At 43.1% G+C, this 57,671-nt stretch carries 55 protein-coding genes (2 of these 55 cut by a window edge); 23 read left to right on the forward strand and 32 right to left on the reverse strand.

The window, feature by feature from the left end; all coding sequences use genetic code 11:
* Together ACFWMP_RS09235 and ACFWMP_RS09240 are read left to right on the forward strand one after the other, a co-directional pair.
* A protein-coding gene (locus ACFWMP_RS09235) for a glycerophosphodiester phosphodiesterase (RefSeq protein ID WP_379423196.1) crosses the window boundary here: on the forward strand, nucleotides 1–517 show its 3' portion. The gene continues 212 nt to the left of window position 1, outside the view; 517 of the gene's 729 nt are visible here — the last part of the coding sequence; its start codon lies beyond the left edge, outside the window; the stop codon is at nucleotides 515–517.
* Nucleotides 518–534: 17 nt separating this feature from the next.
* On the forward strand, nucleotides 535–1,752 hold the full coding sequence (locus ACFWMP_RS09240) for an SLC45 family MFS transporter (RefSeq protein ID WP_379423198.1): 1,218 nt from the start codon (nucleotides 535–537) through the stop codon (nucleotides 1,750–1,752).
* A gap of 100 nt (nucleotides 1,753–1,852) precedes the next feature.
* On the opposite strand, the gene ACFWMP_RS09245 is transcribed toward ACFWMP_RS09240, so the two are convergent.
* Complete coding sequence (locus ACFWMP_RS09245; protein WP_379423200.1) at nucleotides 1,853–2,671, reverse strand: diguanylate cyclase domain-containing protein; 819 nt, start codon at nucleotides 2,669–2,671, stop codon at nucleotides 1,853–1,855.
* 76 nt (nucleotides 2,672–2,747) lie between these two features.
* A complete protein-coding gene (locus ACFWMP_RS09250; protein ID WP_042185403.1) occupies nucleotides 2,748–3,326 on the reverse strand; it encodes a histidine phosphatase family protein in 579 nt (192 codons plus the stop codon).
* A gap of 175 nt (nucleotides 3,327–3,501) precedes the next feature.
* Between ACFWMP_RS09250 and ACFWMP_RS09255 the strand changes: the two genes are divergently transcribed.
* From ACFWMP_RS09255 to ACFWMP_RS09300, 10 genes are all read left to right on the forward strand, one after another.
* Complete coding sequence (locus ACFWMP_RS09255; RefSeq protein WP_149646563.1) at nucleotides 3,502–4,659, forward strand: phosphodiester glycosidase family protein; 1,158 nt, start codon at nucleotides 3,502–3,504, stop codon at nucleotides 4,657–4,659.
* A 380-nt stretch (nucleotides 4,660–5,039) separates the two neighbouring features.
* Nucleotides 5,040–5,738, forward strand: coding sequence for a response regulator transcription factor (locus tag ACFWMP_RS09260; RefSeq protein WP_379423204.1), 699 nt, complete (start codon nucleotides 5,040–5,042; stop codon nucleotides 5,736–5,738).
* Nucleotides 5,739–5,788: 50 nt separating this feature from the next.
* A complete protein-coding gene (locus tag ACFWMP_RS09265) occupies nucleotides 5,789–6,739 on the forward strand; it encodes a sensor histidine kinase (protein ID WP_379423206.1) in 951 nt (316 codons plus the stop codon).
* Between the two features lie 219 nt (nucleotides 6,740–6,958).
* On the forward strand, nucleotides 6,959–7,729 hold the full coding sequence (locus tag ACFWMP_RS09270; RefSeq protein ID WP_042185395.1) for an ABC transporter ATP-binding protein: 771 nt from the start codon (nucleotides 6,959–6,961) through the stop codon (nucleotides 7,727–7,729).
* Nucleotides 7,704–9,647: an FtsX-like permease family protein gene (locus ACFWMP_RS09275; RefSeq protein ID WP_042185393.1), complete on the forward strand. Its 1,944-nt coding sequence runs from the start codon at nucleotides 7,704–7,706 to the stop codon at nucleotides 9,645–9,647. Before ACFWMP_RS09270 ends, ACFWMP_RS09275 begins: the two co-directional genes overlap by 26 nt.
* A gap of 87 nt (nucleotides 9,648–9,734) precedes the next feature.
* On the forward strand, nucleotides 9,735–10,691 hold the full coding sequence (locus tag ACFWMP_RS09280) for a helix-turn-helix transcriptional regulator (protein ID WP_379423209.1): 957 nt from the start codon (nucleotides 9,735–9,737) through the stop codon (nucleotides 10,689–10,691).
* A 101-nt stretch (nucleotides 10,692–10,792) separates the two neighbouring features.
* A complete protein-coding gene (locus ACFWMP_RS09285) occupies nucleotides 10,793–11,251 on the forward strand; it encodes an SRPBCC domain-containing protein (protein WP_042185389.1) in 459 nt (152 codons plus the stop codon).
* A 274-nt stretch (nucleotides 11,252–11,525) separates the two neighbouring features.
* Entirely contained in the window at nucleotides 11,526–11,780 is a 255-nt protein-coding gene (locus ACFWMP_RS09290) for a FeoA family protein (RefSeq protein WP_042185387.1), read from the forward strand.
* Nucleotides 11,777–12,508, forward strand: a complete 732-nt coding sequence (locus tag ACFWMP_RS09295; RefSeq protein WP_042185385.1) for a FeoB small GTPase domain-containing protein — start codon at nucleotides 11,777–11,779, stop codon at nucleotides 12,506–12,508. Before ACFWMP_RS09290 ends, ACFWMP_RS09295 begins: the two co-directional genes overlap by 4 nt.
* Complete coding sequence (locus tag ACFWMP_RS09300; RefSeq protein ID WP_042185383.1) at nucleotides 12,486–13,895, forward strand: nucleoside recognition domain-containing protein; 1,410 nt, start codon at nucleotides 12,486–12,488, stop codon at nucleotides 13,893–13,895. Before ACFWMP_RS09295 ends, ACFWMP_RS09300 begins: the two co-directional genes overlap by 23 nt.
* A gap of 530 nt (nucleotides 13,896–14,425) precedes the next feature.
* Here the strand turns inward: ACFWMP_RS09300 and ACFWMP_RS09305 are convergent.
* Both ACFWMP_RS09305 and ACFWMP_RS09310 read right to left on the reverse strand, forming a co-directional pair.
* Nucleotides 14,426–15,109, reverse strand: a complete 684-nt coding sequence (locus tag ACFWMP_RS09305; RefSeq protein ID WP_379423213.1) for a hypothetical protein — start codon at nucleotides 15,107–15,109, stop codon at nucleotides 14,426–14,428.
* 133 nt (nucleotides 15,110–15,242) lie between these two features.
* Nucleotides 15,243–16,652 (reverse strand): aminotransferase-like domain-containing protein, encoded by a 1,410-nt coding sequence (locus ACFWMP_RS09310; protein ID WP_042185381.1) that lies wholly within the window; start codon nucleotides 16,650–16,652, stop codon nucleotides 15,243–15,245.
* Nucleotides 16,653–16,813: 161 nt separating this feature from the next.
* Here ACFWMP_RS09310 and ACFWMP_RS09315 point away from each other — a divergent pair, with 161 nt between their 5' ends.
* The 4 genes from ACFWMP_RS09315 to glpX all read left to right on the forward strand — a co-directional run bounded on the left by ACFWMP_RS09315 (nucleotide 16,814) and on the right by glpX (nucleotide 20,401).
* The gene (locus ACFWMP_RS09315; RefSeq protein ID WP_042185373.1) at nucleotides 16,814–17,746 is read left to right on the forward strand and encodes a DMT family transporter; all 933 of its coding nucleotides are present in this window, start codon (nucleotides 16,814–16,816) and stop codon (nucleotides 17,744–17,746) included.
* Nucleotides 17,747–17,888: 142 nt separating this feature from the next.
* Nucleotides 17,889–18,545 carry a helix-turn-helix transcriptional regulator gene (locus tag ACFWMP_RS09320; protein WP_042185371.1) on the forward strand — a complete coding sequence of 219 codons (657 nt, stop codon included), beginning with the start codon at nucleotides 17,889–17,891 and terminating at the stop codon, nucleotides 18,543–18,545.
* 12 nt (nucleotides 18,546–18,557) lie between these two features.
* Nucleotides 18,558–19,364, forward strand: a complete 807-nt coding sequence (locus tag ACFWMP_RS09325) for a pyruvate, water dikinase regulatory protein (protein ID WP_042185370.1) — start codon at nucleotides 18,558–18,560, stop codon at nucleotides 19,362–19,364.
* A gap of 41 nt (nucleotides 19,365–19,405) precedes the next feature.
* Complete coding sequence (gene glpX / locus ACFWMP_RS09330) at nucleotides 19,406–20,401, forward strand: class II fructose-bisphosphatase (protein WP_042185368.1); 996 nt, start codon at nucleotides 19,406–19,408, stop codon at nucleotides 20,399–20,401.
* Between the two features lie 86 nt (nucleotides 20,402–20,487).
* Here glpX and ACFWMP_RS09335 read toward each other — a convergent pair whose 3' ends face one another.
* Complete coding sequence (locus ACFWMP_RS09335) at nucleotides 20,488–21,156, reverse strand: general stress protein (RefSeq protein WP_076283978.1); 669 nt, start codon at nucleotides 21,154–21,156, stop codon at nucleotides 20,488–20,490.
* Nucleotides 21,157–21,358: 202 nt separating this feature from the next.
* On the opposite strand from ACFWMP_RS09335, the gene ACFWMP_RS09340 reads away from it, so the two are divergent.
* The gene (locus tag ACFWMP_RS09340) at nucleotides 21,359–22,207 is read left to right on the forward strand and encodes an AraC family transcriptional regulator (RefSeq protein ID WP_339269148.1); all 849 of its coding nucleotides are present in this window, start codon (nucleotides 21,359–21,361) and stop codon (nucleotides 22,205–22,207) included.
* A gap of 94 nt (nucleotides 22,208–22,301) precedes the next feature.
* Nucleotides 22,302–23,291, forward strand: coding sequence for an aldo/keto reductase (locus tag ACFWMP_RS09345; protein WP_371915722.1), 990 nt, complete (start codon nucleotides 22,302–22,304; stop codon nucleotides 23,289–23,291).
* Between the two features lie 82 nt (nucleotides 23,292–23,373).
* Here the strand turns inward: ACFWMP_RS09345 and ACFWMP_RS09350 are convergent, their stop codons facing one another.
* From ACFWMP_RS09350 to ACFWMP_RS09370, 5 genes are all read right to left on the reverse strand, one after another.
* Nucleotides 23,374–24,105 (reverse strand): ZIP family metal transporter, encoded by a 732-nt coding sequence (locus ACFWMP_RS09350; protein WP_042185362.1) that lies wholly within the window; start codon nucleotides 24,103–24,105, stop codon nucleotides 23,374–23,376.
* Between the two features lie 169 nt (nucleotides 24,106–24,274).
* A complete protein-coding gene (gene phnE / locus ACFWMP_RS09355; protein WP_379423218.1) occupies nucleotides 24,275–25,078 on the reverse strand; it encodes a phosphonate ABC transporter, permease protein PhnE in 804 nt (267 codons plus the stop codon).
* Nucleotides 25,075–25,866 carry a phosphonate ABC transporter, permease protein PhnE gene (gene phnE / locus ACFWMP_RS09360; protein WP_042185358.1) on the reverse strand — a complete coding sequence of 264 codons (792 nt, stop codon included), beginning with the start codon at nucleotides 25,864–25,866 and terminating at the stop codon, nucleotides 25,075–25,077. The genes phnE (ACFWMP_RS09355) and phnE (ACFWMP_RS09360) overlap by 4 nt, the downstream gene beginning before the upstream one ends.
* Before the next feature lies 1 nt (nucleotide 25,867).
* On the reverse strand, nucleotides 25,868–26,650 hold the full coding sequence (phnC, locus tag ACFWMP_RS09365) for a phosphonate ABC transporter ATP-binding protein (protein ID WP_042185356.1): 783 nt from the start codon (nucleotides 26,648–26,650) through the stop codon (nucleotides 25,868–25,870).
* A gap of 130 nt (nucleotides 26,651–26,780) precedes the next feature.
* A complete protein-coding gene (locus ACFWMP_RS09370) occupies nucleotides 26,781–27,758 on the reverse strand; it encodes a phosphate/phosphite/phosphonate ABC transporter substrate-binding protein (protein ID WP_042185354.1) in 978 nt (325 codons plus the stop codon).
* Between the two features lie 174 nt (nucleotides 27,759–27,932).
* Here ACFWMP_RS09370 and ACFWMP_RS09375 point away from each other — a divergent pair, with 174 nt between their 5' ends.
* Entirely contained in the window at nucleotides 27,933–29,513 is a 1,581-nt protein-coding gene (locus ACFWMP_RS09375; RefSeq protein ID WP_042185352.1) for a bifunctional metallophosphatase/5'-nucleotidase, read from the forward strand.
* On the opposite strand, the gene ACFWMP_RS09380 is transcribed toward ACFWMP_RS09375, so the two are convergent.
* The 3 genes from ACFWMP_RS09380 to ACFWMP_RS09390 form a co-directional block, all read right to left on the reverse strand.
* The gene (locus ACFWMP_RS09380; protein ID WP_379423221.1) at nucleotides 29,510–31,279 is read right to left on the reverse strand and encodes a M3 family oligoendopeptidase; all 1,770 of its coding nucleotides are present in this window, start codon (nucleotides 31,277–31,279) and stop codon (nucleotides 29,510–29,512) included. The two genes, ACFWMP_RS09375 and ACFWMP_RS09380, sit on opposite strands and share 4 nt — an antisense overlap.
* Before the next feature lie 385 nt (nucleotides 31,280–31,664).
* Nucleotides 31,665–32,876 (reverse strand): MFS transporter, encoded by a 1,212-nt coding sequence (locus ACFWMP_RS09385; protein ID WP_042185348.1) that lies wholly within the window; start codon nucleotides 32,874–32,876, stop codon nucleotides 31,665–31,667.
* 11 nt (nucleotides 32,877–32,887) lie between these two features.
* Nucleotides 32,888–33,340 carry a MarR family winged helix-turn-helix transcriptional regulator gene (locus ACFWMP_RS09390; protein WP_379423224.1) on the reverse strand — a complete coding sequence of 151 codons (453 nt, stop codon included), beginning with the start codon at nucleotides 33,338–33,340 and terminating at the stop codon, nucleotides 32,888–32,890.
* Between the two features lie 280 nt (nucleotides 33,341–33,620).
* Between ACFWMP_RS09390 and ACFWMP_RS09395 the strand changes: the two genes are divergently transcribed.
* Nucleotides 33,621–34,160 carry an NADPH-dependent FMN reductase gene (locus ACFWMP_RS09395; RefSeq protein WP_042124617.1) on the forward strand — a complete coding sequence of 180 codons (540 nt, stop codon included), beginning with the start codon at nucleotides 33,621–33,623 and terminating at the stop codon, nucleotides 34,158–34,160.
* Nucleotides 34,161–34,315: 155 nt separating this feature from the next.
* Here ACFWMP_RS09395 and ACFWMP_RS09400 read toward each other — a convergent pair whose 3' ends face one another.
* From ACFWMP_RS09400 to ACFWMP_RS09430, 7 genes are all read right to left on the reverse strand, one after another.
* Complete coding sequence (locus tag ACFWMP_RS09400; protein WP_379423226.1) at nucleotides 34,316–35,284, reverse strand: alpha/beta hydrolase; 969 nt, start codon at nucleotides 35,282–35,284, stop codon at nucleotides 34,316–34,318.
* Nucleotides 35,285–35,323: 39 nt separating this feature from the next.
* Nucleotides 35,324–36,376, reverse strand: coding sequence for an LLM class flavin-dependent oxidoreductase (locus tag ACFWMP_RS09405; RefSeq protein WP_076283968.1), 1,053 nt, complete (start codon nucleotides 36,374–36,376; stop codon nucleotides 35,324–35,326).
* Nucleotides 36,377–36,445: 69 nt separating this feature from the next.
* Complete coding sequence (locus tag ACFWMP_RS09410) at nucleotides 36,446–37,315, reverse strand: NAD(P)-dependent oxidoreductase (RefSeq protein WP_379423229.1); 870 nt, start codon at nucleotides 37,313–37,315, stop codon at nucleotides 36,446–36,448.
* A 69-nt stretch (nucleotides 37,316–37,384) separates the two neighbouring features.
* Nucleotides 37,385–37,960, reverse strand: coding sequence for a TetR/AcrR family transcriptional regulator (locus ACFWMP_RS09415; RefSeq protein ID WP_339245446.1), 576 nt, complete (start codon nucleotides 37,958–37,960; stop codon nucleotides 37,385–37,387).
* A 165-nt stretch (nucleotides 37,961–38,125) separates the two neighbouring features.
* Complete coding sequence (locus ACFWMP_RS09420; protein ID WP_379423231.1) at nucleotides 38,126–38,731, reverse strand: flavin reductase family protein; 606 nt, start codon at nucleotides 38,729–38,731, stop codon at nucleotides 38,126–38,128.
* Nucleotides 38,732–38,748: 17 nt separating this feature from the next.
* Nucleotides 38,749–39,726, reverse strand: a complete 978-nt coding sequence (locus ACFWMP_RS09425) for a ring-cleaving dioxygenase (protein WP_042185334.1) — start codon at nucleotides 39,724–39,726, stop codon at nucleotides 38,749–38,751.
* Nucleotides 39,727–39,995: 269 nt separating this feature from the next.
* Entirely contained in the window at nucleotides 39,996–41,237 is a 1,242-nt protein-coding gene (locus ACFWMP_RS09430; protein ID WP_379423234.1) for a Zn-dependent hydrolase, read from the reverse strand.
* A gap of 121 nt (nucleotides 41,238–41,358) precedes the next feature.
* Here ACFWMP_RS09430 and ACFWMP_RS09435 point away from each other — a divergent pair, with 121 nt between their 5' ends.
* Nucleotides 41,359–42,231: an alpha/beta hydrolase gene (locus ACFWMP_RS09435; RefSeq protein ID WP_379423236.1), complete on the forward strand. Its 873-nt coding sequence runs from the start codon at nucleotides 41,359–41,361 to the stop codon at nucleotides 42,229–42,231.
* 65 nt (nucleotides 42,232–42,296) lie between these two features.
* Here the strand turns inward: ACFWMP_RS09435 and ACFWMP_RS09440 are convergent, their stop codons facing one another.
* The 7 genes from ACFWMP_RS09440 to ACFWMP_RS09470 form a co-directional block, all read right to left on the reverse strand.
* Nucleotides 42,297–42,749, reverse strand: coding sequence for a nucleoside deaminase (locus tag ACFWMP_RS09440; RefSeq protein WP_042124600.1), 453 nt, complete (start codon nucleotides 42,747–42,749; stop codon nucleotides 42,297–42,299).
* A 15-nt stretch (nucleotides 42,750–42,764) separates the two neighbouring features.
* A complete protein-coding gene (locus ACFWMP_RS09445) occupies nucleotides 42,765–44,219 on the reverse strand; it encodes a cytosine permease (protein ID WP_379423238.1) in 1,455 nt (484 codons plus the stop codon).
* Nucleotides 44,220–44,242: 23 nt separating this feature from the next.
* Complete coding sequence (arcC, locus tag ACFWMP_RS09450) at nucleotides 44,243–45,193, reverse strand: carbamate kinase (RefSeq protein ID WP_339269123.1); 951 nt, start codon at nucleotides 45,191–45,193, stop codon at nucleotides 44,243–44,245.
* A gap of 31 nt (nucleotides 45,194–45,224) precedes the next feature.
* Nucleotides 45,225–46,385: an ankyrin repeat domain-containing protein gene (locus tag ACFWMP_RS09455; RefSeq protein WP_379423241.1), complete on the reverse strand. Its 1,161-nt coding sequence runs from the start codon at nucleotides 46,383–46,385 to the stop codon at nucleotides 45,225–45,227.
* 84 nt (nucleotides 46,386–46,469) lie between these two features.
* Nucleotides 46,470–47,897, reverse strand: coding sequence for a YlbE family protein (locus ACFWMP_RS09460; RefSeq protein WP_379423243.1), 1,428 nt, complete (start codon nucleotides 47,895–47,897; stop codon nucleotides 46,470–46,472).
* Nucleotides 47,898–47,899: 2 nt separating this feature from the next.
* Nucleotides 47,900–49,447: an acyl-CoA synthetase FdrA gene (gene fdrA, locus ACFWMP_RS09465; RefSeq protein WP_379423245.1), complete on the reverse strand. Its 1,548-nt coding sequence runs from the start codon at nucleotides 49,445–49,447 to the stop codon at nucleotides 47,900–47,902.
* A gap of 15 nt (nucleotides 49,448–49,462) precedes the next feature.
* The gene (locus ACFWMP_RS09470) at nucleotides 49,463–50,329 is read right to left on the reverse strand and encodes an oxamate carbamoyltransferase subunit AllH family protein (RefSeq protein WP_339269115.1); all 867 of its coding nucleotides are present in this window, start codon (nucleotides 50,327–50,329) and stop codon (nucleotides 49,463–49,465) included.
* Nucleotides 50,330–50,593: 264 nt separating this feature from the next.
* On the opposite strand from ACFWMP_RS09470, the gene ACFWMP_RS09475 reads away from it, so the two are divergent.
* On the forward strand, nucleotides 50,594–52,288 hold the full coding sequence (locus tag ACFWMP_RS09475) for a PucR family transcriptional regulator (RefSeq protein WP_339269113.1): 1,695 nt from the start codon (nucleotides 50,594–50,596) through the stop codon (nucleotides 52,286–52,288).
* A 62-nt stretch (nucleotides 52,289–52,350) separates the two neighbouring features.
* On the opposite strand, the gene ACFWMP_RS09480 is transcribed toward ACFWMP_RS09475, so the two are convergent.
* The 3 genes from ACFWMP_RS09480 to deoC form a co-directional block, all read right to left on the reverse strand.
* Nucleotides 52,351–53,550 carry a CynX/NimT family MFS transporter gene (locus ACFWMP_RS09480; protein WP_379423248.1) on the reverse strand — a complete coding sequence of 400 codons (1,200 nt, stop codon included), beginning with the start codon at nucleotides 53,548–53,550 and terminating at the stop codon, nucleotides 52,351–52,353.
* 137 nt (nucleotides 53,551–53,687) lie between these two features.
* Nucleotides 53,688–54,464: a DeoR/GlpR family DNA-binding transcription regulator gene (locus ACFWMP_RS09485; RefSeq protein ID WP_042185310.1), complete on the reverse strand. Its 777-nt coding sequence runs from the start codon at nucleotides 54,462–54,464 to the stop codon at nucleotides 53,688–53,690.
* A 55-nt stretch (nucleotides 54,465–54,519) separates the two neighbouring features.
* A complete protein-coding gene (deoC, locus tag ACFWMP_RS09490; protein ID WP_076283948.1) occupies nucleotides 54,520–55,185 on the reverse strand; it encodes a deoxyribose-phosphate aldolase in 666 nt (221 codons plus the stop codon).
* Between the two features lie 545 nt (nucleotides 55,186–55,730).
* On the opposite strand from deoC, the gene ACFWMP_RS09495 reads away from it, so the two are divergent.
* Nucleotides 55,731–56,138 carry a hypothetical protein gene (locus ACFWMP_RS09495; RefSeq protein WP_379423251.1) on the forward strand — a complete coding sequence of 136 codons (408 nt, stop codon included), beginning with the start codon at nucleotides 55,731–55,733 and terminating at the stop codon, nucleotides 56,136–56,138.
* 122 nt (nucleotides 56,139–56,260) lie between these two features.
* Here the strand turns inward: ACFWMP_RS09495 and ACFWMP_RS09500 are convergent, their stop codons facing one another.
* The gene (locus tag ACFWMP_RS09500) at nucleotides 56,261–57,469 is read right to left on the reverse strand and encodes an MFS transporter (RefSeq protein WP_379423253.1); all 1,209 of its coding nucleotides are present in this window, start codon (nucleotides 57,467–57,469) and stop codon (nucleotides 56,261–56,263) included.
* 141 nt (nucleotides 57,470–57,610) lie between these two features.
* On the reverse strand, nucleotides 57,611–57,671 hold the end of the coding sequence (locus ACFWMP_RS09505; protein ID WP_339245408.1) for an S-layer homology domain-containing protein. Its footprint extends 2,165 nt past the window's final position; 61 of the gene's 2,226 nt are visible here — the last part of the coding sequence; its start codon lies off the right edge, out of view; the stop codon is at nucleotides 57,611–57,613.

Below are 57,671 nucleotides of genomic sequence, written 5' to 3' on the forward strand. Positions count from 1 at the left end.
AGAAATTCTGGAAGTGGACGCGGGCTCTTGGTTCAGTCCCGAGTTCAAAGGCGAGAAACTCCCCTTGCTAGAAGATTTGTTAGATCTGCTGCAAGGTCGAGATACAGTACTGAACATCGAGTTTAAAAATGGTACTTTCTTTTACCCGGGTATGGAGGAAAAGGTTATCGCGGCTGTACGGGAGTTCAAGATGAGCGATCGCGTGATTTTTTCGAGCTTCAACCATTATTCACTAGCTCACAGTAAAACGATCGCACCTGAGATCAAGACAGGAATTCTATACGGGGAAGGTCTGTATCGTCCTTGGGATTATGCAGCTACGCTTGGCGCAAACGCACTACATGCTTATCATCAAGCAGTGCTTCCTGAATTCGTCGAAGAAGCCGCTAAGCATGGCATCGCTTATCATCCTTGGACTGTTAATGATCCAGAGCGGATGAAGGCTTTAATCGAAGCTGGAGTGTCAGGTATTATTACAGATCATCCAGATGTGCTAGCTGGGCTTCTAGCTAAATAATAAGGGAGTGTGACTGTGTGAAAAAAGTCTGGTTGCTCGGATTCGGCTTTTTCAGCATCAGCATTACGTGGAGTCTGTATAACGCATTTGTACCCTTTTTTCTAGAAAAATACGTACATAGTGTGGCACTTATCAGCTTCTTGATGACGATTGATAATTACTTTGCCTTATTCCTGCAGCCTTGGATTGGCAACCGTAGTGACCGCACTACCTCGCGTTTTGGACGCAGAATGCCTTATCTTATGATCGGTATGCCTTTCGCTGCCGTGCTAACCATGCTGATTCCGTTTCATACCGGACTATTTACACTTCTGTTGTTTATGATGCTAATGAATCTGGCCATGAGCTTATACCGTTCACCAACCGTCGCCCTTATGCCGGACATTACGCCAGAAGAGCAGCGTACGAAGGCCAACGGGCTGATTAATTTCATGGGTGGGTTCGGTTCTATTCTCGCTTTTGGCGTAGGTTCGATCCTGTATAAATCAAACCCAGCGCTACCGTTTATCGTTGCTGGACTGATTACCTTATTATGTCTGTTTATCGTATCACGCTTTATTAAAGAAAATCGGGATGTCGTAAACGTACAAATGAAGCTTCCTTCAGAAGCAGGGACTGCCACCAAGCCCTCTCGTATTTCCTTTCGAAGTCAGCTTGACCGTACCACAATATTTTTGCTAGCGGCGATTTTCTTCTGGTTCGTAGCATATCAAGGCGTTGAGACACTGTTTACCTTATATGGCAAACATCATCTCGGCCTAAGCGAACAGGCGGCCTCCTTCTCGCTCACTTTCTTCTCTTTGGCCTTTGTGCTGTTCGCCATTCCGAGCGGTTGGCTGGGCGGAAGATTCGGGAAGAAAAAAATGATCATCATCGGCGTATGCGGACTAATGACCATTTTTGCTCTCGTCGGTTTTGCAAAGGACTTATTGCTCCTTCGAGGGTTACTGTTGCTAGGTGGAGTCTTCTGGGCTTGTATTAATATCAATTCCTATCCTTATGTTGTGGCAACAGGGACAGAAGAGAGCATTGGTACACGAACAGGGATGTATTATCTCGTCTCTTCCCTTGCGGCCATCAGTTCGCCTCCACTATTGGGACTTATGATTGATATCTTTGATTACTCGATCCTGTTCTACGTGGCGGCGATTAGTATGGCAGTTGCTCTTGTCTGCTTGTTCCTCATGAAAGGCCGCAAGGATGTGACTAACAGCATTCATTCGCCTGGCGCATAATTTCATTTCAAAGGGAATAGTTAGTCCAATAAAAATAGCGGCAGTCTAGGACCTATTGTAGAGGTCCATGGCTGCCGCTTGTATTTTATACCAACTCAATCTAATTCTTATAAACGGAGTAACGCCCCGTACCAAGCTGTTTGGCAGCGTACATCGCTGTATCTGCTTCATTTAGCAGCCTAAAATGATCCACCTTACCATGACTTATGCTGATCCCTATACTCATGGATACGAACAAGTTATGTTCGCCAAGCTGGTAACTCTTAGTCGTCTTCTCCAGAATCCGCACAGCAAGCTGCTCCGCTTCCTTCTGAGTGCTACCTTTGGCGACAATCACAAATTCATCCCCGCCGACGCGGAAAATATGACGTTTTCTTTTGCTGGAGAATTGAATTAGATTTTTACCCACTTCTTGCAGCAATAAGTCCCCCACATGATGCCCCAAGCTGTCATTGATCGATTTGAAACGATTCAGATCCAGAAACAAAACAGCAAGCTGTTCATTTACTTTGCATCGATCCCAAAAATGATCCATTCCATTCTTATTCAATAACCCCGTTAAAGCATCCTTATACGCCAGTTCTTTCAATTGCTCTCTTTCAGCCAATACTAGATTCATGCGTGTAAGTAAAAACATGCATAGGGCTATCGTAAGACTATAGACCACCAGCGGTATAATAACCCCATCATCGTCCACTTCATTTCCCAGTAAGGTTTCTACACCTAGCTGGTGCATGATCCATAGGGAGGCGATGATAATGATCACGGAAAGACCGGTATGAATCGCTCTTTTTTGAGGCGTTTTAGATGAAATATCCCGGTAAAGTCTTAGCACTAAATAACCGGCCGCTGCTGCGATGAGAATGGAGAATAACGTTTGTAAGTAAATCTGGACCTCTGCCACCTTAAATTCGCACATCCTTCTGACTACAAAAATGAATAACTATCTGAGCAATTACTATATTAAAATGCTCTGAACATTATCTGAACACTAATTATATCTTCAAATGCCGTGCACAATTGTATAGTTCGCAATTCCATGTCGAATCGGATTTAATAATCCGGGTGATAGATGTATTACTCAGCAAAACAGTTACATTCAGTTCTGGAAAAAGTCTTCTAAGGCTACTCCGTAAAATCGCACCATGGCTAACGACCAATATACGACTGCCCGGATGTTTCTCCGCGATATCTTCAATGGCCTGACTGCCTCTGATCTCACTGGCCTCCGGACTTTCCAGTCCCAAATCTAGCTTCTTCCACTCACTTCCCCATCGTTCAACGCGATCTTGTTCCGTAGTACCTTCAATCTGCCCTGCGTTCATCTCACGGATCCCTGGTACTAAACCGGCGATCTCCATGCCAAGCCTTGTTGCAATTACCTCTGCTGTTTGTCTCGCTCTAAGCAGATCACTCGAATATAAATAGTCCCATTGTTCAGTGCTGAGCCGTTCAGCAAGAAGAACCGCCTGCTGCACACCCTCAGCATCCAATGGATTATCCGTATGCCCTTGCGCTCTGCCTTCTTTATTCCACGCGGTACTTCCATGGCGAATTAAACCTATTGTAGTCATAAAGATCTCCCTTTAGTTGTTGAGTTCTAGTACTATTCTTGTAATGGTATCTACATTCTATCAGAATCTTTCCATGGATATTTGAAAAATGAGGTTATCCATGTTTTAGAACTTGAGGTATAATAAACCTTACCGCTTTTTACATCAGCTACAGGATAAGGAGATTTTGGTTAATATGAAAAAGTTATTGTTTCCGTTCTTTCTCGCATTTCTACTATGTTTGGTTCCGGTTTATACAGTTTGTTCCTCCACTGCTGGTGCTGCTCCGGTTCCGAAAAACACCGTGTATGTGACCAAGAATAATCACTCGTACATCCCGCTGCGTCTCTTAAATAATTTCACTGGTATACATGCTGAAATGAATGCTAGTGACAAACGTATAACCATTACGAACGCAGACACTAAGATTACACTTACTGTAGGACAAGCAGCTGCGCTAGTCAACGACAAGCCAGTCACACTAACCGATTCCGCTTTTAGTGATAACGGTACGGTATATATCCCTTTGTCCTTTGTCAGCAAAACGCTGGGCTTTCAATTAGAGTGGAATCAGGAAGCCTCTTCTGTAACCCTTACTAATAACGGGGTTTCATCAACGGTACCTGTACTGACTGGCGCACTTATCAAAGCAGATTCTTCCCCCGTTGTCAGTGCTAGCAAAACTTTCAAGGTGGGCGGAAGATCCTTCAAAGCCCAAACGGTTACGGTATCCCTACTGCATCCTAAAGTGAAGCTCGACGTTGTACTAGCAGGAAATACGGTAGGAAAAGTGGAGGACCTGAGCAGTCTAGCCAAGCGCAATAATGCCGTAGTGGCTATTAATGGTACGTTCTTTGATGCCTACACTAAAGGGGCCTACAAAGCTCCTTACGGTTACATGGTCAGTGGTGGAAAAATGCTCAAAAACAGCTCTGGAGATCGCCGCACGATTTTCACCTATGATAGCAATCACCTGGCCTCGCTTATTCCCGGACTAGAGTTTACGAACCATTTCGCTTCCGGATCTATGGAAGGGGCGCTTCAAGCCGGACCACGTCTGCTTGTGAATGGTAAGGTATCTCTTAATGTTGCGGCAGAAGGCTTCAAAGATGCCAAAATCTTAACAGGCGGCGGAGCCCGCAGCGCACTCGGCCTCACTCGCGACCACAAGCTAATTCTGCTAACTACTGGTGGAGCTACTATCCCACAGCTGGCAGAAATGATGAAGCAGGCTGGAGCGTATCAAGCCATGAATCTGGATGGCGGCGCATCAAGCGGATTATACTACAATGGCAAATATCTCACGACCCCTGGGCGCCAGATTAGCAACGCAATTGTGGTTAAATATCAATAGAATGATCTAGCCAGCGGCACGAACGAGCGTTGTGCTAGGTTTCGGCTTCTACTTCTAAGAATACTTTATTTGATGCATCTATTGCAGTTTGTGCAATAGATGCATTCTTTTTTATAGGAAAATAGGATTCTGTTGTACTTTGTACATTAGAATTCGACCCATTTGAAATAATAAGACGTTTTGGTAACCAATTGGTTGCAGAATGTGCAATAGAATCAAATTCCAATGTCTTTTTGATAGAATCTATTGTACAAAGTGCAACTATTCCTCATATTATTTTTCGGCAGCTAGACGTCCTTTTTGCATAATTTTCCTAGTCCGTGTTACTGTATAACCGTGTGAACCATTGCATTCTTATATTTGATCAAAGGAGCACAACTATGGAGACTATTCTAATCATAGAGGACGATGCTAAGCTCGCAAGCCTTCTAAGCACGTATCTATCTAAATATGAATTTCGTACGGTGATAGTAGAGGATTTCAACAGAGTACTGGAGATTTTTAATGACACCCATCCTGATCTTGTTCTGCTGGACGTCAACCTGCCTAAATACGACGGGTTTTATTGGTGTCGCCAGATTCGCACTACCTCACTCTGCCCTATTCTTTTCATATCCGCTCGGGATAGTGGAATGGATCAGGTGATGGCGCTAGAAAATGGCGGGGATGATTATATCACCAAGCCTTTTCATTATGAAGTCGTACTTGCCAAAATCCGCAGCCATTTACGCAGAGCTTACGGCTCTTACTCACAAATTCAAGAGGAACGGACGCTCCAAGCCGGAGAACTAATTCTTTATCCTGAGCGGTATGTGATTCAATATGGCGTACATACTAGCGAGCTGACACAGAAAGAAGCGGTTCTACTGGAAGCCTTATTGCTAAAAGAAGGACGAGTTGTTAACCGGGAGCGTCTGCTAGATCTCATGTGGAAGGATCAGCATTTCATTGATGACAATACATTAAATGTCTATATTACCCGTGTCCGCAAAAAGCTCAAGGATCTCGGTCTTGGCGATATTGTGGAAACCGTAAGAGGCGCTGGCTATCGGCTTAATGTCATTAAGGATATCCCATGAAGCTATTTTGGAGGGACCAGATTTCGCTAATCCTTTTCTATCTGTTTCAAATGCTACTTATTCCTTTGCTATATTGGCTGTCTGGTGAGAACAGACCGATCTCTATCATGCTCTATGGAATCGCTCTGAGCACCGTAGTTCTTTTACTATTTTTAGGCTACCGATATGTTCAGCACCGGAGATTGTATGCAGCATTAAGTGATCCTATGGACATGCTCCAAAAGCATCTCGTATCCTTAGGGGACACTCCACTTGCCGAAGCGATCCATGAGTTATTACAGCTTATTGACCGCCAGTATCAGGAGCAGGTAAATGGGCATGTCCGCCAAATGGATCAGCATATCGTATTCATGAACCGCTGGGTTCATCAGATGAAAACTCCACTCTCTGTAATTCAGCTCACGCTAAAGGATCTTGAAGAGGAAGCCGCTACAAGTATTCAGGAGGAATTAGAACGTCTACGCGGTGGGCTGGAGATGGTTATTTATACGGCAAGGCTTGACCGATTTGAAGATGATTTTCAAGTTGAACCGTTACTTCTACGCAAAACAGTTAGTGAAGCGGTAGCCGAGAATCGCAGACTCTTCATACGCCGAGGCATAAAAGTAGATGTACAGGTGGATGCCAATCTCGCTGTATATAGTGATGCCAAATGGTTGATGTTTATGCTGACCCAAATCTTGACCAATGCCGTGAATTATACCTCCACCTCCGGCACCGCTAAAACCGTTACCCTCTCAGCTCAGCGTGCAGGCACCGACACGATTCTGGATATTACCGACCAAGGCATCGGTATTTCTCCTGAGGATTTGAAGCGGGTTTTTAATCCCTACTTTACGGGTGATCGTGGACGACATTATCATGAATCGACAGGTATGGGACTGTACCTCGTTCGGGAGATTTGCAGCAGGCTCGAACATAAAGTGGTTATTCAGTCCCGGCTCGGAGAAGGAACCCGCGTGCGACTTATATTCAGCAACAGTGATCATCTACAGAAATAAGCCCAGAGGGTACTTCTAGTCATACTTATGGCTATGTAGTCCCTTTTTTTTGCAAATACCCCACTCTTGTTAGGATACGAACATAACCTTAACCACGTTGTAAGATAACGTTAAGGTAAATCCATAGCAGCTTATCACTCGATCTTATAAATTATATACATAAACCGTCCCCGCTTCGTGAGGGATGAAATCACTTTTGTAACGGAAGGAATGTATGATATGAATGTATTAGAGGTCAAAGGACTTCATAAGGTATACCCCGGCAAAATAGCGACCCAAGCCCTCACCGATATCCATCTTAATATTGAAAAAGGTGAATTTGTAGGCATCATGGGCCCCTCCGGTAGCGGCAAGACAACACTGCTTAACATGGTTTCCACGATCGACAAGCCCTCCTCTGGCGAGGTGAATATCAATGGCAGCAACCCATATCTTTTGAATAAAAAAGAGCTCGCCCATTTTCGCCGCAAACAACTAGGCTTTGTGTTTCAGGACTTTAACCTGCTTGAGACATTAACCGTTGCTGAGAATATTGTGCTGCCCCTAACTCTGGATAACCGTAGACTCTCGCAGATGGAGATCTTGCTTCAAAGCGTCGCAGAACGCTTAAACATTACCGATATTCTTAGTAAACGCACCTATGAAATTTCAGGGGGACAACGTCAACGGACCGCAATTGCCCGGGCAATCATCACCTCCCCTTCGATTATATTGGCCGATGAGCCTACAGGTGCGCTTGACTCCAACTCTTCACGGACGGTAATGGAATCGCTGGAGAATATTAACCACATAGAGGGCACGACGCTAATGCTTGTAACGCATGATCCACTGGCAGCGAGCTACTGTAATCGAATCGTCTTTATAAAAGATGGCAAACTGGCGGCAGAAATTCACCGGGGAGATAACCGTCAGGCCTTCTTCCAAAAGATTATCGATACACTTTCATTCTGGGGAGGGAATAGTCATGAACTTTCCTCAATTCGCGTTTAACAATGTGCGGCGCAATTCACGGGCTTATTTTGCCTTTTTCTTAAGCAGTGCTTTTATGGTCATGATCTTTTTCTCTTATTCAGTCTTTATTTACCACCCTAGTATTACGAACATCGCGCTGGGTGCCAATTCAGCCTCCGGCATGCAAATTGCTTCTTATATCGTGTTTATCTTTGCGTTCTTTTTCGTTCTATACTCGATTAGTGCGTTTCTGAAAATGCGAAATCTGGAGTTCGGCATACTGATGATTTTAGGCGCACGCCCCGGCCAGATCAACAAGCTGATTCTTATAGAAAATATGCTGATCGGGATGCTCTCTATAGTAACAGGTACGTCTTTTGGCATGCTTTTATCCAAGCTGTTCTTGCTGCTAAGCACGACAATTATGGGCATGGAGCCACTACCATTTTATTGGCCAATGAAGGCGTTAATAATTACTTCTATCTCTTTCATTTCATTATTTCTGGTCATTTCGATCTTCACATTATTGTTCATTCGCAGGCATCAAGTCCTTGAACTGCTTAAGGGAAATGTTAAGCCTAAAAAAGAGCCTCGTGTCTCCTTCTTGTTCTCGCTTTTCGGATTTCTACTGTTGACCATCGGCGCTCTCGCTATACGGAAGCAATTGTCTCCCAGTTCACTCCTAGTCGCTGCTGTTACAGGTATTGCGGGAACCTATTTTTTCTACTCTCAGCTGTCCGTACTAGGAATACGATTGCTTAAGCTAAGCAGAAAACGGCTTTGGCGTGGAACCAATCTGCTGTGGATTTCCGAGATGAGCTACAAGATCAAAGACAATGCAAGAATGTTATTTCTTGTTACGGTAGTTACCTCGATTGCTTGTATGGCTTCAGGATTTCTTTTGTCCATCAATCAAGCGAACACGGAGCACTATAAAAAAACCTCCTTCGCAATGAATTATTCAAATTATAATCCAAAGGGAGAGATGCCTGATTTAGGACACATCCATAATAAATTACAGAATGCCAAAGTCGAGTATACAGAGAATAAAGTTGATCTAATTTCCGCTTCCATTCAAGGAATCGATAAAAAAACCATACTTAACATTGATATCATTTCACGGTCAGAGTTCAATCAATTGGCTCCTCAAATGAATGTGCCCGAAGTGGGACCCTTATCTGAGAAAGAAGCTGTATTACTGCTGAGCCCTCATATCCAGACACAGAATTATGCTGCTAATCAAACGGTTCTTTTGAAAAATCAGAAAGATGAAGAGCTGCTGCTAAAAGAACTGCGAACTCCCAAGATACATCCAATGGACCCCATGGCAAGCTCACTCTTAATCGTAGATGACGGCTTCTATGAGAAGTTTTCTTCAGCAGGGAAATACACCAGGCCATATGTGAGATACCTATATAAAATCCCAGCATGGGACGGCCCTACTCCTGAGGATAACTCCCCTGAAGCTGTGATCACCAGAGAACTTATCCAGTGGAGTAAAGCATCCAACAGTGCTAACCATCAATACAACGCCTTACTTACAGCACGAGCAGACAGCTATTTATCAACCAAACAGGGAACAGCCATATTTAGTTTTATTGGCATTTTTATCGCGCTGATTTTCTCGCTTTCATCGGCCAGCTTTCTCTTTTTTAAGCTTCATACCGAGCTGAATACGGACAAACAAATGTACAATGCTTTATCCAAAATCGGTTTAAGTACAAAAGAAATGTCAGCTTCTGCTACCAAACAAATTTCTGTGCTCTTTTATATTCCGATTGTGATTGCCACCATTCAGACCCTTGTCGTGATTCGTCCCATACTGAAGCAAATGAATATCACCGATGTAACTCTTCCCGTACTAATTACATCCGGTACATTCCTTGCTGTGCAGACCCTCTATTTCATTATTGCTCGATCTCGTTACATTCATAGTCTCAAAAAAATAATGGTATAAAAGACTTCTCTTCAGTTGGCGGAACAGTGACTCTCACGTTACACTTGTTATATTATTCAATAAACCTAGCAAGGAGGTTCCGAATTTATGTCCAAGGCTGATCATATGTTATCCATTCTTTGGATGCTCAAGCAGCGGGGAAGAACCGCCGGAGAACTAGCGGAAGCGTTAGAGATCAGTGTTCGGTCTGTGTACAGATACATCGATGCGTTATGCATCAGTGGTGTACCCGTTATTGCGGATAGCGGGCCTGGTGGCGGTTACAGCTTACCGGAGCATTTTATTGAGGCGCCATTATTCTTTGACTCCGAAGAGCAGCGGGCCCTTCTACAAGCTTCTTCTTTTGCCAGGGGCACCGGATATCCTTATGTTGAAGCTCTGGACCGAGCCCTATCCAAGCTAAAAAGATATAGCAATGCCCAGCAATTAGAACAAATGGAGCGCCATGAGAATGGCATTGAGACGATCCATTCTCCTTCCCCGTCGCTTAGCCATCTGATTCAAGAATTGGAATTGGGGGCAGCGAACGGATCCACCCTGCAAATGGAATATCGTAAGGGTAATGGAGAAACCAAATCATCCCGTGCCATTGATCCTTACGGACTTGTACTCTGGAAGGGCCAATGGTACACCGTAGCTTACTGCCACGAGCGACATGAAATTCGTAGTTTCAGGGTGGATAGAATCATTGAACTACATCGTACAGAAGCTGTGTTCGCTCGTCCTGCTGACTTCTCTGCACGTGATTTTTTGTTAAAGAGCTTACTGCCTGCACGCAATACTGAAGAGAAACTAGTTACAGTAGTCATCGCATCCGACGAGGGAGTCTTGAATGATCTATGCAGCCATTGGTTGTTCGGACATACGCTGGTACAGCGCATGGAAGGACAAGCCCGCTTTCAAGTGGACGAAACTTCTTTACTGACTTATGCACCCTATTTCTTGTTGCCTTATGGAACCACATTACGCATCATTAAGCCTTCCTCACTAAGAGAAAGACTAGCCTCCATAGCCTCCAATTTAGCAGCTCATTATAAGACATAAATTACTTTAGGATCACTGACCGTAGTTGTCAGTGATCCTTTTGTATAGTGTAAATGAGTCTGAGGGAATAAATGAACCTATAAATCAAGGAGGAATAACGAATGAAGGAACTACACTATGAATTTTATATTGGCGGAACACCTGAGCAGGTATGGGAAACCTTAATCTCTCCGGAAGGTACGAAGCAGATTTATTACGGCAGCGTTATTCGTTCAACCTTCAAAGAAGGAGAATTACTGGAATACATCGGACCGGGTGCAGATGGAGATGAAACGCTGCATGTCTATGGGACTCTGCTGGAGTTCACCCCACAAAAAGCACTGCGTTTCACACATAAGGTCGGCCCCTCCTATCATAAAGGATATGAAAGATATGAATCGCGTATTTCTTGGCTGCTTGAACCAGTGGGCGGAACTACTAAGCTCACGCTTATCCATGATGAATGGCATCCTGAAGATCCTTCGTATGCAGGCAGCATCAGCGCTTGGTGGCAGGTTCTAAGTAATACCAAGACTTTAGTAGAGACTGGACGCACGCTTGATTTTGGAAGCTGGACATAACTTCACGACTAATAAAAACTTGGATCAGACTATTCCAATTAAAGACAAGCCTATAAGTAGACTCAACCTTAGCCCCTCGGCTGGAGAGCGCAAGCCTTCTTTCCGTTAGGGGCTTTTTTGCGCCTAAATTAATTTTGCCTTAGGGAAACATTCTTGTTGCAGGGACAAAGTTGTTCACATATACTAATATTGTGTCAGACCACAAGAAAAATTCCAATGCACAAAATAATAACCATAAAAATACAAATAATAATAAATGAAAGAAGGGGATCTAATGTCTGGAGCTAGTATTCCTTTATCAGAAGCGGCTAAAGGAAGCACACTGCGTATCAGCGGCATTGAAGTTCAGGGTGTGCTTAGAAGAAGATTACTGGATCTCGGGTTTGTAGTCGGTAATGCCGTTGAGGTGTTACGGCGTAGTCCCTTAGGAGATCCTATAGCTTTTCGGGTAAGCAACACGACCATTGCATTACGTAGAGAAGAAAGCTCTTTAATATTTGGAGAAGTCATCGGAGGTGTAGAAGCATGAGTCATTTCACAGTCGCTTTTGCAGGCAATCCTAACACTGGCAAAAGCACGCTTTTCAATCTGCTGACCGGCATGCGCCAGCATACAGGAAACTGGGCAGGTAAAACCGTCATTACTGCTGAAGGCGAGTTTAAGCATAAGGACCATACGTACCTCGCAGTAGATCTTCCTGGTACGTATTCGCTGTACTCGAATTCTGCTGATGAAGAAGCGGCTAGAGATTATATTATTTTTGAACAGCCCGATGTGACACTAGTTGTTCTTGACGCTACCTCGCTAGAACGAAATCTCAACCTTGCCTTACAAGTGCTGGAGATTACCGGGCGGGCTGTAGTCTGCATCAACCTCATCGATGAAGCCCGTAAACTCGGTATCGACATCAATCTAAAACGTATTTCCAAACGTCTCGGCGTGCCTGTTGTAGCGATATCAGCTCGCAATAAAATCGGTATTGAGGCGTTATTGGATCAGGTGGAGCGAGTGGCTACAGGCGCATTCACTGCACAGCCACTGCGTATTACGTACAACGAGGAGATTGAACGAGGAATTGCAGAGCTTACACCGCTGGTAGAACAAACCATTGGCAGCAAATACCCGGCCCGCTGGATTGCATTGCGCCTGTTAGATGGTGATGACAGCCTTCTTACCTCACTTAAAGAGAATATGAAGAATAAAGAATTACCTGAAGCAAAGGAGGTCATCGGTCATGGAGTCACCGCATATCACTAAGGGATTAGATCCTCTAGATTCCTTGCTGTCCACCGCGAAAAAGCTCGCTGACGGCGGAGCGATACGGGATGAGATTGTCAGTGGTATCTATGGCGTATCCGCAGGCATCTGCGGGGATGCAGTCACCTATAGGGATAAGAAGAAGCTGAACAGCACTTATAAGCTAGATAATATCGTAACTTCAAAAATATGGGGATTCCCCATTATGCTCGCCATCCTCGGTATCGTGTTCTGGATTACGATTGCCGGCGCCAACTATCCTTCAAGCTGGCTTGCTTCCTTCTTCGGCTTCATCGAAGGCTATCTCACTGCCGGATTTGAGGCGATCCATGCCCCCGCTTGGCTACACGGTGTACTTGTTCTGGGATTATATCGAGGAACCTCTTGGGTCATCAGCGTCATGCTGCCACCAATGATGATATTTTTTCCAGTGTTTGCGCTGCTTGAGAATTTCGGATATCTGCCGAGGGTTGCTTTTAACATGGATCGGTTGTTCAAAAAATCAGGTGGTCACGGCAAGCAAGCTTTGACCATGTCTATGGGTTTCGGCTGTAATGCCGCCGCCATCCTCTCCACACGAATCATCGAATCGCCGCGTGAACGGATGCTCGCGATTTTGACCAACAATTTCGTTCCATGTAACGGCCGCTGGCCGACATTGATTCTATTGTCTTCCTTATTCATGGCAGGAGCGGCTACGACAGGCGCACTCCGTACCCTCACCACCGCCTCCGTACTTATGGGGATGGTGCTGATCGGCATCATCGTTACTCTGACGGTTTCCTGGGTCATGTCCAAAACTGCGCTACGCGGTGTTCCAACGCATTATACACTAGAGCTCCCGCCCTATCGTCGTCCACAAATTTGGAAGACCATACTTATTTCCTCTAAAGATAAGTCTCTTAACGTACTTACTCGTGCCATCGTCGTTGCTGCCCCTGCCGGTATTATCACTTGGATTCTTGGCAACCTGTTTGTTGGTGGAGATTCTGTCCTGAATCATATGGCTGCATTCTTCGATCCTTTTGCACACATGCTCGGCATGGATGGCTTTATCATCATGGCCTTTATTCTAGGACTTCCTGCGAATGAAATCGTACTGCCCATTCTGCTTATGGGCTATATGTCCTCAGGTGCTATGGTCGATATCGATAGCTTGGGCAGCATCAAAGATGTCTTTTTATCACATGGCTGGACTTGGCTGACCGCACTTAACATGATGTTGTTCTCCCTGCTCCACTATCCTTGCGGCACTACACTCGTGAACATCTACAAGGAAACGAAAAGTATGAAGTGGGCTGTACTCTCAGCTGTCATCCCACTCGGCATCGCCATTGGAGTAACCTTTGCTGTCGCTCAGCTTGCTCGGTTGTTTGGGTGGGTGTGACGAAGCTTGTAGCATGAATTCATCTTACAGCAGCGAACTTTAACTGATTTCAACTTACATTAGCTAAATTTACTTTGTCTCACCTTACAACATCTAATGTTCACCGTATTTCACAAAATTCTGCCCTCCTTGAACTCATAATTAGGGAAATTCTCCCCAAATTCGAACTTTATAAGCGCAAATTAAACTTTTTGCGGAAATTCTCCCTAATAATTAGTCGATTATAGGAAAAATAGGGCATTTCCGCAGAATTTTAGGGAGGAATTCCCCAATTATCGATCATATAGAGTAAAATATGATTGAATCAGGGAGATTTTCCCTAATTATCGATAATATCGAGTAAACCACGACAATTTTAAGAAGGATTTCACTTACTTCGAGTTTTGATGACCCGAGCTATACTTAAGCACCAGTACCCACACCGCCCACCACCTACTTAAGGTCAGCTCAAACAAATAAGCGGTCGCCCGAACAACTCCCGGGCGACCGCTTATTTCATCACGACATAACGTGAACCTACAGTTAAAGCGTTATTTCTTACGCGTTCCACCATCTCTACGACGGTAGAGTACAGCGCCAGCTATCGCTATCAAAACAATAATGACTCCACTGATCCCTACATTCACAAGTGGAAAAGAGTCACTCTCCGCAGCTGGTTTCCCCTCAACTTCAGTCGCCCCATTATTCCCAGTTTCGGATTTCGGCGAATCATTTGATGTTACCTCCGGAGAAGCTGTAGGAGTGCCTGCCGATATACTAGGTCCAAGCTCCTTCAGATCCTCTGATGCCGAGGCAAGCAGCTTCGTTCGGCTGCATAAACTGGCCTCTAATTTACCAGAGTCATCTTCGTCATTAGCATACGCATAGACGATATAACTTTCCCCTTCCACGAATTCAAACCCACAGCTGGCAGACGATAAAGCAGTATTCAAGGTAACTTTATTCCCCTTAACCCCTTTCCAGCTGGAATCGACTTCAAAGGTTACTTTTACTGAATCCGCAGATGAGATTATAGTCCCCTTTGGCTCCTTTTTGTCCACTACTTTCCCAGTAAAGACGGCTGAACTTGACTCCAGCGCCTCAAGTGGCTCCGCAGGTACAACACAGGAACACGCATAAGTAACGGAGGGACGCACCGTCAGTAAGGCCATAAATATTAACGTTATACTTAGGAACATCATAAGTGGACTGCGTAACTTAGCCTTAAACATCATAATAACCTCCTTCTTTACTCTACAGACGGAACAGAAGAAGAAAGTGTTACAACAATTTCCAAACAAGTTATACAAGTCTAATCTCTTCCATCCTAAATAGTCTTCATTAGTTCCTCTTGTCTACTGTACCTACTCATAACCCCCGCGCAATTGCAATCATCCGCTGAATCCCCTCACGTAGCACCCCTTCGCTTGCAAAGGAGTAACTTATTCGAATCCTCGACCTCATCTCACCAAGCGGATCAAACAACTCTCCTGGCACAAAAGCAATCGACTGGGCCATACTTGAGACAAACAGTCGATCCGCCGAAAGATGGTCCGGCAGCTTCACCCATAAATTCAAGCCCCCTTGCGGAGGCGTCCACTCCCACCCGGTCCCAGCCAGCTCCTCCTCTACAATCTCCTTATGCACCTGAAGTGCAATGCGTAGCTTACCAAGATGCTGTTGCAAACGTGATGACGTGTAGTAATGTAGGAATATCTTCTGGTTAAGCAGCGGAGTACCATTGTCCGCGAGTGATTTGGCCGTGATCAAGCGCTCCATAAACGGATAGCGACAAGCCACCGCACAGATCCGTAAGCCTGGGGCTACATATTTACTGAAGCTGCTAATATAGATCACCCAACCTTCGGTATCGTAAGCAAAAAAGGGCGGCGGGGGCTCCTCTTCAAAATACATATCGCGGAACGGATCATCTTCGACTAACAGACAGCGATAACGCTCGGCAAGCTCGACCAACAGTTTACGTTGCTGCGCTGGCACCGTATATCCAGTTGGGTTATGATGAGTCGGATTGATATAGAACATGCGCGGTCTATGCTTTTTCATCAGCGCTTCAACTTCCTCCAAGTCGTAGCCCATCGGAGTGATCTCCACCGGAACCAGCCTTGCCCCCTCCCGGCGAAAAATATCCATGGCCACACTGTAGGTTGGTCGCTCCACAAGCACCGTGTCCATAGGCCCGAGCACAATTCGTGCAATCAGATTGATCGCCTGCTGCGCACCTGAAGTAATAAGCAGCTCTTCCGAAGATAACTGTAGCCAATGCTTCTTCCGAAAATGACGACTTAGCGTCTCCCGTAACTCCTCATCTCCCTGAACCGAAGAGTACGTCCCCATGACCTTGGGATATAAATCGAACACTTTTTTGACATAGTCGGATAGAAAAAGATTTGGCAAAAGACCTGGATCAATCAGCGCCTGTGAGAACTGATACTTAGCAGGCATTCTCTGTATATCCGAAAGAGGATTAGTGAGCGCATAGGCAGTCACTGCTGCTCCTTTTTCTACAATAGGAACCAAGCTAACAGGCGATACGTAATAACCTGATTTATCTTTTACATAAACTTTTCCATCCTCTGTCAGCATTCTATACGCTTTGAATACTGTCAGTCGATGTACCTGTAATTCCTCCGCCAGCAGCCGTATAGAAGGAAGCTTATCATGTGCCCCCCACTCCCCTCGCTCCATGCGATTCACTAGAAATTCATATACCTGCCGAAACAAGGGATGATTATTCTCCACGCTCGCTGACTTTTTCACCTCACTGCAACTCCTCTCCGAACAACTCCTATTTACAGTATTGTACACGATTTTCGAAGTCATCTGTTCTATTCAACATCATCTGTTCTGTGTTCTCCCCTATATGATTAACGAACTGGTTCAAGGATCGTTATATACACACACTAAAGGGGACTTTCAAAATGATCTTATTCGCTTATGCACTTGTATGTCTGATCTTCGGCACGACCTTTCTAGCTATCAAAATCGGTGTGGATGCCGGTGCGCCGCCCTTCTTTTCAGCAGGCTTGCGATTTTTTGTTGCAGGCGCTGTTCTATTTCTATGGATGGTCTGGAAACGAAAAGCTAGCTTCTCCCTGCTCCTGCGTAAAGAAATGCTCTTCACCGGATCTGCGTTAACCTTTGGCACCTTTGCAGGTCTCTACTGGGCTGAACAATATGTATCTTCCGGGTTAGCAGCTGTACTCTCTGCCACAGGTCCGATTATGATTCTGTTGCTCCAAACTTCTATTCTTCGTCAAAAAGCACCTGCCATCTCCCTATATGGTTGTATCATCGGGTTGACCGGCGTACTGCTGCTCGTTCTTCCTAATCTTGTCGTAGATATTTCACCGTTATGGCTCATCGGCTGCGCAGCTGTCCTCATTGGGGAATGCTGTTACGCAGTAGGTGCGATTTATTCTAAAAAAGTAATCAACAGTATGCCTGAGGTCTCTCCAATCGCACTAAATGCAGCCCAAATGATGTATGGTGGAGTGCTGTTATTCATTCTTTCCTTAGCCACCGAAAATGTACATCCTGAGTTTCTGCTCTCTTACGAAATCGCAGGTTCACTGCTCTATCTAATCGTAATCGGCTCGATGGTCGGTCATTCGTTGTTCTACTGGCTCGTCGCTAAGACAAATCCTGTGTTTCCCTCTACCTGGCTCTATATCTCTCCACCGATTGCCGTAGGGGTTGGCTTTTTCTTTTATCATGAAGCCGTGAATTGGGTTACGATCCTCGGTGTCTTCACTATCATTGCTGGGACCATCCTGGTCAATGCTGATGCCTTGAAACAATTAATGTTAAAGCGTAGGGTCCGAACATCTGCGTCAAAAAAAATGAATATATGACGTACTATATATTGCAATTATGACCACTATTGCGTATTATATAACCAAGTTAAATTAAAAACATCTATATATGACTCATATATGAAAGGAGGATTCGCTTAACGGCGCTTCTTTTCTAAAGAGGAATGCCTTTTTATCTGAAGTGGAGGGAATTGCGATCGAACTGACATCACGTCAACTAGAAATCATTGATATTGTGAACAAAAGAGCTCCGATTACCGGCGAACAGATTGCCGAATGTCTGAATTTAACACGGCCAACGATTCGCTCCGATCTCTCTGTTCTGGTTATGCTCAAATATATCGATGCTAAACCTAAAGTCGGTTACTTCCCGGGACTCAAATCATCTAATCGTCTGGGAAGCAATTATTTGTTGCAGGAGACAAAGGTAAAAGAGATTCAAAGTGTACCTATTATTATCCGTGAGACTACTACGGTTCAAGATGCCGTAGTTACGCTATTTCTACAGGATGTTGGCACCCTTATTATTTGTGACGAAGAGGGCAAGCTCACCGGTGTTGCTTCACGTAAGGATTTCCTGAAGGTAACTCTTGGCAATCCGGGTGCTGTCTCCATGCCCGTAAGCATGGTCATGACACGCCAGCCCAAAGTAGTCACAACTTCACCAGATGAGACGGTGCTTGATGCCGCACATAAAATGATTTTTCACGAGGTAGATAGTTTACCGGTAGTTGTTCCCAGCGCCACAGAAGACAATGGTACGAAACTGGATGTCATAGGACGCTTGACGAAAACTGCTATTGTAAAACTTCTCCTCGAACTAGAAGCCAAAGGATAACAGGAGGAATTCATGAGCATCGAGCAATCTTCCAACCTAATAACGATCTGCTCAGATTCTATAGGAGATACGGCGGAAGCTGTCGTGCAGGCCGTCATTCATCAATTCCAGAATCAGCAGATCACCATCAAAAGATACGGGAACATTAGACATGAAGATGAGCTCCGGAAGCTTATGGAAGAAGCCGCGCAGCATAAAGGTTTTGTCGTCTATACGCTGGTGCAGCCGGAGCTAAGAGAGATGATTAAAGAAGAGGCTGTACGGCTTGACCTTCGTATCGTCGATATCATGGGCCCAATGATGCAAGCTTTCATTGATACGTTTGACGACGCTCCTCAGCAGCGACCGGGTTTATTGCACCAGCTTGATGAGAACTACTTCCGCCGTATGGAGGCTATCGAATTCACAGTTGCCTGTGATGATGGTCGCGATCTCGGCGCTATGCTGAAGGCCGATATCGTTCTACTAGGGATGTCCCGTACTTCAAAAACACCACTTAGTATCTTTTTGGCCCATCGGGGGAAAAAGGTCGTTAACTATCCGATTATTCCAGAAATTGCTCCTCCGCAAGAGCTGCTAAGCTTGCCGTCGAACCGACTGATCGGACTAACCATGAAGCCGGAGTATATGCTGAAGATTCGCTCCGAGCGGCTGAAGGTGCTTGGGTTACCGACTGGCTCCCAATATGCAAGTCTGGAGCGGATTACAGAGGAGATGGAATATGCCACTTCTCTGTTCAATAAGCTAGGCTGTCCTGTTATCGATATTACCGACAAAGCTATAGAAGAAACCGCCGGTATTATAATGGGTTATATCTAACATTCAGTTAAAATTTATGGGATGTACTGGAGGGAATTAGAATGGATCGCGAACTGGCTCTTGAGATTGTACGGGTAACTGAACTAGGTGCATTATCCTCAGCTCGCTGGATCGGGCGGGGAGATAAAAATGCGGCAGATGATGCAGCCACGACTGCCATCCGCTCCATGTTTGATTCTGTCTCCATCGACGGAACGGTCGTCATTGGTGAAGGAGAGATGGATGATGCTCCAATGCTCTATATTGGCGAGAAAGTCGGGAATCAAAAGGGTCCGTCTGTCGATGTAGCCGTCGATCCTCTGGAAGGCACTGAAGTGGTGGCCTGTGGTCTTCACAATGCACAATCCGTGATTGCCATAGCAGATAAGGGCAGTCTGCTGCATGCTCCAGACATTTATATGGAGAAACTCGCTTGCGGTCCTGAGCTTGCCGGGAAGCTTAGTCTTGAAGACCCTGTGGAGGTCACTCTCCAGAAAGCATGCCTCTTCAGTGGCAAGTCCCTCTCCGAGCTCACAGTAATGGTACTTGACCGCAAACGGCATGAAGAGCTCATTCATAGTCTTCGAGAAGCGGGTGTACGGATTAAGCTACTCGGTCACGGCGATGTGGCTGGCGCTATTGCGGCAGCCCTACCGGATAGCGATGTCGATTTGTACATGGGCTCGGGCGGAGCACCTGAAGGCGTCCTTGCCGCTGCCGCACTGAAATGTCTTGGTGGAGAAATGCAGGGCCGTTTGCTTCCCGATGGACCTCTTGAGCAGCAGCGCTGTGTCCGTATGGGAATTTCTAATCCTACGCGAGTGTTATACATGGAGGACATGGTTGGCACAGGCGACGTACTCTTTGCCGCCACTGGTGTCACCTCAGGTGAATTCCTGAACGGTGTCCGTTTTATCGGCAAAGAGCGCGCTGAGACGCATTCGGTCATCATGCGGGCACAGAGTCGAACAATCCGCTACATCCGTAGTATTCATTTCCTGCCTGGCAAAGAAATACCGGATGGACTAACCGTTAGACAGAATGTTGCCTCTCTATAGCATTACACAAAAAAACAGGCTATCTCACCAGCTCACCCTTGGCTAGTGAAACAGTCTGTTTTTATTACTAAATAGATAATCATCTCTTATTTATTTCTAATGCGCTCACTCGCTAAGGTATCCATGGCATCCATGGTTCCGGTAGCTTGAGCCAAATTTCTCGCCTCTTGTTGATCAGCGGCTCTGAGCGCATCGCTTTCCTTTACACTGCCATCATAATTTCGATTCTCAGCTGTATTCATATTCGCAATTTCCTCAAAACGGTCTGTGTTCAGACTATTATGCTGAACGAAGATCCGCTTCACTTCTTCCTCTTTCTGCTCGCCCTCCACATCCACCATTACAAGAATATGGCCTTCATCTACATAGTTATCGTACCGCTTGGCTTCCTCTTCAGGAATGCCAAGTCCAATAAGACCGCCAACTAATCCACCGCTGCCTGCACCTATTGCCGCTCCAGCAAGTGTTGCCGCAAGCGGTCCGGCTGCAATGATCGGCCCGATGCCTGGAATAGCCAGAGCGCCTATCCCCATCAAGAGCCCAGTTAATCCACCCAGCAGACCACCCGTAGCTGCACCAGTAGCTATTCCTTCCGGCGCTTGGGTCCCTGATTCATCTCTAAGCGTATCCGCACTCTCTGAATTTCTCGCGATAATCGATATGTCCTCTGTTCTGCAGCCTTGACGTTTCAACTCTTCAATAGCCCTCGAAGCTTCGTATTCGGCAGCAAAGACACCCACTATTCTCTTATTCATCTCCATTACCTCCTAGTGATCGAAGTTAGCTCATACGTTCAGCTTCATAGCTTACTTAACCAAACTGGGCAGGGATAAACTTCTATCTCAGAATTCATAAAGTATTCCAAGTAATGTCCCTGCTAAAATATACTGTATAATAAAAGAAGACGGGCAAATTTGCCCTTGGTTAACTCTATAAAAGAAAGAGACTGAAGCATTCATGGCGATATTTAATTATAATTCTGAGCGTCCCTTCAGAGGTAATCCCGATCTGCATCTCCATTACTGGGGGCGGGAGCAGTGTCTACCTGGGCATTTTTTCGGACCCGGAGTTCGTGACGTGTACAAAATACATTTCATTCATGAGGGAACTGGAAAGGTATCTGTAGGTGAACAAACCCATATCCTGCAAGCGGGACAAGCTTTTCTTACCTACCCTCATATCGTTACTTCTTATGCAGCGGACCTGACCAATCCTTGGATCTATTCCTGGGTAGCCTTTACCGGAGAACAGGTATCATATATTTTATCCAAAACCTCCTTGACCCCTGAGCAGCCAATCTTCCCGATGGATAAACAGCTTATGCCTAATCTCTACGAACGCCTGACAGAAGGAGCCGACAATTCAGATTGTCTTGACCTGCCGCTAAAAGCGATCATGTATGAGTTTTTCTCCCTCTTGCTACAAGCGGTACCAGCTGTTCCGGATGTACTTCCTTTACCGCGTCAAAAGAGTATTTACGTCGAGCAAAGTCTGCACTTTTTGCATACACATTATTGTGAGAACATTTCGGTAGAAATGCTGTCTTCTTCTCTCAAGCTGGATCGCAAATATTTATCTTCCTTGTTCAAACGGACCATTGGTATGCCACCACAGCAGTATTTATTGAATTACCGTGTCGCTAAAGCATGCGAGCTTCTGACAGAAACCCTCTGTACTATCGGTGAGATTTCGCGTTCCGTCGGCTATCAGGACCCCTTACTCTTTTCGCGAATGTTCAAGAAGGTGAAAGGTTGTTCTCCAAAAGAATACCGTATCCGTCATCTCGAAAATGACATTGTGCTATAAACTTCTTCCTTGCTGACATACGTTTGTCCGGGATCTTTCGCTACAATAAGGACGTAACGTAATCAGAAATAAGTCTTTTTAGGAGGAAATAATGATGTATAACGCAAGCGCTACCAGATATGACAATATGAAATATAACCGCACTGGAAAAAGCGGTCTACTCCTTCCGGCGATCTCGCTAGGACTTTGGCATAACTTTGGCGGAAACGACTTATTCGAGAATGGTCGCGCCATGGCAAGAAGAGCTTTCGATCTTGGAATCACTCATTTTGATCTCGCTAATAACTACGGTCCCCCAGCTGGCTCCGCAGAAGAAAGCTTTGGTCAAATCCTTAAGAAGGATCTTGCTCCTTATCGTGATGAAATGGTCATCTCTACTAAGGCTGGATATTATATGTGGGCCGGTCCATATGGCGAATGGGGCTCCAAGAAATATCTCGTCTCCAGTCTAGACCAAAGCTTGAAACGTATGGGCCTTGATTATGTAGATATTTTCTATCACCACCGTCCAGATCCGAATACACCACTGGAAGAGACTATGGCTGCGCTGGATCTTATTGTACGTCAAGGTAAAGCGCTGTATGTTGGGATTTCGAATTACAACCCTGAACAGACACGCGAAGCGGCACAAATTCTGCGTCGACTTGGAACGCCATGCCTGATTCATCAACCTAACTACTCCATGATGTCCCGCTGGATTGAAGATGGCTTGCAGGATGTATTAACTGAGGAGGGTATCGGATCGATTGTGTTCTCTCCACTACAAGGAGGCATTCTGACCGACCGCTATCTTAACGGAATTGCTCCTGATTCTCGCGCTGCTGGACCAAGTGTATTCCTGTCCGAAGATGCCATTACGGAAGAGAAGATCGCTAAAGTTCGCAAACTGAACGAGATTGCTGCTGCACGTGGACAAAAAATGTCTCAGCTAGCGTTGTCTTGGGTACTCCGGGGAGGTAAAGTCACTTCTGCTCTGATCGGCGCAAGTAAGGTGAGCCAGATTGAAGATGCAGTCGCTTCCTTGAATGCACCGGAGCTAAGCGCAGAAGAGCTGGAGCAAATCGAGACGATTTTGCGAGGATAATTATAGATTAAACCATAAAGACGGCCAATGAGGTCAGGCAGCTTAAGCTGCTCTGGCACTTCATTGGCCGTTTTTTCCCTACTCACCCAAATATCTGCGTAATATACACCATAATCAATAATCCAAAGATAAACGAATACGTCGAAGGCCGTTCGTAACCATGACCATGACTCTCTGGAATAAGTTCCTTGTAGACGATGAATAGCATAGCCCCGGCGGCAAAAGCAAGACCATAGCCCACTACATTCTGTAGGTAACTCGCCGTAAAATACCCAATAACCGCAGATACCATTTCCATAAGTCCGGTAAGCGTAACGATTCCCAAGGCTTTTAACTTAGTTGTTCTAGAGTTCATCAGAAAGACTGCGAGAATCAATCCTTCAGGCATATTTTGTGCACCAATCGCTATGGCCACGGTGGGACCTAGACTCGCCTGCTCACTAGCATAACTGAATCCTGTACTAAGACCTTCTGGTATATTGTGAATGAACAACGCAATCAAAACGAGTAACGCCTTGGAATCCATATTGGTATATCCGGGTTTATTCTCCACGTCGATATGCGGGATGTTCTTTTCAATTAAATCAAGCAGTAGAACTCCTGTAATCAGGCCCAAGGTTAATGCGATAATCCCCGATTCTTTAATCGCTTGCGGCATGAGTCCAAATGTAGAAGCCGATACCATTATACCTGCAGTAAAAGCAACTAGAACGTCCTTCCATTTCTCAGATAACCTCTTCACGAACAGGATCGGAAACGCTCCAAGAACCGTAGCCATTGCTGATACAAAGCTGCCAATAAGCGCAGATTCCAAACCTTCAACTCCTTCATTACAATTCTGATAGACCAACATATGTTAACACAAAAAGTATTATTACTTCTATATAGCTTTTCCGAATAGTACGCTAATCATAAAAAGACCCCCATAGGCTCGATTCATACCCTAAGGAGGTCTTTGTCTAACATGTAATTATGCGATTCTGTTACACTAGCTTCTTCCGAATCATGCCGGAAATCAGATCAATAATCGTAATCATCGCAATGATACCTAGCAGGATAATTCCGACACGGTCCCAATTCCGTGAACTGAGGGCGAAGATTAACGGTGTGCCAATCCCGCCTGCTCCAATCACACCCAGAATCGTAGCTGAGCGAACGTTAATTTCGAATCTGTATAAAGTGTAGGATAGAAAGCCTGGCAATACCTGCGGCACAACAGCAAACCATAACACCTGCATGCGGCTGGCACCAGAAGAGATTAAGGCTTCGAGCGGACCGTTATCAATATTCTCAATCTCATCCGCGAACAATTTGCCGAGCATGCCGACGGAATGCAGTCCTAGAGCCAGTACACCCGCAAATGAACCCGGCCCAACAGCCTTGATGAACAGCAAAGCCATAATGATCTCAGGGAATGTCCGTATAAAGCTTAATATTAGCTTGCCGGAGCCCGAAATCGCCTTTCCCTTGCTCATGTTGACCGCAGCCCAAAAAGCAAAGGGGATACATATGAAGGTCGAGATAAAAGTCCCTAAAATTGAAATAGCTAACGTCTCAAGTAATCCTCGAAGCAGATCCTCCCCATCTGGTAAATAAACGAAGGCCCAGTCAGGAGAGAATATCCCGGCAAAGATGGCCTTAGTAATGATCCCAGCGGTTTCTTTAAATCCATTAAACGGCACTCCCGAAAAAGCCCAGATGTACACTGCCGCTAATACTACATAAATCAGCCATCGGAAACGATTTTTACGAGGTTTGGGTACTAGGGTATTCCATGATTTACTCATATTAATTTCTCCCGCAGCTTAGTGCTTACATAATCAATAATCAAGACTACTGCTAATGTGAACAAGATGATGGTGCAAGTCTTATCGTATTCTAAAAAGCCTAATGTCACTTCATAGTAATGGCCGATTCCACCCGCGCCTACCAAACCTAAAACTGCTGCAGCACGGACATTAATCTCAAAGGCATATAACACATAAGACATGAAATGAGCCTGTACCTGCGGAATGACGCCGAACATAATTCGTTGAGTCTTATTCGCTCCGACTGAAGTCATTGCTTCCAAAGGTCCCTGTTCAATCGTCTCCAACGATTCATAGGTAAGCTTGGCGATCAGCCCTAGCGAAAATACCGTCAAAGCAAATATTCCCGGAAGCGCACCGAGGCCAAAAATGGCGACAAAAATAGAAGCCAGCAGTAGATCGGGAATTGTGCGGATCAAATTCAGCAGCATACGTACCGGATAATGAAGCCATCGGCTTTGCGTAATATTGCTTGCACACAGCAAGGCAATGGGAACCGCCAGAATGGCACCAAACGTTGTACCGACCAATGCCATCCGGATCGTCTCCAGCATCGCATCTATAATATTGTCAAAATACCCCCAGTTTGGAGGGAACATTTCCTTAAGCAGATCCAGCATATTTGGCAGACCGGAGATCAGCTCTCCAATGGATGAATCGGTCAAGACCGCACTTCTCCACAGTAATACTACTAATATAATGGCTGTAAAATAATGCTTTATCTTCCTTGGTGGTTTGGGATGTAGCTTCTCTGCATTCACACTCATATCACATGCCTCCGCTTACAGGCTCACCTAACAACTCATCCTGATGAATCGGTCTGCCGTAAATCTCAGCAAATTTCTCATCGGTGGCCTCGGATACAGGACCATCGAAGACCACTTCTCCTGCCCTGAGCCCAATAATCCGGGTGGCATATTCTCTAGCGAGGTCGATAAAATGCAAATTCACGATGGTCGTAATCCCAAGCTCCTTATTAATCTTTTTCAAATCATCCATAACCTGCTTGGTCGTCAGTGGATCCAGTGAAGCGACAGGTTCATCTGCAAGGATAATTTGTGCCTCCTGCGCAAGAACACGAGCAATAGCCACACGCTGCTGCTGACCTCCAGATAGTTGATCTGCACGTGTGTAGGCCTTCTCAGCAATATTGACCCGATCGAGAGACTCAAAGGCTAAATCAATATCCTTCTGTGGGAATTTGCCAATTATCGTCCGTATTGTGGAATGATAGCCGACCCGCCCTGCCAATACATTACGAAGCACAGTCGTACGTTTCACCAAGTTGAAGCTTTGGAAGATCATTCCGATATTTCTACGGATCATTCGGAGCTGGCTTCCCTTTGCCTTCGTGATGGATTGCCCATTTATAAGAATATCGCCTGCTGAAATATCATGAAGCCGGTTAATGGAACGTAGCAGGGTTGACTTTCCCGCACCCGAAAGACCAACAATAGCTACAAATTCTCCAGCTGGAATAGTCAGGTTAATGTTGTTTAAGCCTTTGGTTCCGTTTAGATACGTCTTGGACACATTACGAAGCTCTATCATGAAAATCATTCCTTTTTGTGTTTTCGTATATTCGTATAAAAGAGATAGCCAGGTCCGGGGGGGAATCCGGAGCTGGCTATCCTTAGTTCCTGTTATACACCAACATCGTTGTATCCTTGAACGGCCTGAACTACTCTGTTTTTACTTTATTGTTGTATTCACGAACAATGTCAAAGTTGCTATCTTGTGACTTCACATAACCTTCATGCGAGTAAATATCTTTGATAATCTCATGTCCTTCTTTGTCAGCAGCGATATCAATAAACGCCTGCTGAATCTTCTCAATCCATTCCTTATTCATATCTGAACGGACCGAAATCGTGTCGTTAGGGATTTTATCAGTAAAAGCGAGAACACGAGTATCTTCAAATACTTTCGGATAATCCTTAACGACTATATTACGAGCATCCTGGAAAATAGCTGCGGCATCTACATCACCGTTCAGTACAGCAAGAACGCCTTGGTCATGTCCCTTAACCGTGATAGCTTGTACATCCTTCAACGGATCAAGTCCTGCATCCATTAGTGTTGCAGCCGGCCACACAAAACCTGCTGAGGATGTAACGTTTTGATAAGCGATTTTTTTGCCTTTCAAATCGGCAACAGATTGGATCGCAGAATCTTTCTTAACGATAATCATAGATTTATAGAAGTCAGCCAATTCATCTGTCGGAGCACCCGTTTCATCATTTACACCAAAACGTTGAGCTTGAAGAATAACTTCAGCAGCTCCTTTTTCTTTTGCCAATACGTAAGCTGTTGGAGGAAGGAAACCTAAATCTACTTTTTTGGAAGCCATAGCTTCGATAACAGTGTTGTAATCAGTAGAAACACTTACTTCTACAGGAATACCGAGTTTATCACCCAGTAATTTTTCAAGAGGTTTCGCCTTAGCTTCGAGCGTATCCGCATTTTGGGAAGGGACAAATTGTACTGTGAGCTTCTCTGGAACATAACCCTCTGCTACAGGAGCTGCCGTTTCCTTCGGTGCATTTGCTCCATCCGTCGATCCTTGGTTTGCAGTATTAGCAGTGTTATTAGCACCACAACCACTAAGCAAAGTAATAGACATCATTAGCGGCAATACGAATTTACTTATTTTTCTCAAACGAAAGACCTCCACTGTTCTCTTTTTTTTTTAGTACTTCTAGACTATAAATATTTTGTATTAAATCTAAGGCCTCTAACTATTAAATATATGTAAAATTTATTTCAATCTCTTAAAATTTCCAAATTATCTGATAGAATGAGGTCTGAACTTATTATCCGTAGGAGGCTACCCATGAATAAAGACAACACCTTAACCTGCGAAATCCTCATAACAAGTGATCTACATGGGCATTTAGGGCCCATTGATTACCGCACGGGTGAGAAACAACAAAAAGGCTTAGCAACCATTGCTAGCCTTATTAAACAAGAAAGATCCCATTGTCCAGAGCTAATACTTCTCGATAACGGTGATCTTATTCAAGGTACACCGCTAGCTTATTATGCAGCCACACAGTACAGTGACGAACTAAATCCAGGCATAGCTGCTTTGAATGAATTGAAATATGACGCTGCAATTATTGGCAACCATGAATTTAATTTTGGTAAGCCACTGCTTAATAAAGCCATTCAGGATTCCAAATTCCCTTGGTTATCTGCTGGAATTATAGATCGCGCGACATGTAAACCTGCATTTGGTAGACCCTATATCATCAAATGGATAGACAAAAAAATCAAAGTAGCCATTCTAGGAGTTACCACACATTACATTCCCCACTGGGAGAATCCTGTCCATATAGAAGGACTTCAATTCAAGGATTCGTTAGAGACTGTAAAGATTTGGTGTGCCACTATTAGAGAAGAAGAACAGCCCGATTTACTCGTTGTAGCTTATCATGGCGGGTTCGAGCGCGACCTCCTTAGTGGTGAACCTGTAGAGAGACTAACTGGAGAGAATCAAGCCTATGCAATGTGCACAGAGGTTGAAGGCTTAGATGTATTAATTACCGGACATCAGCATCGCTTCATAGCTAGTGAGCTAAATGGTGTGACGATCATACAGCCTGGTTGTAATGGACATTCCCTCGGTAAGATTTCAGTAGTCTTTCAAAAAGAAAACGAACGTTGGAAGATTAAGAGTAAACAAGCCGAACTCCTTGCTGTAGACGACAAGACCGCTGTAGATGATACAATTCTAGAGCTTAGCAGCACGCTTGAATCAGAAACAGAAGCCTGGTTGGATGAGAGAATAGGTACAGTTATCGGTGACCTTTCTATTTCTAGTGCAGATGAATGCCGATTGGCTGACCATCCCTTTATAGAATTTATGAATAAGGTACAAATGGAGGCTACAGGTGTAGAGATCTCGACAGCAGCTTTACTCAGCAACGATTGCAAGGGCTTCAGTAACACCATTACCCGGAGAGATATTCTTTCCAACTTCATTTATCCTAACACGCTAACTGTGCTAAGACTGACCGGACAAGATATAAAAGAGGCACTGGAACAAACCGCCAACTATTTTCAAAAGGATCTAGAGGGAAATGTAATTGTTAACCCTGCTTATGTAGAACCTAAATCGCAACATTACAATTATGATATGTGGGAAGGCATCCACTACGAGCTTCATATCAATAAACCTGTAGGCAAAAGAGTCCTCCATCTGCTGCATCGTGGGCAGCCTGTGGAGGACTCTAAGGAATATGATGTTGTTATGAACAACTATAGAGCAAGCGGCGGTGGAGATTATGAGATGTATAAGGGCAAGCCGATTATCAAAGAAGTACTGATCGACATGTCTGAAATTGTCACGAATTACATTGAAAAACGCGGCCAAATTGAAGCTACCTGTGATCACAACTGGAGAGTTGTTTAGGTCGTACTGATGAATGCCTCAATATCGGTTTCAATCAGCATTAAAGCACCTCTCCAAAAATCAATGGAGTGTACATCAATATCCATAAACTTTGCTACATCTGCAATATTATGCTTGCTGGTAGCACTAAGGAACTGACGATACCGGGCGACAAACTCCTCGCCCTTTTTTAAATATTCTGCGTAGAGTCCTTTAGCGAATAACAGTCCGAAAGAATACGGGAAGTTCATAAATTCATAACCAGCCATAAAATATCCGGCCTTGTTCATCCACATGTAAGGATGGATCGTATCAGGATCAATGCTCTCACCGTAAGCTTCCACCATACAAGCAATCATCAGTTCGTTCAGCTCTTGAACAGGGAGCGGACCCGAGGTTCTTCTCTCATATAGTTTAAGCTCAAATAGATAACGGGCATAGAAGTCTACAAGATAATACCCAGCATCGGAAATACTTCTCTCCAATAGAAGCTGCGTTTCCTTCTTGGTCGAACTAGTGAGTAGTGCCTGATTTACGATCGTCTCGCAAAAGATCGAAGCCGTTTCGGCAATCGGTATCGGATAATCTGTGTTCAGCATCGTTTCTTCTCCCAGACAGGAGCTATGATATGCATGACCGAGCTCATGAGCAAGGATACTAATATCTATAGCATTTCCAGTGAACTGTGTCATGATTCTGCTCTCGCCTATCGGAAAAATATCAATGCAGAGCCCATATCCACCCTTACCCGCTCTAGGTTCTGCATCAATCCATTGCTGATCAAAAGCCTTTTGAGCTAAATTGGCCAACTCCTCGCTAAAGGTTCCGAAGCTAGAGACAATTGTTTTTTGAGCATCTTCGTAAGAGATTTTTACACTTTCTTCGCCAATCGGTGCAAAAATATCGTAAAAAGGCAGCTTTGTGGAATGTCCCAGCAGTTTGGCTTTCTTTTGAAAATAGGTATGAAAAGCTGGCAAACTCTCCTGAAGAGCGGCGAGCATTGCCGATAAAGTTTCACTGTCCATTCGCGATGCCACTAACACCTTTTCCAGAGAAGATTGATATCCACGCATGCCATAAATCGTTAGCGCCTCACCACTTATTCCATTCATGCAAGCTGCACAAACCCCAGCAATACGACTGCAAGCTTCAGCCTCGGCTTCATAAGCCGCTTTTCTTAATGTAGCGTTATTCTCATAGGCCATACTCCTTAGTTCCGCAAGCGTTACTTTCTTAGTTTCCCCTTGTATTACCACATCTGCAAGTGTACTCGATACGCTCTCCATGTAGAGCCTTCCCCACGCTTTGGAACCCGTGCTCTGCATTCTGGCAATCGCAACTTCTACTTCCTCATTTAACACATAACGGGATTGCAGAAGAAGCTCCTTTAAATAAAATTGATGTTTCAAAAGATAAGTTGAGCTAACGATAAGCTCATCTATGTGTTCACAAGTGCTAATCCATCGTTTAAAACCCGCAACTACCCCAGCAATCTCTGAGCTCATATGTTCAATATCATCAGCAAGATTCATGGCTTCCTCAGAACTGCTGTCTGCGCTAAGGGTTAACTCTGCATAGGCTAATAAACATACATATACGCTTTTATAATCGTTGTAGAGTCTTAGAAAGTCCTCGATCCCTGCGACGGAAACACCCTCAAGCTTTAGATTGCCCTCAGCCCAGGCTTTCAAATCTATAATAAGTTGACCGAGTAGCTCACGATCGCCTTTTAACTTCTCTGACTCAAAGGAAGGATATAAGCTATCCAGATTCCATGTCATATTCATTTGTGAACCTCTCCTCTACTTCTTTGGCCATCCCTGATTTCTTCATTATACCGTCCTTAGTGGGTAAAATCTGTATACTACCTATGTTTTCGGGATGGCGCAAGAACAAAAAAAAGGACCCTGCCAACGTATGGCAGGGTCAAGGTCTATATTATAAGGGGGTTATGTGATTACTATAACCCTCTTAGCTTAAAAGAATATGAATAGTAGATAAAGATTGGCTTAATCTACAGATCTCTGTCCTCTTCATCAACAAAAAAAGGACCCTGCCAACGTCCGGCAGGGTCAAGGTCTATATTTAAGGGGGTTATGTGATTACTATAACCCACTTAGCTTAAAACGATATGAATAGTACCTAAAGATTAGCTTAATCTGAAATCATCCCTTATTGGCTTAAAGCTGAAGGGTTATTTCTGGCCTTAGTAATCTGAATCCCAATATAAATAATTAGAAACAGCACCATGAACCCAGCAGAATAACGATACATCATCCCATAATCGGATGCCGCCGAGATTGCCCCAAGAATAATGGCCCCACTGGCTACCCCTAAATCTGTTGAGTTATAAAACATACTGTTCGCCATACCATACTGTGCAGGTGTAGATGTCCGAAGCATCCAAGCCTGTATAGTAGGCTGGATAGCTCCAAAGCCGAGTCCATAGAGCAATGCGGATATAATGAGCATTGGCATGGATGTTGTATACGAGAGCACTGTTAAGCTCGCGACGACACAAACCGCTGCGGGAATCAGAACAGCAGCCGGACCTCTTTTATCAAATAATCTGCCGGAAATAGGTCTAATAATGATGATCGTAATCGCGTTAAATAAGAAGAACAAACCCACTTGCTCTAAATGCACCGATTCGCCGAACAAAGCGATAAAGCTAAGCAATCCACCATAAGTGATCGCGAGTAAGACATTCAGTATTGCAGGCAATACTAACTTTGTATTAAAAGGAACCTTGAGTGGTTTGGATGGTGCAATGGATCGCTCAATAGGCTGTTTTTTCGGTACAGCTGGAAGTGAACGTGAGAACAATAAGACTGGAAAGGCAAGAAGCAAGGTGAATGTTCCGATCATCGCCAGTGTTCCAAACCCCGATTGCTTCATTACGTTCAAACCAATCATAGGGCCAATGGACATTGCAAGACTGGTTGATAAGCCGAAATAGCCGATCCCTTCGCCCATTTTTTTGCTAGGAATAATCTGTGAAACAATCGTGGGAATAATCGTGCTGGCAATCCCGAACCCAATCCCATAGCCTACCCGCATCAGCAATAGTGACCCGATTGAGTCTGCTACCACATAAAGACCGGTTATGGCGGCCGCGATGGCTAAACCAATATATAGTAGTACATTGCGGCTAACCCTCCGCATCAGAAAAGCAGTCATAAAACGTGAAGCAATCGCAGTTAGCGCAAATACACTTGTAACCAAGCTGACCATAATATCTCCGGCTTGAAATTCACTTTTAACATAAGACGGAAATGAAGATAGCAGCATCTGTAAATTCATAAATAAAAATAAAGCACTAAACGTTAAAGCAATAAAAGACTTGGTCCATAGTTTCGTACGTAGTTCTTGTTGTTCTGGCATAACTTACGTTCCTACTCTCCATCATTTATTTGATCAATATGATTGTTTATTCTTAGCAGCAACCCCATGAGCAGCTCATATTCATCACTGGAAATACAGTTCATAATCTCATCTGTGACTTGATCCTCAATAGGAAAGGTCTCCTTAATCAGAGCTCTTCCTTTTTCCGTAATATAAACCTTAAAAGAACGCCGATCATTCTCCCCGGTTCTTTTATAGACCAGTCCTTTTCCCTCCAAGTGATCCAGAATTCGCGTCGTAGTTGGTTTATCCTTACCCGAACGCTTCGCGATATCCTTCTGAATCAGCCCTTCCGTTCTGTCGACTTGAAAAAGCACTGACCATTGCTCAGGTGTTATATCATATTCCTTTAGCCCATTTTGGAATAACGCGCTTAATTTACGATAGGTCGTTCCCATCATAAATCCTAACGTAAGTTCGGATTGGTTATGCTTTGTCGCCATGATCAGACCTCTTCTCATTTCATCTTCTTTTTAATAGTTGCTTAAACAATTATATTCTAGACAACTAAGTTTGTAAAGGTGAGACAAAATTATAAACTAACTATTATTAAGTTGCTTGACAAAGTAAACTAAACACGGTATTATTATCTCATGTTAAAGATACTTAACTTAAAGACAACTAGAGCGTAACACGCTTAATATTATTTATTTAAAGGTTGTGTAATTCATGGGATTTCTAGACAAACTATTTGGTAGAACAAAAATCGAGGAGGAACAAACAATGTCTAAATTAAACATCGGAATCATTCTGGGAAGTACTCGTCAAGGTCGTTTAAGCCCACAAGTAGGGGAATGGGTTAAAAAGGTAGCAGATGCACGTGGAGATGCTAATTATGAGATCGTAGATATCGCGGACTTCAAACTTCCACTAATGGGAGAAGTTGATGCTACTGAACAAGCAACTGCTTGGAATACAAAGCTTGCTACGTTAGACGGTTTCGTATTTATCGTTCAAGAATACAACCACAGTATTTCCGCATCACTGAAAAATGCACTCGATTACGCGCGTGAAGCTTGGAACAACAAAGCAGCGGGTATCGTGAGTTATGGTTCTGTAGGTGGGGCTCGTGCAGCTGAGCATTTACGTGGGATCTTGGGAGAGCTGTCTGTAGCAGATGTTCGTGTACATCCAGCCCTGTCCCTGTTCACTGATTTCGAGAACGGTTCTGTGTTCAAACCAGCGGATCTTCACCTGACCAATGTAAATGGCATGCTTGATCAAGTATTGGCTTGGAGCGGTGCGCTCAAGACGCTTCGTTAAGATCACCCGCTTTAATATTATGAAATACACCTCTAAGAATAGACATGGATAAACCTATGGTTTGTCCGGTCTATTCTAAGGGTGTATTTTTTGTGTGTGATGAAATGACCACCCTAGAACAAGGAGCAATGATCATATGGTTTGTGCTTGCATTATTAACAGCTCTCGCTTGGGGATGGAGAGTGTTTGGGGTGAAGTGCCCGGGCCATCGCATCCATATAGCTCTGAACGGCGCACTGACTCACTTCCGCTTCTGGAACGAATATTTCGAAAAGATGAAAACATCCGGGATACAGGTTAAATTCGATATCTACACCTGCTTGCGCAAGTCGTGTTACATATTCGATCGTCTCATCTCGGAATAGATCAAGCTGACCTACACAGGTATAGGTTGGTGGCAGTCCAGCTAAATTCTCCGCTCTCGTTGGTACCGCATAGGAAGATATCCTACTGGCATCGTTCTCCTCGCCCAGGTACATGTTCCAAGCCGTTAAGTTGTCCGTCCGGTTCCAGATTGCACCTTCTTCCGTAATCTCATGGCTTGATGGCGTAATGTTACGGTTGTCGAGCATCGGATACAACGGCATCTGAAAGATAATGGAGGGTCCACCTTTATCTCGTGCCATCAGCGCAAGTGCTGCTGTCAGCCCGCCGCCACCGCTTGCACCAGCAATTGCAACCCGATTCTCATCAATGCCAAGCGATTCCGCCTCCTCCGTCATCCATACCAAGCCAGCATAACAATCTTCGATTGCAGCTGGATAGGGGTGCTCGGGTGCCAGCCTATAATCAACCGACACGACAACACATCTCGCCGTCTGAACAAAGCGTTCACACAACTTGTCGTCCATATCAGGATGTCCTAATACGTATCCGCCCCCGTGAATCCACAGCATAGCTGGAAGCTTGTCAGCATTTCGCCCAGCAGGTTCATATATTTTCACCAGCATCTCCCCTGCAACACCCGGTATTTTTCGACTGGTTGTGTTTACATGCTCTGATCTCTTCACTGACGGAGCCGACACTAAACTTCTGCTCCACTCTAAATTCTCTTCCAATTGAAACCCTGGAAATTGTGAATATGCCTCTCTTAATTCTGGTAGTATACGTTTATCGATACTCATGAAAATCCTCCAATACAATAATGATTGCTTGTATAATTCCTATTCCTTCTCAGCTTCCCACTTGGCAATTTCCTCTCGTACTCGTGGAGCAACCTCCGTTCCGAGCAGTTCTATAGCCCGCAACACCTGCTCATGTGGCATCGTGCTTAGTGGAACATACATCATAAAGCGTGTAATACCTACATGCTTCCGTAGATGAATGATCTTCTGAGCAACTGTTTCTGGATCTCCAACGTACAATGCGCCATCAAAGCTTCGGGCCGCATCATAGCTGGAACGGTCATAATACGACCATCCTCGTTCTTTCCCGAGCTTGTTCATGCCGTATTGGGTAGATGGAAAAAAGATATCTGCTGCCCGTTCCGTATCTTCTGCGACGAATCCAATCGAATGAGATCCCACCTGAAGCTGCGATACATCATGTCCAGCGCGGGCCGCCGCCTTCTTGTACAGCTCTACAAGCGGAGCAAAATTCATTGGATTCCCGCCAATGATCGCCAACATCAATGGCAGACCCAAAAGTCCTGCACGAACGGCAGAGCTTTGCGTACCTCCGCTGCCAATCCATATTGGTAAAGAGCTTTGGACGGGCCGCGGGTATACGCCCAAATTATGAATTGCTGGCCGATGGCCTCCCTTCCAAGTTACTTTCTCGGAACCCCGTATTTTCATAAGCAGTTCGATATTTTCATTGAATAGCTCCTCATAGTCATGTAAGCCATAACCAAACAACGGAAAGGATTCAACGAATGAACCCCTGCCCGCTATAATCTCGGCACGTCCATTGGAGATGCCGTCAAGCATAGCAAAATCCTGAAACACACGTACAGGATCAGCAGATGAAAGGACCGTCACAGCACTAGCCAGGCGAATCCGTTTAGTCAAGGACGCAGCAGCGGACAACACGATTGCTGGTGAAGAAGCTGCATAATCTTCACGATGATGCTCACCGATACCAAAAACATCAAGTCCCACCCGATCCGCAAGGACGATTTCTTCGACTACTTCTCGTAATCGCTGTGCATGACTCATTACAATTCCAGTCTCAATATCAGGCTTTGTTTCTACGAACGAAGTAACACCTATTTCCATGGTTTATCACACCTCTTTTAATTTTTCTCCTGCACTACAACCAACAGAGATTTGGGGCAACCCTATTTTTTAAGAAGGATGCTCTAGACAACGGATTAAAGCGGTCCAATCCATCTCACCATAACCACGGGCTATTCCTTCAGATAAATGATGATGGATAAGTTGGCCCAAAGGTAGAGGAGCTTGGACGGACTGCGCTGCCTCTATAGCCAGTGCAACATCCTTCAGCCCTAGCTTCATTTTAAAACCAGCTGGTTCAAACCGCTGCTCTGTCATTATCGCCCCATAGTTCTGATATAAGGGAGATTGAAAAAGAGCATTCACCACATCCATAAAACGGGCTGGCTCTATGCCATACTTTTCTACCATCAGCTGCGTTTCTGATAAAGCTTCCAGCATAGAAGCAATTAAAAAGTTTACGCCTATTTTCACAACATTTCCTGCTTCGCTATAATCCCCAATCTCGAATATTTCCTGACCTAATTGTTCTAAAACAGGAATTAACTGTCGTCTGGCTTGTTCCGGACCTGCCAAAATGATGCGCAATTTAGCTGCTTTAGCGGCATCCGGACGCCCCAGCACTGTGGCAGACACAAAGTATTGCTTTCTCTCCGCATGCGCCGCGGATAATTTCCGAGCCAGATCTACACTGATCGTACTGGCAGATATGTGAATTCCTTTTTCTGATAATCCATTCAAAATTCCATTCGGACCCTCAACAATCTCCTCCAAAGCGGCATCGTCAGAAAGCATGGTTATGACCATATCGCTCTTTTGTGCTGCCTCCAATGGTGTCTCGGCATAATGCGCTCCTTGATCTATTAGGGGTTGCGCTTTTTCACGAGTACGATTAAAAACGATTAATTCATTACCAGCTTTCAACAAATTTCGGGCCATTGGAAAGCCCATTTTCCCAAGCCCGATAAATGATATTTTCATAAGTCTCTTCTCCGCATTAAGGATAATTTACAATAACGGAACGATCGTTCCAGAATAACCAAAAAAAATTTATATTCCTGCAATTACAAAGCTTATCATCTCTTTGGCACGTTGCTGATCTTGATCTGCTTTTGCCATAATATTTATGCTTTGATGTAAATTCAGCAATAAATAAGACCACGCTTTGACATCAGTGGTTTTATCAAGTTCGCCTGATTGTCGGCCTTTTTCCAAAAGCTCGCAAAAAGCCTGTTCTAAATTCAAAAAACTAGTCTTTATCAATTCATTTATTTTTTCATCCCGCGACTCTAGTGTTGTAGCTGCATTCGTTACAAAACACCCGCCGGGTAGGCTCGTATCGTACGCTGAAGTAATATGTTGCTCAAAAAATTGTTGAATCCCTGCTCTAACGCTTGACGCCTGTTCAAGAATGACCTGTCTATTGAAGCTTACCTTTTTGTAATGTTCCAGTGCGGCAATGTACAACGTTTGCTTGTCAGAAAAAGTATCGTAAAGACTAGATCGGCTAATGCCCATAACCTGCAGCAAGTCCGGTATGCTTGTTGCCTCATAACCCTTTTTCCAAAACAACAGCATCGCTTGATGTAGTGCTTGATCCTCGTTAAACTCTCTTGTCCTTGCCATGAGTAACACCTCCTGTAATGGCAATATAACATATCTGGAACGATCAGTCCAGATAAACTTCGAGAGAAAACCTTACGGTTTGCTTGGCATAGCTGATGAACTATAATTAGCCCACAAAAAGACCTGTTCGGTAGGCTTCATCGCTTACGAACAGGTCTTAGTTTATTATTCCGGTCTCTCAATTTCAAAAATCTCACCAATCGTAGCGTAATTAGCTCCCGCTAAACGACTTACTGCATTTAAGGCTCTAGGGTCAATCCGCCCCTCCTGATAAATCGATTCATCGATATGAAACTGAACAATCTCGCCAATGAATAAATCACTTCCAGGTTCTTCTGCTCCTAGAGGTATCGCTTGTACAAGCTTACATTCCATTCGAACCTTTGCTTCCAATACACCAGGTACAGCTATATTTTTACTTGGGATCGGTGTAAGATTGGCAAGTTCAATTTCACTTTCTGCTCTTGGCAATGAGGCAGCGGTTTGATTGATTTTCCCAACATTCTCATCATCTACAATATGCACAACAAACTGATGATTGTTATAGATATTACGGGCTGTATCTTTTAATCGCCCCGCTGGTCTTTGAATAGACAGTGAAACCATCGGAGGGTTAGACGAGACGATATTAAAATAGCTAAACGGCGCACCGTTCAAAATGCCATCTTCTGATTGTGTAGTGACAAAAGCAATGGGCCTAGGAATAACAGTACCAATTAATAACTTATAATTTTCCCGCTCACTATTTTGCTTCGGATCAATCGAAATCAATCTCCCCAGCTCCTTCTTCACTCTTTCACGAAATCAATCGTGCTTCTAACGGTATCAATAGGGCGTACTAACTTCTCAATTTGCTCACGTTTAGGTTCTAAGAATGGTGGCAATGAAAGCTTTTCTCCAACCGTTTCGTATTCCTCGTCTCCCATAAATCCAGGTCCATCTGTCGCAAGCTCAAACAGGATTTGTGGAGCAACACGTGTATACAGCGACTCGAAGAAATGACGATCCACATAACCTGAAGTACGGAATCCAAAGTCTTCAAAATGCTTAGTCCACTCATCCAGCATCGCACGGTCTTCTACTCGGAAAGCCGCATGGTGAACCGTACCAAAGCCTTGACGCGAATTCGGTAAGTCCTCGTTATGCTCAACAATAATTTGCGCCCCGTTTCCGCCTTCGCCGACTTCAAACAAATGATAAGCCTCTTCCTGTCCGATTTCTTTAAACAGCATGACTCTTTCCAACATTTCTTTAAAATAGCTGAAGTCAGCTATACGTACAAAGATCGGTCCCAAACCAGTGATCGCAAACTCTAAAGGAATCGGTCCTTTTTGCCATGGTGTACCTGATGCGACCCCTTCATTAAATTCATCGGAGATAAGTTGATATTGTTGATCATCAAAATCTACGAAGGATAAAGTCTTTTTGCCAAACTGCTCTTTAATTCCGGTATGCTTCACATCCAGGCGATCAAAACGTTTAACCCAGTAGTCTAATGCAGCATCAGTTGGTACCCGGAAGGATGTCTTGGCGATCTCATTGGTTCCGTGAACACCTTTAGGAATGTTAGGGAAGTCAAAGAACGTCATATCCGTTCCGGCACTGCCCTTATCATCTGCAAAAAATAAGTGATACGTTTGAATATCGTCTTGATTGACGGTTTTCTTCACTAGACGCATTCCCAATACGTAAGTAAAAAACTCGTAGTTTTTCTCTGCGCTGCTTGTGATGGCTGTTACGTGGTGAATCCCTTTTAAATTTCTCATGATTATACACTCCTAAAGTTTAGTTTGATTTTGTAATATAATTCCCTAGTTTAAGAAAGATTAATTGAATTATCTTAATGTTAAGATATCCACCAAAAAAAATATCTTTCCAACATTCGTTTACATGTATCTCACAAATTATCTTTACATTAATTATCTTTAACTTAAGATAAATTTAACACACTCCTTTGTTGTTGTCAACAAAACACTATAAAAGATAACAGCCTTGTTCAGTATGTGAAGAATAATGAACAAGGCTGTGAAAAAATCTATGTTTGTCTTACACACGCATAACGAAGAACAGCTTCTTCTAAAATATCAATCCCCATAATGATATCATCCAAGTCTGTATATTCATTGGGATGATGACTAAGTCCATCTACAGAAGGAACAAAGATAAGCCCTACTGGGCAAAGTTTGTTCATGTTCATGGCATCATGCCCTGCCCCACTAATCATCCGTTGACTCGATATCCCTTTCTCTTCACAAATGGATTCTAGAACCTGACTGATCTCATCAGATAATAGGACGGGTTCCTCCGAAATAATTTCCGTACTCTCAATTACAAGTTGTCTATTTTCTTGTACTAAGGATATTGTTTGATACAAATGGTCTAACACACGGTGCCTGGATGCCACTGAAGTAGATCTGATATCAATTTTAATTTCTACCTCTCCCGGAACCACGTTCATAGCGCCATTCAAGATATCTATCACCCCTAGCGTTGCAACCGTTCCAAATTCTTGTTCGAGTTTGGCTGCTTTCTCAAGCTCAAGTGCTATTTCTGAGGCACCCAGAAAAGCATCTTTTCTCATATTCATAGGTGTCGTTCCAGAGTGGGATGCCTTCCCTGATATTTGAATATGAAGCCTCACGGGTGCAGCAATTCCAGTCACAATTCCAATTCTTTTATTATTGTTTATTAAGACAGGACCTTGCTCAATATGTAATTCAAAAAACGCTTTTAATTCTTCATTCTCTCTACTCGCCTGATCAATACTGTTATAATCCAGTGCACATAGCGAAAATGCCTTTTCCATGGTAATACCGTCTTTGTCCTTCAAAGATCTATATTTCTCCTTCTGAAATAACCCTGACATTATTTTGCTGCCTACTGTAGAAATACCAAAACGCGAGGATTCTTCACAGGCAAATGAGATAATTTCGATCGGATGATCCGTTTCAATCCCTTTTTCGTTTAGACGTTTGATCACTTCCAAAGCAGCCGTTACACCTACTACCCCATCGTACTTCCCACCTTGATATACCGTATCCAAGTGAGAGCCCATTACAACGGGTGGGAGCCCTTCTATCTTCCCATTCCTTCTAGCAATCACATTCCCGCAATGATCCATCCGGATATCTAAATTTTCAGCCTTACACATCCGCATAAAAGCACTCGTACATGTCTGCTCTTCATTTGTATAGGCAATTCTAGTGATGCCCTTCTCACCCGAGTTATATTGATTAATATTATCAAATAAAGCCTGATATCTTCTCTTTCTATCCATGACAGTATCTCCAATCCTGGGTATTCATGATTATGGTTTCATCAAAATTCGTGAATGATATACAATAGAGGTAGTGCTAGTCTTTAAAAATTACTTACTTGATGAGGTGTAATGGATAGCTATGAAGAAGACCATTATTTTTAAAGAAAATGACTCATTTACAATTAAAGCTGATTTTCATGAAACAAACCGTCCCCAAGCCCCTGCTATTGTGTACATTCACGGAGGCGGCCTACTTTGGGGTGATCGAGAAGATCTATCCGAGGAAATGATACAACTTTACACCAAGAATGGCTTTGCGCTATTTTCAATTGATTATAGATTAGCCCCTAGGTCAACCCTATCTGACATCCTTGAAGATGTCCAAGATAGCCTACTTTGGTTAGAAAAGGAAGGACCAAAACAATTCTCCATTGACCCCTCGAGGATTGCTGTAGTGGGAAGCTCAGCAGGTGGTTTCCTTGCACTAAGCACAGGAATGTTTACACATAAGCCACGTGCGATTGTCTCCTTCTATGGATATGGCGATATTAGCGCTCCATGGGCACTCGAACCAAGTAAATTCTATTGTGAAAAGGATATCGTCTCCATGGAGATTGCAAAAGGTACAGTGTCCGATCAAATCATTACGAGCGCAAGCGTTGACGAGCGTTTTCTTCTCTATTTATATGCAAGACAATCCGGTCGTTGGATCGAAGAAGTGACGGGCTTGAATCCTTCTCTACATAAGGAAGAACTCCTCAAATTCTGTCCTATTCATCATGTAACTAAGGAATTCCCCCCTACATTGTTACTGCACGGAACGAACGATGTAGATGTACCGTATGAACAATCGGTATTCATGAGAGCTGCGCTAGTGAAAGAAGGAGTACCGGCAAAGCTTATTACTATTCCAAACGGAGAGCATGTATTTGAAAAAGATTTCGATAACCCTGTTGTGCAAAAAGCTCTTCATCAGGTGATTGATTTCCTTCAGCTTCATCTTGCTGAGTAGGTCTGTAGAAGAACAGGAAAATCCGGCACTAAAATAGTGCCGGAAAATATAGGAGACCGCATGAATTATTTCTTGTTTAATTCGTGGAAATGCGTCCATAAATGATCGCAATCTTCTCTAGCTTCCACTTTAATCATATTAACAACACTCTCATCATGCCCCACAAAATATTCGCGAAGGTGAATGTCAGAGAAGCCATGCTCTTTCGCATCATCTCTTGTGCTGCAATAATGAACTTCCTTAACACCTGACCAAATAATAGCGCCCATACACATCGGACACGGTTCACAGGTGGCATAAATTACACAATCCGATAAGTCCATCGTGTCTAGCTTTTTGCAAGCTTCTCGGATAGCTACCATTTCCGCATGTGCAGAAGGATCCGTATCTCTCATCATCGTATTGCTAACCGCTGCAATTACTTCATCGCCTCGAACAATCGTTGCACCAAACGGGCCCCCAAATTTCTTATTCATACCCTCGATCGTTGCATCTACCGCCAATTTCATGTAATCCATTTCACAATTCCTCCTCTAGTTTAATTGGGATGATTTTAGTGTTTTGCTAAAGATGGTGTATAGAACAAACGAAACAATTAAACCACTAAAGAAAGCAAAATCATTCATCCTAACTAGGAAGGGGATACCCTTAAGAAATGCACCTGACATAGGAAGGATGAAGCTGACTGCTAGAACAGCCATCGCAACAGGATTGTAACCATTCTTATATTCACCGTTGCTGCCTGCTGGGACATAGATATTATCAAGATTTAATACTCTTTTCCGATGAATAAAGAAGCTTGAAAGCATAATACCCGCAATTGGACCAAAGATGGATCCAATAAAGCTATAGAAGTAAAATAATGTCGTCGTGCTTTCTACAAGCTTCCAAGGCAAAATCAAAGTTCCCACAATGGCTGTTAAGACCCCTGCAGTCTTTACAGTGAATTTTTTCGGGAAAAGAGATGACATTTGCAAGCCAGCTGGCAATAAGTTGGCAAACACTACGAAGGCGATTGCTCCTACGTTTAGCGCTAGAATCAATACAACAACAGCGAAAGTGTTTTCAATTTTATCAATGGCATGAACGATATTGAAAATCGGCTCACCAAACGCAATTTCAGTACCCGCAATTAAAGCCACACAAGTGATGGCAAAAAGAATATAAGACAAGATAAACCCTACTGGCAATCCAATCATAGCCGCTTTTGGTGATTTCGCACGATGTGTGAAGTCCGACATATTCACAACAGGACCCGCCCAGTTAGATACCAATGCACTCACGCAAGCAATAAAGACTAATGGACTTGAGCTTGGGTTCGCTGGTACATACTCTAAAATCGGTCCAAACCCTCCAGCAATCTTGATCGCCCAAACAGCAGCACCAATAATAAACACATACACTACTGGGGAAGACCAGTTACCGAACTTACCTAATGTTTTCATTCCACCTAAGAACAACAGAACCGTTGCTGTCCAAAGAATCGCATAGGAGATCATTGTCGGGAATGCTAACCCGAATAGTGTGAAGCCACCGCCTAAATCCATATAATTCGGAATAAATCTAGCAAATATAACATTTAATGATTCTGCACCAACAACGGTAGTGGTTCCAAAGAATACTAATCCGGCAACAAGTCCTCGTATCAATGCCGGTATAATTGCTCCTTTTACCCCAAATGAATCACGAAGCAACATCGCGAATGGCAGCCCATATTTGGAGGCAGAATATCCGTTTAAAGCATAAAATGCGGAGACAATAATGGCCGAGAGCATAACGGCAAAGAGCACCTGTGTTGTATCCAATCCTAAGACGAAGAAGCCTGCAACTGTCATATACGACATAATATTATGAACAGCACCCATCCAAAGGGTTATATAGTTGGACATTCCCCAGTCTCTTTGCTCAGGCTTTTTAGGCAGTAACTCCTCACCGTAACCGTATGATTTGTACCTATCATAATTTCGTTCCAACTTTGCTTGATCCATATCTACACTTCCCCTCGCTTAAATTACTTCACGATATGAGTGCCTGCCTGTTCATTGATCGCATCTTTTAAGCTTTCCGGATTCGTAATAATAACTCGCGTTCCGCTGTTCTCTAAGAAGCTTAAACTCGCCTCGATTTTAGGCAGCATACTTCCTGCTGGGAAGTGATTTTCTAGTACATATTGTTTAGTCTCATCAACCGTCATTTTGGAAAGCTCTTTTTGATTCGGCTTACCATAGTTGATGCATACTCTAGACACTCCCGTTGTAATAATTAAGGTCTCCGCATGAATCTGTTCTGCTAAAAGACTCGTAGCAAAATCCTTATCGATGACTGCATCAACACCTTTGTACGTGTTATCATCAGACTTCACGACTGCGATACCTCCACCGCCTGCAGCGACAACGACAAAGCCCCCATCGATTAATGATTTAATCGCGTCTTTCTCCACAATATCTATAGGTCTTGGGGATGGAACTACTCTACGGTATCCTCTGCCAGAGTCTTCTACAAAGCTCCATTCCGGATGTTCTCTTTTCATTTCTTCCGCTTGCTCTTTGGAAAAGAAGGATCCTACTGGTTTCGTCGGATTCTTGAAATTAGGGTCTTCTGAGCTTACTTCGACTTGTGTAATCACCGTAGCCACATTCTTGTGGATCCCTCTAACTGCAAATTCATTAATTAAAGCTTGTTGAATTAAATAACCGATTCCACCTTGTGTATCGGCTCCACAATTCACTAGTGGAATAGGAGACATGCCAGCAATTTCATGTGCAATCTCAGATCTTCTTAGCCCAAATCCTACCTGTGGTCCATTACCGTGTGTAACGACGACATTGTAGCCCTCTTGCACCATATCAACAATATTAACGACAACTTCTTTTACTGCTTCAGATTGGTCATGAATCGAATCCAGGCCATTTTCCTTGACCAATGAGTTTCCGCCAATAGCAACGATCACAGTTTCTTTCATCTGATGCCTCCTATGTTGCAATTCTTATGCTCTAACCGAGTAATTCAAGAGATTGCTTTTTGTGTGAGTGATATAACGGATTCGTTGGATCATTCTTAATTGCGTTCTCGATAGCCTCAATGGCCTCTTTATGCTTACCAAGCGATCTTAGACTGTTCGCCTTATGGAAGGAGAAGTCATATCTATTCGGCTGAAGCGCTAGCAGCTTATCCATCTCGATAACTGCTTCTTGGTGTCGCCCAAGTTCTCTTAAATAATTGGATTTGTGGTAGCGATAGAACGTTTCATTAGGTGCCAGCTCACAGGCTTTATCATATTCCTGAAGAGCTTCCTCCGGTTTTTTCCACAGTCTCAAACAATTCGCTGTGTAGAAATAAAACTCTAAATTAGCTGAATCAATAGAGATAGCGCTTTCATAGCATCGAAGTGCCTCTTCATATCTCTTTAGTTCTTGCAAGAAATACCCTTTATAATAGATGAAATCCAGGTTGTCAGCATCCACTTCTAGCGCTCTATTGATGATGGATATAGCTTCTTCATATTGATCGTTGTTAGCGAGAGCCTTTGCCTGCTTCACATATTCGTTATTTTCTTGGAAGCTTTGTTCTAGAATCTTCACGACTTTATGCTGACCGTTCTCTTCGGCACGTTGTAGGGATGAGAGCCCATCTCGATCAGGCAAATGCACATCTGCTCCTGCATGAACAAGCGCTTTAATAATGTCAGAATATAGTCGTCCGCCATTCCCCAATATGACTGCTTCAAGTAGGGCTGACCAGCCTAAGTCGTTGACATGATTCACTGGAACCCCAGCATCAATACACACCTCTACTGTTTTTAAATAGCCCTTTTCGCTCGATGGTAACAGCGCTGTTCCTCCAAATCGATTCACGCTCTTCAAATCAGCTCCACCAGCAATCATGAGACGCAGGATTTCATAAAAGCCATTTGCTGCTGAGCAAATAAACGGTGAGAGTTGTGTAATATCTCTAGTGTTCACGTCACTTCCTGCTTCTATTAACCTTTTAGCAATCGCGATTTGATTGTTTTGGGTTGCCGCCATTAATGCTGTTCGCCCTGCAGCATCTTTATAATCAACATTGGCACCTTCGCCTAATAGTTTCTCAACAGAAGCCAGCTCTCCCTGTTCACTCGCCTCAATAAGTTTTATATTTAAGGATAGACTATCCAAAATTGTTCACTCCTTCACAACCTAGCACGGGATGTTCGTCTAGTTCGAAATAAGAATGGTGGGCTAAGCAAGTTAGCCCTCTTCTTATTTTATATTTTCACTTAATGCAAGTAATGCTTGTTCAAATGCTTCGATTGGAGGGTTAACGATACCTGCACCAATCATTCCAATCCCCGCATCTTTATGTGCAATGGCTGTATTGATAATCGGCATAATTCCTGTTTGGATGACTTTTTGAATATCAATACCTGTTGGAATCCCTATAAAGTCAAGCATTGGAATCGTTACATTAGGATTTTCAGTGGTTGTGATTTCTGCCATTTTTGTGGTGTAGCTGATTGCATCATCAACGGTACCCCCCACAAGCGAAACAATAGCGGGTGCAGTTGCCATAGCAAATCCGCCAATTCCATAGGTCTCTGTGATCGCACTGTCTCCTATATCAAGACCAGAATCTTCCGGTTTGTAACCGGCAAACATAGGACCAATTACTTGTTGTGCAGGACCTGTAAACCACACGTTTCCAGCTATTCCGCTCACACGAATACCGAATTCCACTCCGTTACGAGCCATCGTGGTAACAATTGTACTGTTCTCAATGCCATGCGCAGCATCAAGGGCACATTTACAAAGCGCCATCCATGTCGGACCCGAGAAATAGTCGCTGCTGCTAACGAATTCAAACACTTCTTTTTTCTGTTCAACAGTGAAATCGGTTTGGATAATATAAGGCGTTAGTGCTTGAATGAGCAGGGTTGTTCCAGCTACATTTCGGTTATGACACTCGTCCCCCATATGAAGGGCTTGTGAGAGCATTAGGCGCAAGTCAATCCCATTTGGATTAAGTTTCATCGCATCTCTTAAAATAGGACCCAATACATCTCGCATCCAAATCAAACGCTGGATAACACTCTCGTCATTGGCACCCATACGAAGGATTTTGGACATTTGTTCACTTAAATTTGTATAGGCAATATTTCCATAAGTTTTATTCTCAACAATATGCATAAACATGGAAGCCGATGTTACACCAGCCATGGAACCAACACAGTTATGTTCATGACATGGCGAGAAAATAATCTCTCCTGACGCGGCTAGTGCAGCTGCTTCGTCAATATTTGGGGCAAGTCCTTCAAATACAATGGCTCCTGTTACCGCACCTTTCATCGGACCATTCATTCGTTCCCAAGTGATTGGCGGGCCAGCATGTAAAATCGTATTTTTCGTCATACCAGGAACCACATTGATCGCTTGGTCAAAGCCAATCAGTACCGGTTGCGAGTTAATAATTCGCTCAACAGCCTCTTTGTTAGCAGCTTCAATCTTATCTGTAATACTTGGGTCTTCAAGCTTATCCAGCGCAGCAATTAATTCTGGATTCCCTCTGCCTGGCGGCGTCCACTCCAAGTGAGTTACATTCGCGTTTTGTTTTAACAAATCATCTCTAAAGTTCGCAATGCCTACATTTATGACATTTAGTTTATTCGTAAAAAGTTCATTGATTTTACTCATGACTATTCTCCTTTCACAACGAATTCTCTTGCTAGTAGACCTGCGTTCTGACTGCTGCTTGCATGTGTAGCACCAGAAGCTAACAATTTATTAATTTGACCTTCAATATTTTGACTATCTAGCTCGGTTCCAAGAATGTATCCAATAATCTCTAGATGTCTTCCTTCATCTTCAGCGGCTTGCTTCGCTTCGATAATCGCTGGAAGCATTGCGCCCACAGGATCTTCGTGCGCTCCGAAGCCTAGAACAAAGTCCATCACAATAACACCGACAGAAGGATCTTTTGCTTCTTGAATAAATCTTTCAATCCGAGTGGATGGATCTATCATTGGATGTGGTTTACCTTGTGTAAATTGGTCGTCTCCGAAGTCAATAAAGGTATGATCTTGGCTTACTCTAACATCTTTTAAGCGATATTCAGGATCTCTCTGAATGTTACTGTAGACATTATCGAATTTCTCCATAGCAATGTGCATCGCTTCATCACAGAGCGTACCGCCACTGAATAGTCCACGGATATATTTTTGCTGAGGATTTAACTTCGCACGCACTTCTTCAATAAGCGGAAGATTTAACGCACGTTTGTTAAGCTTCGATTCGTCTGCTCCAGCTAAAAGTACCGCTTTAAGTGCCGCTTCTTTTGACATTTTTGCAAAATGACCGCCAGCTTGGGTAACCTTTTCTTCATTCCCACCCACAAACCAAACCACGACTGGTTTCTTACATTGTTTAATTTGTGCAAGTACTTTCTCTTCTACACTTGGTGCTGGTGGTTTAGATACGAGAACAATAACCTTTGTTGCATCGTCCTCTTCTAACGCTTTAATTCCGGCCAGCATCATAATGCCGCCAACCTCTTCACTTAGATCTCTACCGCCTGTACCTATCAACTGTGTGATTCCACCGCCAAATTCATGAATACGAACCGTTACCTCTTGGCTACCTGTTCCTGATGCGCCAACGATCCCTATATTGCCTTTTCTCACGGCATTCGCAAAGCACAAAGCGACATTACCAATAATCGCAGTTCCACAGTCTGGCCCCATCATTAGCAAGCCTTTTTCTTGGGCTAAAGTCTTTAATTCAATTTCATCTTCAATACTTACATTGTCGCTAAACAGCATGACGTGAAGATTATTTTCAAGAGCTTTTCTTGCTTCTCTAGGAGCGTAGCTCCCATTTACGGCAATAATCGCTAAGTTAGCTTCAGGAGTACCGTTTACAGCTGAGGTAATGGTTGAGTATTTAACCTCACTCTTTCCTTTAGAGGAATCTTTCTTTTTCGTTAACAAATCATTGATGCTATCGAAAGCACCCTCACATAGTTCTTCAGAGGCAGCCTTCACAATAATCACTAAATCACTTGTTTTGGCACTTTCTACTTCAGGTGTCATCAAGCCCACATTTCTAATGATCTCTTTATTCATTTCAGTACCCATTGCAATAATGGCTTGTTCTACGATTTCGATCTGATTCGCTTTTGTTGAGAGTGACATCAAAGATACGGAATCGATATACGTGTTTGGTTTTACTAAAACTTGAACAGTCATACTTTTACCTCCCATTTACATGTTCATTTCCAGCCCTGCAACAATTCCTAGAGCTATATCAGTACCCGAAGTGGACCCTATAGCCAGTACCCTATCTAAAGCCAATAGCAATTCCTCTTCGCTACCTCTAAATAAAGCTTCCATTAAGTCACTTATAGACTCTCTTACCTGGCCACCTGCTGCTTTAGCTAATGCCATATAGCTGATATCATTGGTTAAAGCCTTCGCATGTAAGACGACTTCTTCACAAAACGATTGGTGTGAAAAGTATTGATGATTCTCGATGCCCATGACGGTAAACAATCCCACCAAGAAATCATCACCGGCTGGCGTTAAGCCTGGTCCAAGGCCTATGAGCGAAGTTGCATGTGTGATTGCAGTAGAGATTCGCTTGTTTTGCAATTCCGATACAAGTAACTGCGTCCGTTCATGAAGCATTCTAGACATTTCATCGTCAAAAGGATTGCCGCTCTTGAAAGCCCTTTCAATTCTGCTGTTATTTCCGTGAAGTTTGATATATTGCTTCATGGTGGATACATTCATTATTAAGACATCAGCTTCTGAAGGATATTTAGGCAGTTTACAATTCCATCTCTTAACACCATTCATTGTGATAGACATCTTATTAGCAATTGATAAAACGGAATGATCTGAACTTACAATGTCATTCACCCTGATATCTGCTTCTTCAAAGTGTTCTAAGTCAATAATAAGTGTATTAGGAGCATTATCGATTCCCTTACACGCAATAGTATACAAATCTCCACGATCCAAACATTGAATATTGATTGTGCGATTAAACGTGCTATGAACAAAACCATGAAACTTATGATGAATGATTCGTTGAATAAAATCTCCATCACCGGATTTCGCAAATCTCACTAGAGTCACCTCTGTTTTAATTCCTTATATTTTCAAAAAGGTGATTGACCTCCTTTTCACTTCAACAGATGGATGAATGCATTGAATAATATAATTTGGTTACATCGTACAAAGGTAACGACGAGCGTAACTACCTTACGCACTTAATATATAATATACTGGTAGGGATCGTCATCGTTTAAGCGAACCAAAAAGAGTGCATCCTATTTGTGCATGTTATACAAGCGAATGTGTTAAAAGTGTGTCTGAGGAGCGTGCCAAAAATTGCTAACTGTTAAAGACTTAATGAAGATCAAGGCTATAGAGGGAATAAAAATTGTTGCTGGAGAACAAGGCATTGATAAATCCATATCCATCGTTAACATTATTGAGAATCCTGACGCCTTTGACTGGCTTTCACCTAACGAACTACTCTTATCAACAGGCTATATCTTTAAAAATAATGCAGAACTACAAAATCGAATTATTAAGGAACTTGCGGAGCTGAACTGTTCAGGATTGGTTGTAAAAATGAAACGGTACTTTGACAAGCTTCCTCAGAACATGATTGATGAAGCCAATAAGTATGGGTTGCCCCTTTTAGAACTGCCCTTTGAATACACACTCTCTAACATGATCTCGATCATTAATGAGAAGGTTTCCGGAAGATATGATTTGCTCAATAGAAAGACTTTAGATATACATAACTTGTTCTTCAAAATCACCCTCGAAGGCGGTGGTATTGCCAAAATAACTTCCATGTTATCCGAAACGATTAGTAATCCTATTATTGTCGTAGACAAGGATTGGCGATTATTGCATCACACTGAACATGCGAAGAACAACAGTCCTCTTGAGTATTATCTTGATTTTTCAAATCGACAGCCTGTTTTTAATAAAGCGTTCATCGATACTATTCCTACCAATCTAAATGAAATGAAAAAGTCTATTAAGAGGACCTATCATTCAGAAGGTGCAGAAATAAAATGTCGAGTGATTCCTGTCGCTGCTTCTAACTATATTTATGGCTATATTGTGATTTGGCAGACAGTGCAAGAGCTATCAGAATTTGATTACATTATTTTGCAGCAAGCCTCCACCATCATGGCACTCGAGCTGATCAAAGCAAAGGAAATTAGCGAACTTGAAATAAGAATTAAGCAGGACTCCATTGATGATTTACTTTCGGGGAAAATATCATCCCATGAAGCGCTGCAAACCTTATGTTATTTACATGGATTAAATCCGGGCTATATGTATTACAGTATGGTGATAAATATTGAAATGAATGAAGCAGACAAGTTTGAAGATATGATTATCGGAAAGTATAAAATGGAGTCCATTGCAAAAAAATGTGTGGACATCATTTATGACTTGTCACATAAAGCGATTGGAGAAATAAAGTGCTTTTATAGAAATAATAGAGTCATCATTCTAGTAGGGCAAAATGAAGAAAGACCTCCTGTTTCTATTAGTGATGCCAAGTTATATGCAAATGAACTGCTTGAGGTCCTTGTTCAAAGAACGAAGGAAACACTCTTAATAGGCATTGGTCAGCAATACAGCACAATCAGCTCGCTGCATAATAGCTTTTCTGAGGCGAACGAAATGATTAAATTGATGCAACAAAAAAACCTTCAAAACAAGGTCTCACATTTCGAAGATTATTCGGTTTACCATCTGTTGGAAGCAAATATCAAGGTCGTTGCCTTAGAAGAATTTTTTCGGAAGTGTCTAGGTAAAATCTATGATCATGATCAATTACATGGTACAAGCTACATGTTAACTTTAGAAAATTACTTTATTAACAATCTGAATGTCACCGAAACTTCAAAGGCTATGTTTTTACACAGAAACACACTTATCTATCGCATTGAGAAAATAAAGGAAATCCTAAATCTGGACTTAAAGCATTCAGAAGAATTACTACGAATTCAAATAGCGCTAAAGATATTTAGTATTTTAAATAAAACGATTTAAAAAAACTCCCCATACAGCAGCAGGGTTCATTATTACACCTGTCTACTACATGGGGAGTCTTTTTATACATACTTATCTCGGCCAGACAACATTCCAAACGTTGTAACTACTCCAGAGATAACGATCAGTGTGATCAGTGGAATCGTCCACACTTGGGTCATATCGTATAAATAACCGATCAATATAGGTCCTATGGCTGCAAGCATATATCCCGTGGATTGAGCCATTCCAGATAATTCTGCAGCTTGATTTCCGTTTCGGGCACGAATTCCGATATAACTTAGCGCCAATGGGAAATTCCCTCCCAAAGCGATACCAATTAAGATAATACTTAGGATCATTATGGGGTAAGATGAGCCCATCCATAGGCCACCATAACCAACAATGGAGCACATGCCTAATGCGAATGCAATCCATACTTGAGAGCGTAGTCGTCCTGCAAGAATAGGAACAAGAAAACTAACAGGTACGCCAACAATTTGTGTGAAGGATAATAACCAGCCTGCTGTACCCCTACTTATGCCATAGTTATATAAGATTTCAGGCAACCAAGACATCGTTATATAAAATAATGAAGACTGAAATCCCATGAATAGCGCTATTTTCCAAGCGAGTGGTGAACGCCAGATTTGCTTAGCACTGATCCTTACACTTTTTACTGCATTATCTTTGGCTGGATTTAATCTAATTAGAAGGACCCATACCACGATCGCTATGATTGTCGGAATTCCCCATACGATTAAGGCTCCGTCCCACCCAAGCTTTAGACCATGGGCTAGAGGAATACTAATACCTGATGCTAACGATGCGAACAATCCCATTGAAGTGGAATAGATACTTGTCATTAGACCGAACTTTTGTGGGAATTTCTCCTTCACAACTACCGGCAATAGAACATTTCCGATGGCTATCCCTACTCCAATCAATAGCGTACCAACGAAAATAAAGAGTGTCATTGAAATGGAACGAATGCAAATTCCGACCAAAAGAATAACCAAACCTAACAATAGCGTCTTCTCGTTGGATAAACGAGCAGCGATTCTAGGAACGAGAGACGACATAACAGCGAAGGAAATCAAAGGTATACTCATTAATAAACCTGCACTCCAGTGTGCAAGCCCCACATCTTCTTGAATAATGCCCACTAATGGACCTACCGATGTAATCGCAGGGCGTAAATTAAAGGCTACCAGAACAATCCCCGAAATGAGTAAAATGATATATAACGAATTCTTGTTGTCTTGTGTCTGTGGTGAATGCAAAAACTAAATCTCCCCTCAACTAATCAAATGCCAAATGATCTTCAGAATGTAGCATTAGTTATAACATATAAGAAAGTAGTTTAAAAGTATAAAAACAAACAGCGCGCACCGATTGAGTACCGGCACGCGCTGAATTTCTAAGCTAGATAAAGAGAAATATTTAATTGTTTGATTTTCTCAATCCACTCTTCTGATAAACCTCTATCGGTTACAATCGCATCAAAATCATTTAACGAAGCAAAGTAAGTGGATTTAACCATATCAAACTTAGAGGAATCAATCACTAAAATTTTCTCAAGGGCACAATTAATTGCCGCATTCTTTGTGTCCACTTCACAACTGTTCGTGCAAGTAATGCCTAATTTAGCATTAACTCCAGCAGCAGAAATAAATGCTTTTGTTGTTCGTGTTCTACTTATTAAATCCAACCCTTCTCTGCTTTCAAACATTTGAAGTTCTGGACGGTAATGACCACCAATAAGAATAAAATCCTTAAATCCTTTTTTATGAATCTCAATTAATGCGTTCATAGTGCAGCAAACAATTTCTACAGAATGATTTGACGGAATATGTTCGATGATTTGAGCGGTTGTTGTCCCAATATCAATAAAAATAATATCGTTAGGCTCGATTAGTGAAGCTGCTAACTTACCTATATTATATTTTTCTGATGCTCGATTATTTTTTTGAGTTGTCAAATCATATTCATCTTGTTTATTCTCATTTGGGTCAGAACCATTATAAATAACCGCACCTGAAACAACTTGAACGATTTTATTTTCTTTTAGATATTTAATATCTCGGCGAACAGTCATTTCTGTGACATCAAGTTGATGTGAAAGTTCTTTGATGGATGCGCCACTTTTATTTTTTAGGATTGATACAATTGTATTTACTCTCTCTTGCTTATCCATACCGGTTCATCCTAACTACTAATAATAAAGTATAATTATCAGAATTATACCATATCTAATACCCCAATACTTCCTGCCCTTTTACAATTTTAACTATGGCACTAGTTCCTAAACGGTCTGCGCCCAAATCGATAAATGCTTTAGCATCATCCAAAGAGCGAATGCCTCCAGCTGCTTTAATCTTCACATTCTGACCTATGTTCTGTGCAAACAGGCTGACATCCTCTTTAGTTGCTCCAGCTTTTGAAAATCCAGTGGATGTTTTGATATAATCAGCACCAGCTTTTGTAACAAGCTCACATACTTTCACTTTTTCCTCTTGGGTGAGCAAACAGGTTTCAACAATAACCTTTAATACTCTACTTCCACATGCATTTTTAATGGCACGTATTTCGTCGCAAACTTCCTCATAACGTCCACTTTTTAAGAAGCCCACATTGATTACCATATCAATTTCCGATGCTCCATTTGTAATTGCATCTGTTGCTTCAAATACTTTAACGGCTTGTGTACTATAACCATTCGGAAATCCGATAACTGTACATATTGCTATTTTGCCCTCTACATAATTTGCAGCTTCTCTAACATAAGCACTTGGGATGCAAACACTGGCCGTCTGGTATTTCATCGCATCATCACATAAATTCTTTATATCATCCCATGTAGCAGTAACATCAAGGAGGGTATGATCTACTTTTCCTAATATATCTTTAACGTCCATTCTGTTCACTTCTCCCTTAATAATTAATTATAAAACATTTGAAATGTTAATATTCTAACAATTGTTATTGCACTACATGTAACTAGTTTTTCCATAGCCATTGAAGGTGAAGAACCGAGCTCTGGGTGCGTGCAACTGCAACTAATAAGTGCTCCTAATATGTATCGGTATAAGTTGCAATTCCTCTGCTTCCGCTACAAATCAGGTTTTCCCCCAATAACTCACAGGAACAACTACTGTTCTGAATCACACTCCTCCTTCTAATAACTCCAGGATATTTCATTTGTTACATTACCAATATATATTGTTATATTAATAACATATGTTTGAATTATAACACAATTATGAATATAGTCAATTATAGTAAAGTTGAAGCCCTTATTCGTGTCATACACCAATACATAGGCAGGAGCATAGACTTTAGGTATCTGTTAATTAGAGGTATCTAAGGAGGTTAATAAGTGGGATATTTTTACTTCAGAAATCCGTACTATGTGTGCCCAGGTCGTAGTTTCCCCCCATTCCAACCAATGACTCCAGGTGGCATGCAATCAGGCGGACCCATGCCCATATATTCTGGAAGCGGCACCCAACAACCAGGAATGCAGACGCATTCTAGTGGTGGCCCAATATTTGCATATCTAACCATCACTGATATTCAACCTTTCCTCGGAAAATGGGGGATTTTCACCTTAAGTAATGGTCAAAAGGTTGTAGCCTATGTCAATACAGTTAATGCTGATTCAATTAGTGTGCTATTTGCAGATGGCAAAAGTGCTGTCATTGACGTAAAAATGATATCCATGGCTGAAGGGCCGTTTCCCACAATGCCAGCTACTCCTGGTAGTGAATCTGGCGGGGGACCTGGTAGTGGTTCCGGTAGTGGCTCTGGTAGCGGCCCTGGTAACTGCACTTGGAAAGAAATCCCCGGCCTTGGTTGGATTTGCATATAATAACTCACGATCCGTCTATGGAATTTTTCCTTCCGACGGATTTTTTGTGTTGTTTTACTAGATTACTAGTTGATATACGAAAAGGCCGCCGGATGATTTCCGACGACCTCTATAACTTCTCTTCAGGTTAAGTTATGATGCTGAGCAATAACCCCTTCTTGAGTTTGCTGATCCAACTTATAACATATCAAAGCAATCACACATGCTGATATCGCCAGGATGGAAGCAGCTATAGGAAGGGAGATTAATCCTCCATGCTGGGCAACCACTCCACCAATTGCGGATCCTCCTGCGATTCCCAGGTTAGACGCTACTGGATTCAACGATGCAGCTAGGTCCTTCGATCTTGGTGAATACTGCTTGGCCAAATCTATCAAATAGAGCTGGGCTGGTGCGCTAACAATACTCGACATTATGGCTAGCATCATTAGTACGATCATTCCTAGAATCGAGATCGATGCGGTCAAACTAAAGATGATATAGACCACAGCTTGGATAAGAAATACGAATCTAAGCTTACTTACCGCATTTCCGGTTGCAACCTTGCCTCCAATCCAGTTGCTGACAATCGTGGCAATCCCGTATACAAACAGTACGCCACTAACCGAGCTCTTAGGAATATTCATCACTTGCTCCAGCAATGGTGTAATGTACGTGTACATCACAAACACCGCTCCCACTGCCGTAACTGGAATGAGAAACGCGAGAATAATGCGTCCATTCGTGAGCAGTTCGATCTGATCCTTAAGTGAGCTAGGTACAGGCTTCGGTAGTTTGCGTGGAATATAGGCATAATTTAGCGCGATGGCAATTCCGGCTAATACCCCATTTAGTACAAATGCTGCAGGCCAGTTGAAATACTGCCCTACAAAAGTGCCGATCGGTACACCAAATACATTCGCAACAGCGAAACCGCTCAAAATTGTAGCGATCGCTTTGCCTCTTTTCTCCGGGTCCACCGCTTCATTCGCTACCGTAATGGCTACAGAAAGAACAAAACCACATAGTACGGCAGTAACTATTCTAGTCACTAGCAGCATACTGTAGGTTCCAGTTATAGCACTCCACAAATTCAGCAGCAGAATCAATACAAGCGATACAAGAATCGTAATCCGTTTCGGGATACGGCTGAACAAAGACATCATAATGGGTGTGCCAATGGCATAAGCGATCGCGAAACCAGATACCAAGCCCCCGGCTGTCGCTAACGTTACTCCGAGGCTCGAGGATATTTCCGAGAGTAAACCAACGATAATATACTCCGTCGTACCCAGAATAAACGCCATAAAAGTAAACGAGAAAATCAATGCGTTCTGTCGTGATGTTGTCATCGTGCTCTCCATCCTATTTATCTCTATTTTCATAAGAACATACCTACTCATAATACTCATTTAGACTATATTGAGCAATCCTATTTTTCATAAAAAAAGAAGCTTCCCTTAAGTTCAATGAACTCATGAGAAGCTTCTAGTTTAGGCCGGAGGCAAAATAATTAAGGTAATGACTTGTTCTTCGGAATAAGATCTGGCTGTT

This window comes from Paenibacillus sp. NPDC058367 (assembly GCF_042723305.1).
Lineage (GTDB): Bacteria > Bacillota > Bacilli > Paenibacillales > Paenibacillaceae > Paenibacillus_AQ.

Coding starts and splice junctions, on each gene's coding strand:
- ACFWMP_RS09245 (WP_379423200.1), bottom strand. CDS start 2,671: ATGTGCGAATTTAAGGTGGCAGAGGTCCAGATTTACTTACAAACGTTA.
- ACFWMP_RS09250 (WP_042185403.1), bottom strand. CDS start 3,326: ATGACTACAATAGGTTTAATTCGCCATGGAAGTACCGCGTGGAATAAA.
- ACFWMP_RS09255 (WP_149646563.1), top strand. CDS start 3,502: ATGAAAAAGTTATTGTTTCCGTTCTTTCTCGCATTTCTACTATGTTTG.
- ACFWMP_RS09260 (WP_379423204.1), top strand. CDS start 5,040: ATGGAGACTATTCTAATCATAGAGGACGATGCTAAGCTCGCAAGCCTT.
- ACFWMP_RS09265 (WP_379423206.1), top strand. CDS start 5,789: ATGCTACTTATTCCTTTGCTATATTGGCTGTCTGGTGAGAACAGACCG.
- ACFWMP_RS09270 (WP_042185395.1), top strand. CDS start 6,959: ATGAATGTATTAGAGGTCAAAGGACTTCATAAGGTATACCCCGGCAAA.
- ACFWMP_RS09275 (WP_042185393.1), top strand. CDS start 7,704: ATGAACTTTCCTCAATTCGCGTTTAACAATGTGCGGCGCAATTCACGG.
- ACFWMP_RS09280 (WP_379423209.1), top strand. CDS start 9,735: ATGTCCAAGGCTGATCATATGTTATCCATTCTTTGGATGCTCAAGCAG.
- ACFWMP_RS09285 (WP_042185389.1), top strand. CDS start 10,793: ATGAAGGAACTACACTATGAATTTTATATTGGCGGAACACCTGAGCAG.
- ACFWMP_RS09290 (WP_042185387.1), top strand. CDS start 11,526: ATGTCTGGAGCTAGTATTCCTTTATCAGAAGCGGCTAAAGGAAGCACA.
- ACFWMP_RS09295 (WP_042185385.1), top strand. CDS start 11,777: ATGAGTCATTTCACAGTCGCTTTTGCAGGCAATCCTAACACTGGCAAA.
- ACFWMP_RS09300 (WP_042185383.1), top strand. CDS start 12,486: ATGGAGTCACCGCATATCACTAAGGGATTAGATCCTCTAGATTCCTTG.
- ACFWMP_RS09305 (WP_379423213.1), bottom strand. CDS start 15,109: ATGATGTTTAAGGCTAAGTTACGCAGTCCACTTATGATGTTCCTAAGT.
- ACFWMP_RS09315 (WP_042185373.1), top strand. CDS start 16,814: ATGATCTTATTCGCTTATGCACTTGTATGTCTGATCTTCGGCACGACC.
- ACFWMP_RS09325 (WP_042185370.1), top strand. CDS start 18,558: ATGAGCATCGAGCAATCTTCCAACCTAATAACGATCTGCTCAGATTCT.
- glpX (WP_042185368.1), top strand. CDS start 19,406: ATGGATCGCGAACTGGCTCTTGAGATTGTACGGGTAACTGAACTAGGT.
- ACFWMP_RS09335 (WP_076283978.1), bottom strand. CDS start 21,156: ATGAATAAGAGAATAGTGGGTGTCTTTGCTGCCGAATACGAAGCTTCG.
- ACFWMP_RS09340 (WP_339269148.1), top strand. CDS start 21,359: ATGGCGATATTTAATTATAATTCTGAGCGTCCCTTCAGAGGTAATCCC.
- ACFWMP_RS09345 (WP_371915722.1), top strand. CDS start 22,302: ATGTATAACGCAAGCGCTACCAGATATGACAATATGAAATATAACCGC.
- phnE (WP_379423218.1), bottom strand. CDS start 25,078: ATGAGTAAATCATGGAATACCCTAGTACCCAAACCTCGTAAAAATCGT.
- phnE (WP_042185358.1), bottom strand. CDS start 25,866: ATGAGTGTGAATGCAGAGAAGCTACATCCCAAACCACCAAGGAAGATA.
- phnC (WP_042185356.1), bottom strand. CDS start 26,650: ATGATAGAGCTTCGTAATGTGTCCAAGACGTATCTAAACGGAACCAAA.
- ACFWMP_RS09375 (WP_042185352.1), top strand. CDS start 27,933: ATGAATAAAGACAACACCTTAACCTGCGAAATCCTCATAACAAGTGAT.
- ACFWMP_RS09380 (WP_379423221.1), bottom strand. CDS start 31,279: ATGAATATGACATGGAATCTGGATAGCTTATATCCTTCCTTTGAGTCA.
- ACFWMP_RS09385 (WP_042185348.1), bottom strand. CDS start 32,876: ATGCCAGAACAACAAGAACTACGTACGAAACTATGGACCAAGTCTTTT.
- ACFWMP_RS09390 (WP_379423224.1), bottom strand. CDS start 33,340: ATGGCGACAAAGCATAACCAATCCGAACTTACGTTAGGATTTATGATG.
- ACFWMP_RS09395 (WP_042124617.1), top strand. CDS start 33,621: ATGTCTAAATTAAACATCGGAATCATTCTGGGAAGTACTCGTCAAGGT.
- ACFWMP_RS09400 (WP_379423226.1), bottom strand. CDS start 35,284: ATGAGTATCGATAAACGTATACTACCAGAATTAAGAGAGGCATATTCA.
- ACFWMP_RS09405 (WP_076283968.1), bottom strand. CDS start 36,376: ATGGAAATAGGTGTTACTTCGTTCGTAGAAACAAAGCCTGATATTGAG.
- ACFWMP_RS09410 (WP_379423229.1), bottom strand. CDS start 37,315: ATGAAAATATCATTTATCGGGCTTGGGAAAATGGGCTTTCCAATGGCC.
- ACFWMP_RS09415 (WP_339245446.1), bottom strand. CDS start 37,960: ATGGCAAGGACAAGAGAGTTTAACGAGGATCAAGCACTACATCAAGCG.
- ACFWMP_RS09425 (WP_042185334.1), bottom strand. CDS start 39,726: ATGAGAAATTTAAAAGGGATTCACCACGTAACAGCCATCACAAGCAGC.
- ACFWMP_RS09430 (WP_379423234.1), bottom strand. CDS start 41,237: ATGGATAGAAAGAGAAGATATCAGGCTTTATTTGATAATATTAATCAA.
- ACFWMP_RS09435 (WP_379423236.1), top strand. CDS start 41,359: ATGAAGAAGACCATTATTTTTAAAGAAAATGACTCATTTACAATTAAA.
- ACFWMP_RS09440 (WP_042124600.1), bottom strand. CDS start 42,749: ATGGATTACATGAAATTGGCGGTAGATGCAACGATCGAGGGTATGAAT.
- ACFWMP_RS09445 (WP_379423238.1), bottom strand. CDS start 44,219: ATGGATCAAGCAAAGTTGGAACGAAATTATGATAGGTACAAATCATAC.
- arcC (WP_339269123.1), bottom strand. CDS start 45,193: ATGAAAGAAACTGTGATCGTTGCTATTGGCGGAAACTCATTGGTCAAG.
- ACFWMP_RS09460 (WP_379423243.1), bottom strand. CDS start 47,897: ATGAGTAAAATCAATGAACTTTTTACGAATAAACTAAATGTCATAAAT.
- fdrA (WP_379423245.1), bottom strand. CDS start 49,447: ATGACTGTTCAAGTTTTAGTAAAACCAAACACGTATATCGATTCCGTA.
- ACFWMP_RS09485 (WP_042185310.1), bottom strand. CDS start 54,464: ATGGATAAGCAAGAGAGAGTAAATACAATTGTATCAATCCTAAAAAAT.
- deoC (WP_076283948.1), bottom strand. CDS start 55,185: ATGGACGTTAAAGATATATTAGGAAAAGTAGATCATACCCTCCTTGAT.
- ACFWMP_RS09495 (WP_379423251.1), top strand. CDS start 55,731: ATGCAATCAGGCGGACCCATGCCCATATATTCTGGAAGCGGCACCCAA.
- ACFWMP_RS09500 (WP_379423253.1), bottom strand. CDS start 57,469: ATGACAACATCACGACAGAACGCATTGATTTTCTCGTTTACTTTTATG.